This is a genomic window from Arthrobacter bambusae (genome assembly GCF_022606295.1).
GTDB lineage: Bacteria > Actinomycetota > Actinomycetes > Actinomycetales > Micrococcaceae > Arthrobacter > Arthrobacter bambusae_A.
This window is the reverse complement of the sequence record NZ_JAHHZS010000002.1, coordinates 167,816-223,190: the sequence shown is the minus strand read 5'-3', so window position 1 is coordinate 223,190 and position 55,375 is coordinate 167,816. Positions and strand designations below refer to the sequence as shown.

Genomic DNA, 55,375 nt, shown 5'->3' with positions numbered 1-55,375 from the left:
GCGCACCTACTCTTTCGAGGCGATCACCATGGCCATCCGGCTGATCCTCGCCGGGGCGCGTTTCATCGCCACCAACCCGGATGCCACCGGCCCGTCGAAGGACGGCCCGATGCCCGCCACGGGCGCCATCGCTGCGCTCATCTCCAAGGCGACCGGCCGCGAGCCCTACATTGTGGGCAAGCCGAATCCCATGATGTTCCGTTCCGCGATGAACCAGATCGACGCGCACTCGGAGACCACGGCAATGATCGGAGACCGCATGGATACGGACATCATCGCGGGCATGGAAGCCGGGCTCCACACCGTCCTGGTGCTCAGCGGCATCACCCAGCGCGAGGACATCGCGGCCTTCCCGTTCCGGCCGAACCAGGTCCTGAACTCGGTAGCGGATCTCAAGAACCAGATCTAAGAAGAAGGGGCTCGTGCCATGGCTGTGCTGAACCTCCGTTCCCTGGCGGGGGGCCGCATTCTGAGGGGCAGCCAGCCGTTTGGCATGGACACCGCGGCGACGGCTGACTTCCTGGAACGTCACGGCATTAAGACGGTGGTGGATCTGCGGAGCGAGTACGAGCGCGCCATCGTGCCATGGCAACTGGCCAACGGCTCGATGTCCAAGGCTCCAGTGGAGCTCGTGGAGAATCCCCTCGATCCGCGTACGGCTTCCGACGGGCTCCAATCAATCCGCACGGCCGAAGACCTCGGCGAGCTCTACCTTGGCTGGGTGCGCACCCGCCCCGATTGGGTGGCCGAATCCTTGCGCCCTGCGGCCCATGGCAAGCGCACGCTCATCCACTGCTCGCTCGGCAAGGACCGCACCGGCGTCGTATCCGCTTTGGCGCTCCTCGCGAGCGGCGCTGGCCACGCGGCTGTTATCGCTGACTACGCCGCAAGCACCGCTGCCCTCCCCACGATGCTCAAAACGATGGCAGCAGCGTGGCGGTTGGCCGTCCCCGAGGTTCCCGAGGAAGCATTCAGTCCCTCGCTCATGCTGCTGCAATCCCCCGAAGCCGCGATGGAATACTTCCTGGACCGTTTCGGGCTCGAGTTCGGCAGCGCGGCGGATTACTTGCGCGACGCCGGCCTCAGCGGTTCCGAGCTGGATGGACTGCGGCGCCGGTAGCGGCGTTCGTGGCGGGCACCGCTCAGTAGAAAACCACCCGCGAGCCGGCCCTGGGCAGCGGAAAGAGTTCGTTCTCCAGGTCCTCGATGATCGGATTGTAGATAAAGGGATTCCACTGTGGACTCGCATGGGCGGGCCGGGCGCCGTCGGTCCTGCGGCCCGTGGACGCGATGTTGAGGGGGAAAGTCTTGGCCCACGCAGCCCGGGCTGTCGCGTAGTTCACCGTGTCATCGTTCGGGTTCCCGATGAAGGCCATGCGGGTATCCCCCAGCCGGTCGACAAACCGCGTGCCGTCGAAGTGGTAGATATAGTCCGATTCGCTCTGGATCAGGACGCTCGACGGCGCGATCGGCGAAAGCTGTTCCAAGGTCTGGTCCCAGATCTGCCCCCAGGTGCGTTCGTGCTTGTTGACCACGCGCTCGCCCAGCTCGTAACCGCCGCGGAGCACCGACGGAACCTGGAAGCCGCTCTCATACAGGAACACGACGCCGTCGAACCAGCTTTGGTCGAGGATGTCGTACTTGCTGAACGGCGATGAATCCAACAGGATCAGCTTGACGCTGACGCCGTTCCGCTCACGCAGGAGCGCGGCCACTTCGGTGGCCAGCATTCCACCGAAACTGTGGCCGTAGAAATACAGGGTGTTCAGCTTGCGCTCGTTGATGTAAGCGAGCACCGCGTCCACCACGTCGGCGACTTCCAACCCCAGGTTGGAGTATCCGACGGCGGCCATCTGGCCCCGCTGCCGGAGCGACCCCCGGAGCGAGTTGAGGATCCATTGGGCCTCTTCCCAGCTGGTCTTGTAACCGGGAAAGAGAATCCAACTCGAGTTGGGGTAGTAGGACTCCGCGACATCGTCTCCCACCGGCAGGATCTTGGTGACGCGACGTTCTGCCTGGACCTGGCGGGTGAACAGCATGTCCGCTGCGAGCGCCGTGGAAGCGCCCGCTCCGATGAGGAAGCTGCGGCGGGAAAAACTCTTCAGCTCGGCAGCTTGCCGGAGAACCCGGGCGAGGGAGCCCGGGTCCTGCCAGCGTTGCTGGTTCCGGGGAAATTTTCCCGCCCGATAGTTCACGCAGCCAGCTTAGGCGCTTCAGCCGACGGGCACACGGTCCCCCAAACCCGCCCAGGCTTGTAAGAAATCAGTCGAGTCCCAGCTCGTCCTTGCCGAAGGCGAAGAGGTACGGCACACCGGTTTCGGCCTCGATCTTTTCCTTGGCGCCCGTGTTGCGGTCCACAATGACGGCCACGGCCACCACGTTGCCACCGGCCTTGCGGACACCCTCGACGGCGGTCAGCGCCGAGCCACCGGTGGTTGAGGTGTCTTCGAGAACCACGACGTTGCGGCCCTCCACCGAGGGACCTTCCACTTGGCGGCCCATGCCGTAGGACTTCTGCGCCTTGCGCACCACGAAGGCGTCAACGGCGCGCCCGGCGTCGGCGGCGGCGTGCATCACGGCGGTTCCGACCGGGTCCGCACCCATGGTCAGGCCACCGGCGCACTCAACGGCGATTCCGGCGTCGTCGATCATGGCAAGCATGACCTGGCCAACCAGCTTCGAAGCCTCGTGGTGGAGGGTGATGCGCCGCAGGTCGATGTAGTAGTCCGCCTCGGCACCGCTGGAAAGGATCACCTTGCCGCGGACGACCGCCAGTTCCTTGATCAATTCAAGAAGGCGGGCACGGGCAGCGGCAGTGGCGGTGGCAGCATCAGAGGCGACAGTCATGGTGCCTATTCTACGTAAAGCCGTTGGACCCAAGGGAATGGACACCGTCACGGAAACCCCACGTCGCCTGCACGTCACTCGCCGTAACCTATGAAATATCTGCGCCGAAGACGGTGTTGCCGCACGTATGACAACAATCGGAATCATCGGTGCAGGACACATTGGCAGCCAAGTCGCCCGCAAGGCGGTCGAACTCGGCTATGACGTAGTGATCAGCAACTCCCGGGGACCGGAAACCCTTGCGGAACTGGTGGCGGAGCTTGGCGCACATGCCCGTGCCGCCACACCGGCCGAGGCGGCAGCGGCGGGCGATTTCGCCGTCGTGACCGTGCCCCTCAGGAGCTACCAGGACATTCCCGTGGAGCCGCTCGCGGGCAAGATTGTGATCGACACGAACAACTACTACTGGGAGCGCGACGGCCGCATCCCTGAGCTGGACAAGGGCGAAGCCACCACGTCCGGTCTGCTGCAGAAGCACTTGCCCACGTCCAAGGTGGCCAAGGGCTTCAACCACATCATGGCGAAGCAGATCGGCACCGACGGCACCCCGGCGGGCACCGAAAACCGCCGCGCGCTGGCCACCGCAAGCGACTACCCCGAGGCCGCCGAACTCGTGGAGAAGCTCTACGACGAGTTCGGCTTCGACACCGTCAACATCGGACCGCTCGACGAGAGCTGGCGCGTGGAGCGCGACCGCCCGGCCTACGTGGTCCGGCAGAACGCCGCCGAGCTCAAGGACAACCTGGCGAAGGCACCACGCACCATCTAGACACCACAACACAGCAGCCGCTTGCCTCCGACAGGCAAGCGGCTGCTGTGTTTGAGCGGCTGCTGGTTTTGAGCGGCTGCTGTGTTTAGGCGCTGACGGCCCGGGCCGTCAGGGTGCCGATGCGGGATCGACGACGGCGAACCCCGCCAAGGCAGCTGCCTTGCGGACGTACGCCAGGTTCGACGCAGTCCGTTCCTCCAAGGGAAGCTCGGTGGAAAAGTCCTCCAGCGTGACCCAGGAGTCGTAGCCGACGTCTGCGAGCGCACGGAAGTAGGCGAGGACACTTGCCTGGCCTTCGGCAAGAGGGGCCCATTCGTTGACCCACACGGCCGCTCCCGATTCGTCCTTCGAGTCGGTGCGGACCCAGCGGGCGTTCTTCACGTGGACATGTGCCAAATAGGGGCCAAGGAGCTGGAGTGCGGGCAACGGTGATTCCCAGCCCTCGATCAGCAAGTTGCCAAGGTCGTGGATGGCCCCGACATGCTGCGGGTCCAGGCCTTCCAGCAATCGCCGTGCCGAGGAGGCCGATGCCGTCACGGTTCCATGGTGCAGTTCCACGAGGGCTTTGACACCGTGATGTGCAGCGCGGGAAGCAACCCACTCGTAGTGCTCCCGGGTGGCGGCAAAGAGTTCCGGGTAGGACAGGCCCGTGGGTTCCGGCCCGCCCATGTTCGAGTTGCCCAGCGGCAGCACGTTGACCCGGACCTGCCTGGCACCCAAGGCCGCGGTCGCCGCGAGGACGCGATCGACGTCGGCGTGGTTGTCGCAGCGGGCGTAACCGCCGAGGCCGGAGAATTCCAACCCTGCGTCAGCGGTGAGCCGGGCAATCTCCGGGATCGAGTCTTCCAATCCCGTCATGGGCCAGGTGGCACGGTTCCCTGCCCAGAAGCCTGGTTCCGCTGCGTCCGCCTGGTCCGTGACGCGCCATTCGATGCCGTCCCACCCCTGGGCTGCAAGCTTCGTGGCGGCTTCCTGCGGCGACCACTCGGGAGTGGAAGCGGTGAACACGGAGAACTTCATGCCGATACCTCTTCGCGATTGGCTCCCTGCTGGCCAGCGGCCCCGCCTGTGCGGACCTCCACGTCGTTGTACTTGCCGGCAATGACATCGTCGACCAGCACGGGCTGGCCCAAGGTTGCCGAGACATACAGGGCACGCACGGTAGCCAGGGCGGTCACGGCGTCCCGTACGGTAACGCCCGCGGGGCGCCCTTCCCGGATCGCGGCGATGATGTCGCGGTACTGCCGGACATGTCCAGCCGGATAGACCGTGGGATCCAGCGCTTCGACGGTGTCGTCCGGGTATTTGGCGAGCTCGACGGCGGCCTGGTTCCCGCCCCCGAGGATGCCCATGGCGCTGCTTTCCGAAGGATCAGCGGCGTCGGACGCGTGGAAGTATGCGAGGTCGTCGTTGTCGATCACGGCGGAACCCTTGCTGCCCATGACCTGGAGGCGGACCGTCAAGCCCGGGTACGCCGCCGTCGTCGCGTGCAACACGGCAAGGGCGCCGGATTCGAAGGTCACGGTGGCCACGGCGGTGTCCTCCACCTCCACACCCTCGTGGGCGAGGAGCGCGGTTTTGGCGCTGATCTCAAGGGGCCGCCCGAGGAACCACAAAAGCAGGTCCACGGTGTGAACGCCCTGGTTCATGATGGCGCCTCCGCCGTCCATGGCCCAGGTTCCGCGCCATGCGCCCGAATCGTAATAGCCCTGGCTCCGCCACCAGCTGACCGAGGCGACGGCCGAGGTCAGTGTGCCGAAGCGTCCGTCCCGACGGGCCTCGTCCACCACCCGGCTGGCCGGATCGAAGCGGTGCTGGCTGATCACGCTTGCCACCAAGCCCTTGGCCTCGGCAGCCTTGGCCGCAGCCAGGATCTCGTCTGCCTTGCCCAAGTCAACGTCAAGGGGCTTTTCGATCACCACGTGCTTGCCGGCGTCGAGCGCTTCCAGCGCCAACTGGATGTGCAGGCCGCTGGGCGTCGCGATGATGACCAGGTCCACTGGTGCGGCGGCGAGCGCCTCGGCCAGCGTCAGGAAGACTGCCGGCTTCGGGTCGCCCTGGGCTTCGATCTTGGCGGCCAGCGCCTCGGAGGCTTCGGGGATCACATCCACCAACGCGGTGACCACCACCTCCGGGAATTCGCGGACCGCGGCCGAGTGGGTGCGGCCGATGACGCCGCACCCTACGATCGCGGCCCGGATCTCCGCGGGAGCGCCCGGAGCATTTGAGGTTTCGCTCACTTCGTCTCCACTCCTGCTTCATTGAGGACTTTCGCGAACGCCCTCGCCGCGATGCCGAACGCCGTCGGGCCGGAGAAACCGCCCAGCCCGTGGGCACCGGCCAAGTGTGGCTCGAGGCTCGCGAATCCGGTGTACCCGTCCGCCTTCAAGGCCTCAACCGTGCGGAGGACATCGCCGTCGCCCTCGCCCGCCGGAACCACGGTGGCGTTCGAGAACAGGGCATCCTTGACCTGCAGGTATTCAAGGTGTGGCCTTAGCTTTGCGTAGCCGTCCTCGAAAGGCTTGACGCCTACCTGGACGAAGTTGGCCGCGTCCCAAGCCACTTTGAGCGCGGGAGACGCCACGGTTTCGATGATGTCCAGGACCCGTTCGGGGATGTCCCCGTAGATGTCCTTCTCGTTTTCGTGCAGCAGTACGACGCCGGACTCCTCCGCCACGTCCGCGAGGGCCCGCATGCGTTCGATGACAGCATCCCGGATGCTCTCCACCGCCACGTCCTCGCCGTAGTAGAAGGAGAAGATCCGGATGTAACGCGATTCCAGGACCTGGGCGGCGTTGACTGCACGGCGAAGGCGTTCCACCTCGTGCTCCACGGGAAGGGAAACGTCCACCTTCCCGATCGGCGACGCGATCGCGGAAACCTTCATTTCCGCCGCATCCAGCAAGGACTTCAGTTCGCGAAGCTGCGCCTCATCCAAATCCACGATGTTGGTGCCCCAGGCGCTGCGGACTTCAATGTGGCTCGCTCCCAGTGCCTGCATCACGGCAATCTGGATCTTGGGGTCGTCGTCGATCTCGTCGCCGAAGCCCGAGAGCTCCCATTCAACAGCTGGCGTGCTCATAACTTACTTGACTCCTCCGGCGGTCAGGCCGCCCACTAGGTAACGCTGGAAAATCAGGTACAGGATGACCACCGGGGCAGCACACACAAGGGAAGCTGCCATCATCTGGCCGTAGAAGGGAATCGCGCCGCCCTCTTGCGAGGCACCGAAGATCTGGAGCGCGACGGCGGCAGTCTGGCTTTCGGGCCGCGTCATGACAGAGGCGAACAGGACGTCGTTCCAACCGAGCAGGAAGGCGAAAATACCGGAAACGACCACGCCGGGCCAGCTCAGCGGGAGGATGATCCGCACCAGCACGCCCAGGTTGCTGGCGCCGTCGATCCTTGCCGCCTCTTCGAGTTCACGCGGCAGGCCGCGCAGGTAGGTGACCATCACCCAGGTGGAGAACGGCATCGCGAACGTCAGGTAGGTGATGAACAAACCCCATTGGGTGCCGATGATCTGGATGCCCAGGTAGCTCGCGGAAGACGAGAACAGCACGAAGACCGGAAGGACCATGAGGGTGCCGGGAACCGACTGGAGTCCCAGGAGCCCGCGAAGGATCGTCAACCGGCCACGGAACTGGTAGCGGACCAGCACGTAGGCGGTGGCGATCGACATGAGGGCGGAGACGACGGCGGTGGACCCGGCCACGAGCACGCTGTTGGCCAGGCCCGTGGCCAGTCCAACACTCGACCAGATCGTGGAGTAGTTCTCAAAGGAGAAACTGGACGGGAAGAACTCGCCACGGGCCACGCCGATGTCCGAGTTCACGGACGCCAGGAAGATGTACGCCACGGGAATGAGCACCAAGGCGCACAACACCGTGAGGATGATGGCGAGCATGGGCCCAGGCATGAGCCGGGTTACTTCGTGCTGGCGTTTGGAGCCCGGGCGGAAGTCTTCGCTCGATGTGCGTCCGACGGCGGTAGTTGCGGTGCTCACTTTTTGCCTCCGGGAGTCTCGGCGTCGTCGAGTTTGACGGCCCGCAGATAGACGAACAAGGGGATCGCGATCAGGATCAGCGAGATGAACGCCATGGCCGCGCTGAGCCCGAACCGGAAGCTCTGGAAGCTGGTGACGTAGGTGAGGATCGGGAGCAGCTCCACATCGGACGGAGCAGGAACCCCGAACAGGACGAACGGCAAGGTGAAGTTGTTGATGTGGTGCAGCATGCCGATCAGGAACGCCAAGGAGAGCGGACCCTTGAGATAAGGGAAGACCACATAGCGGAGCTTGTTCCACCACAGCGCACCGTCAAGGGCCGAGGCCTCGTGGACCTCATGGTCCACGGACTGGAGCCCGGACAATGCCAGCAGGTAGACAAACGGCCACGATGCCCAGATCTGGACCAGGATCAGCGTCCAATATGACTGCGGACCATTGAGCCACAGGCCGGGGTCTATGCCCACAGAATGCAGCATCGAGTCGATGACGCTGCCCGGCTGGAACATGGTCCGCCACACCGTCGCCACCACGAAGGAGGGAAGGACGTAGGGGATCAGGAAGATGGAACGGATCACCGCCCGGCCCTTGAACGCGTTCTGGGTGGCGACGGCGCCGGCGATGCCGAGCGGGATCGTGACCACCATGGCGATCAAGGAGTAGCTGACGCTGAGCCAGATGGCGTGCAGCAAAGGCGATGCGGTCAGCGCTTCGACGAAATTCTGGACTCCGATGAACGGAGCGCTGACCCACTGGCGCAGCGAATACTGGTCCAGATCCAGGCCCGACATGAAGATCCCGAGCAGGAGCGGCACCACGATGATGATCACCATCAGCAGGCCGCCTGGAATCAGCATCCACAAGGGGCGGTTGCGTTCGCTCAGCCCCTTGCGGCGCCGGGAGGTGTCGTCCGGTGACTGCGGGTCCGGCTTTGAGGCGCGGGACGACTTGCGGCGCGTGGACTTGCCCGCAGTCAATGAATCGGTGGACATGTCACTTCCTACTTACTTCGATGCCCGGTCAAGCGAGGCCTGGCCCTTGGATTGGGCGTCCTTGAGACGGGCCTCGAGGCTCGAGTCGTCGACGGATCCCTTGGAGAGATCGGGGATCGACTGGACCACGACGTTGAGGAGAGCCAGCTGGATGTCGCCCCACGCTCCGGTGAACGGCGTGGCCTTGGACTTTGCAGCGGTGTCGGCAACCGGTTGGAGAGCGGGGTTGTTCAGCGCCTTCAGGGCTTCGGCGTTGGCAGGCAGGTCGCCGAAGATCTTCTGGAAGTTCAACTGCTCGTCCTTGGACGTGATCAGGTTGATGTAAGCGAAGGCAAGGTCCTTCTGCTTCGAGTAGTCGGCAACAACCACGTTGTCACCTGACAGGATGCTGGCTGCATTCGCGGCGTCGCCCTGCGGAGAGGTCTGGCCGGGGGCCGTGGTCGGCATGGCTGTGTAGGCGTACTTGCCCGCGACCGCCGACTTGTCGAGCGTCGGGAGGGAACTCGACGTCGTCATCATGAGGTATCCCGCCTTGCCCGAGGCGAAGGCTGCGACGGCGTTGCTGTTGCTCCACCCGATGGAAGCCGGATCGACGATCTTGTCCGTGGTCAGCCATCCGAAGTAGGTCTGGTAGGCCTTCTTGACGGCCGGGTCGTCAAGCTTGAGCGTCTTGCCGTCCACGAGCGGGTTTCCTGCCTGGACGGACATGGCCCAGATGAACTTCCAGGGGTCAAAGTTGTCCTTGTAGCCGGTGGCGAGTCCGAAGGTGCCAGTGGCCGGGTTGGTCATTTTCTTGGCCTGTGCGGCGAGCTCGTCCCAGCTGGTGGCGGGCTTGTCGATCCCGGCGGCTTTCAGGATGTCCTTGTTGTAAGCCATCACGAACGGCCGGCTGACGAAGGGAATGCCGGCTTGGTGCTGGGCATCGGGGCCGGAAATTCCGAGGGCGGCGGGGTTGAACTTGTCCTTCCCGCCAATCTTCTTCCAGTCGTCGTCGGTCAGCGTCACGAAAGCCTTGGTTGCATACGCCGTGGGCGTGAACGTGGTGCCGAGGCTGTAAACGTCAGGTCCCTGTCCGGAGACGACGGACGTCTGGATGCGGGTCAGTTCATCGTTGGCCGACGCGAAGGTTTCGAATTCGATATCGGCACCGGTCTGCGCCTTGAACTTGGCCGCAATGTCGGTGAACCACTGCTTTTGCTGGGCAGAGTACTGGTTGTTGACGCCGGTCAGGACGCTCAACTTCTTGCCCTTTCCGTCAACGGGTCCTGCGCTCCCCCCGGAGCTGCTGTTGCCGCCTCCGCAGGCGGTCAAAGCTAGGGCGGCTGTTACGACAACAGCGGCAAATTTGGCGGACGATGCAAACTTCATTGTTTTCCTCCCTGGAGCCCGATGGCCTCATTGGCGTGGTGCGCGTCACATCGGGTGATTTCTCCGAGTCTAGGCACGCCAAACAGCGATGACAAGCGATTGCCAAAAATTGTCATCGGTGCTGCAATTGTGGGACAAGTCACTCGTTGTTGAGCGGCTGCGGCAGATGAGGAACACCTAGACCATGGCAGAACTCCAGCTCCAGTCACCGGGCAGGCAGCCCACGATCCGCGACGTCGCGGAACTTGCGGGAGTGGCGACGTCAACAGTTTCAAGGGCCCTGAGTAATCCCGGGCGCGTGAACCACGTGACCCGCGAGCGCATCGAAGAAGCAGCCGCGCAATTGAATTACATTCCGAGCTCGCAGGCGCGCGGGCTCAGCTCCGGACGCACCCAGACCGTTGCCGTCCTGGTTCCGGACATCACCAATCCGTTCTATTTCGACATCATCCGTGGGGCGCAACACCAGTTGAAGGCCGCCGGCTACACGCAACTGCTCGTTGACACCGAGGAATCAGCGGAGATGGAGGCAGATGCGCTGCAGAAGATGCGCCGCTCGGCAGACGGATTCATCCTTGCGGCGTCCCGCCTGACGGACGCACAGCTCGCCGAAGCGGCGGCACAACAGCCCCTGGTCACCATCAACCGGGCTCCGGCAATCGCACCCACCGTGGTGATCGATACGCCGTCGGCCATCATCCAGGCACTGGAACACCTGGTCTCCCTGGGGCACACGAGGATCTGCTTCGTCGGAGGCCCGGCCACCTCCTGGTCCAATGCCAAGCGGTGGCAAGCGTTCCAGGAAGAAACCACGGAACGGGGGCTGACCACCTTCAGCGTGGGGCCGTTCGCACCCAAGACCACCTCGGGAGCGGCCGCAGCGGACGCCGCGGTGCACACGGGAGCCTCGGCGTGCATCGTCTTCAACGACCTGCTGGCCATCGGAATGCTGCAGCGCCTGCGTGAACGGGGCATCCGCGTGCCCGACGACATGAGCATCGTGGGCTGTGACGACATCTTCGGAGCCGATTTCTGCAACCCGCCGCTCACCACCATGGCGTCCCCCATCGAACAAGCCGGGCGCGTGGCAGTCTCCATGCTCCTGTCCCGGTTGAATCCCCAGTACGGCGGGACCAGCCGGCGCCTGGCAGTCATGCCAACGCATCTCACGGTGCGGGCATCGACGGGCGCCGCGCCGGTGCGGTGAGTGCCCCCTGCGCGCCCGACTGAACCAGCCCGGGCCGCCCAACTAGCTCGCATTTGTTGTCGTTTTCGGCGCTCAGAACGACAACAACTGCGAGTCAGTTGGGTGGGGACAGTCGTTCCGGGGTGCAACACATGGGGTGACACAGTTGAGTGTTTCAAGTGCTGGTTACTAGTGTTGGGGACATGCGCACACTCCAGGCCACGATCATTGCGGAAATGGGCGTCCAGCCCCGGATCGACCCAGCCGGGGAGGTCCGCAAACGCGTCACGTTCCTGAAGGAATATCTCAAGGCCACGCACACCAAGGGCTTTGTCCTGGGCATTTCCGGCGGACTGGATTCCTCGCTCGCCGGGCGCCTTGCCCAGCTGGCGGTCGAGGAGCTTGAGGCCGAGGGCGTGGAGGCCAATTTCGTGGCCGTCCGGCTCCCCTATGGCGCCCAGCATGATGAGGAAGACGCCCAGGCCGCGCTGGATTTCATCCAGGCCAAGACGGAATGGACGTTCAATATCTCACGCGCCGTGGACGGTTTCGAAGATGAGTTCGAGAAGACCACGGGCGCGCGCATCTCGGATTTCCACAAGGGCAACACGAAGGCCCGGGCCCGTATGACCGCCCAGTACGCCCTCGCCGGCGAGCACAACTACCTCGTCATCGGCACGGACCACGGAGCCGAATCCGTCACCGGATTCTTCACCAAGTACGGCGACGGCGGTGCGGACATCCTGCCGCTCTTCGGCCTCAACAAGCGGCAGAACCGCGCACTCCTCGCCGAGCTGGGCGCCCCATCCCGCATTTGGGACAAGGTCCCCACGGCCGACCTCCTGGACGGCAAGCCCGGCCGCACCGACGAGGACGAGCTTGGCATCAAGTACGACCAGATCGATGACTACCTCGAAGGCCGGCAAGTCTCGGACGAGGTGGCAGAGACCATCGAGCAGAAGTACCTGCGCACCCGACACAAGCGCACTGTTCCGGTCACGATTTTCGACACATGGTGGAAGTAGCAGTCGCCTGAACCCGGGGCCTCCGTCACGCTGAGCGCCTTTTGGCAGCGCACGACGGCGGTCTCCCGCGCCGTGGCGGGGGCGCCGCCGTCGTCATCCCGCAAAAGTGTGCCCTGCGTGAGAGTGGGCAGCCCCGCAACACTGCCTCTTCCAAACCCTTGGATGTCCTAGTATATTGCAGGTGAGGCGGATCACACGGCGAGTTCGTCCCCGGTTCGCACTCCCCATACACGCAGGGCGAAAGGCAGACAATGACAGTCACCGACGACTTCCGTGCAGCCCGCGATCGGCTCCTTGCGCTGCGCACCGATTATTCAGGGGCGCGCAGCGACTTCCAGTGGCCCCGTTTCAGCGAGTTCAACTTCGCACTCGACTGGTTCGACCAGATCGCTGATAACCCCGGCACGGCCAACGACCCTGCGCTGGTGATCGTCGAGCAGGACGGCAGTTCCGCCCGCCGCAGCTTCGCCGAGCTCTCCGCGCGCTCCTCGCAGCTTGCCAACTGGCTCCGATCCAAGGGCGTCCAGCGGGGCGACCGCATGATCATCATGCTCGGCAACCAAGTGGAACTGTGGGAACTCATGCTCGCCGGGATCAAACTCGGCGTGGTCCTGATCCCCACCACCACGCTCATGGGCCCGCGCGACATCACGGATCGCGTGGAGCGCGGCGGCGCCCGCTGGGCCGCCGTCGGGAGCGCCAACATCGCCAAGTTCGCCGAAGTGCCGGGCGATTACACGCTCATTGAAGTGGGTGACGGCCAGACCCCTGGCGCCCTCCAGTACGCCGAAGCGGATTCCGCCGAGTCGACGTTCGTCCCGGACGCCCCCACCGCCGCTGACGAAACCATGCTCCTCTACTTCACCTCGGGCACTACGTCGCGGGCGAAACTGGTGGAGCACACCCACACCTCGTACCCGGTGGGACACCTCTCCACGATGTATTGGATCGGCCTGGAGCCCGGGGATGTCCACCTCAACGTGGCGTCCCCCGGCTGGGCAAAGCACGCGTGGTCCAACGTTTTCACGCCGTGGATCGCCGAGGCCTGCGTCTTCGTCTATAACTACGATCGCTTCGACGCCAAGGCCCTCATGGAGCAGATGGGCCGCGAAGGCGTCACGAGTTTCTGCGCCCCGCCCACCGTGTGGCGCATGCTCATCCAGGCGGACCTGACCCTGCTCAAAACCCCGCCAACCAAGGTGGTTTCGGCGGGCGAACCCCTCAACGCCGAGGTGATCGGGCAAGTCGAGCGGGCCTGGGGGCAGACCATCCGCGACGGTTTCGGCCAGACGGAGTCGACAGTCCAGGTCGCCAACACCCCCGGCCAACCGGTCAAGACCGGTTCGATGGGGCGGCCGCTGCCGGGCTACGACGTCGTCCTTGTCGACCCGGCCACTGGCGAAGAGGCTGACGACGGCGAGCTGTGCTTGCGCTTGGACCCCCGCCCCGTAGGGCTCATGAAGTCCTACTTCGGCGACCCGGAAAAGACGGCCGAGGCGTTCCGCGACGGTTACTACCACACGGGTGACATGGCCAGCCGGGACGGGAACGGAGTCATCACCTACGTGGGCCGCGGAGACGATGTGTTCAAATCCTCCGACTACCGCTTGTCCCCTTTCGAACTCGAAAGCGTCCTGATCGAGCATCCCGCAGTGGCGGAGGCCGCCGTCGTACCCTCTCCGGATCCGGTCAAGCTTTCGGTGCCCAAGGCCTTCGTGGTGCTCGCCGCCGGGTACGAGCCCGGACCCGCTGTTGCCGAGGACATCCTCAGATACTGCCGGCAGCACCTGGCGCCGTTCAAGCGCGTCCGCCGGCTCGAATTCGGTGAGTTGCCCAAGACCATTTCGGGCAAGATCCGGCGCGTCGAGCTTCGAGGCACGGAGGTGGCCCGCCACAGCGATGGTCCGCTGCCTGCCGGCCTGGGTGTCGAGTACACCGAGGATGAGTTCCCGAGTCTGAAAGAATAGGCAGCCAAGCAATGTCAGGAGGCACCGTGGGCAGCCCACTCCCCCGCGATCCCATCGCCGACGCCCAGCGAAACTGGGAGCGCCACGGCTGGGGCGAAGTCGCCGCGCCCATGGCGGCCATTACCGCGATCATGCGCACGCAGCAGATCCTGCTGGCGCGGATCGAAGGCGTTTTGAAGCCCTACGGCCTGACCTTCGCGCGCTACGAACTCCTGGCCCTGCTGAGTTTCGCCCGCAGCGGCGCGTTGCCCATGAACAAAGCCAGCGCGCTGCTCCAGGTGCATCCGACGTCGGTAACCAACGCCGTCGACCGCCTCGAGAAGGCCGCCCTCGTGGTCCGCTCCCCGCATCCCACTGACGGGCGCACCACGCTGATCGAGCTCACCGCGGAGGGCCGCACGCTCGCGAAGCGCGCGACGACGGCACTCAACAACGAGGTGTTCGGCCAGTCCGGCTTCGGGGACGACGACGTCGAGCACCTGATCCGCGTGCTGGGAGACTTCCGCAAGGCCGCGGGCGACTTCACGGACTAACGAATTTTCCATCCATTGCTGAGTAACTGCCGTTTTGAGCCTTCAGAACGACAGTTACTCAGCAATGGATGATCAACGGTTCTTGAACTCCGGCTGGCGCTTCTCGGTGAACGCCGCCATGCCTTCCTTCTGATCCTCTGTGGCGAACAATGAGTGGAAGACCCGGCGCTCGAACAAAACACCCTGGGAGAGGCCGGTTTCGAAGGCTGCGTTGACGGCTTCCTTGGCCACCATGGCAACCGGCTTGGACTTGGACGCGATCACCTCGGCGGCCTTCATCGCCTCCTCCACCACGGAATCGGCTGGCACGACGCGGGAAACAAGTCCTGCACGCTCGGCTTCCTCGGCGTCCATGAACCGCCCAGTGAGGATCATGTCCATCGCTTTGGCCTTGCCCACGGCCCGGGTCAGCCGTTGCGAGCCGCCCATGCCGGGAATGACGCCGAGGTTGATTTCCGGTTGACCGAACTTGGCGTTGTCCCCGGCAATGATGAAATCGCACATCATGGCAAGTTCGCAGCCACCGCCCAAGGCAAAACCGGACACTGCCGCAATCACGGGAATGCGCAGGCGAGTGAGGTTTTCCCAGGCGCGGAACCAGTCGGCGGCATACATGTCCATGTACCCCTTGGAGGCCATCTCCTTGATGTCGGCGCCGGCCGCGAAGGCCTTCTCCGATCCGGTGATCACCACGGCACCCACCCCGGGATCCGCATCCATGTCCGACACTGCGGCCACGATCTCATTCATGGTGGCCTGGTTCAACGCATTGAGCGCCTTGGGCCGGTTCAGGGTCACCAAGCCCACCCGTCCACGGATTTCCACCAGGATGTTTTCGTACTGCTGCGCCAAGCCGTGCCCCTTTTGTCGGTTGCTCAGTTGTGTCGGTTGCTCCGAAATAATCTTCCCGCCAAGGCTACTTGGCGGACTTGTCCCGAATGTCTGTGATGATGCCGGAGAAATCACGCCCGGCTCCGCCCTCGGCCGCGAAAGCATCGTAAATCCGCGATGCCAGGTGTCCCATTTGCCCGTCCACTCCGGTGCTCTCGAGCGCGTTGACCGCGAGCCGGAGGTCCTTTGCCATGAGCGCTCCGGCGAATCCGGGCTGGTAGTCGCGGTTGGCCGGGCTCGTGGGGACCGGTCCGGGAACCGGGCAGTTGGTGGTGAGCGCCCAGCATTGCCCCGAGGCGTTGGATGCGACGTCGAACAACGCTTGGTGCGTGAGGCCCAGCTTCTCGCCCAGGACGAACGCCTCGCTGACGGCAATCATGGAAACGCCCAGGATCATGTTGTTGCAGACCTTGGCCGCCTGCCCGGCTCCGTGGTCGCCGCAGTGGACGATCCTCCGGCCCATGAGTTCCAGGATCGGCTTCACTGTTTCGAAGTCCTCTGGGAGCGCCCCCACCATGAAGGTCAGGGTTCCGGCTTCGGCACCAACCACGCCTCCGGAAACGGGCGCGTCGACCGAGCGGTGGCCGGCCTCCAAAGCAATGGAAGCGGCCTCGCGGGCCTCGTCGACGTTGATGGTGGAGCAATCCAGGAACAGTGTGTCCGGCGCCGCCACCGAGAGAAGGCCCGGTGCTCCGTCGACTCCCCGGTACGCATCCAGGACGTGCTTGCCGCTGGGCAGCATGGTCAGGACAACGGAAGCACCGGCGACGGCTTCCGGAGCGGAATCCACCGTGGCGATGCCGTGTTCGCGGGCTGCCTCAAGTGCCGCCGGCACGGGATCGTACGCGACCACGTGGTGCCCCGCTTTGACAAGGTTCACGGCCATGGGGCCGCCCATGTGGCCAAGGCCGAGAAAAGCGATGGTGCCGGAAACTGCGTCAGACATGGTCGGACTCCTTTGAATGAAGTTTGAGTTCGCGATCGCCGAGCGAGGCGAAGAAGCCTTCGACGGCGGCCGGCGACACCTCCGCGAGGGAAGCCGGCTTCCATTGTGGGTTGCGGTCCTTGTCCACCACTTGGGCGCGGATCCCCTCGCGGAAATCCGGGCCGGCCAGGCAGCGCACGCCAACCCGGTATTCCTGTTCCAGCGCCTCTTCGAGCGAGAGCCCCCGGACGCGCCGCAACGATTCCAGGGCCACTTTCACTGCTGTTGGCGACTTCGCCTCGATCGTGTCCGCGGCCGCGGCGGCGTCCCCACCGGCCGCGCGCAGCTTCGCGACGATTTCCTCGGCGTCATCCGAAGCAAAGGCGGCATCGATCCACTCGCTCTGGCCGGACAGCGCCGAGGCCGGCGGTTCCTGCACAAATCGCCCGACGGCGGCCTCCGCCGTCGAGCTTTCCAGCGCTTCCGCGAGGGCGGGGAGGCTTTCGGACGGGACGAAGTGGTCCGCGAGCCCCAGGAACAGGGCATCGGCCCCGCTCAAGTGGGCACCCGTAAGCGCGGCGTAGGTGCCGGACTCCCCCGGCGAGCGGGACAGCAGCAGGGTCCCGCCGACGTCGGGCACAAACCCAATGGTGGTTTCCGGCATGCCGGTGCGTGTCCGCTCGGTGACCACGCGGACCGAGCCGTGGGCTGAGATACCGACCCCGCCGCCGAGGACCAGTCCGTCCATGAAGGCCACGTAAGGCTTCGGATACCGGGCAATGAGCGAGTTCAAGCGGTACTCCGCAGCCCAGAAGTCAGCTGTCTGGCCGCCGTGGCGCAGCATGTCATCGTAGATCGCCACGATGTCTCCACCCGCGCACAGTCCACGCTCCCCGGCGCCATGCACCAAAACCGTCTTGACGCCGTCGTCGTCCGCCCACTCGGTGAGTTGCTCCAGCATGGCGTGCACCATGCCGCTGGTGAGGGCGTTGACGGCCTGGGGCCGGTTCAGGGTGATGACGCCGAGGTGGCCGCGCTTCTCGAAGAGGACCTCGGCCATTAGCTGCCGGCCGGCATCACGAAACTGGCGCCCTGGCGGATGCCCGAGGGCCAACGGGTGGTGACCGTCTTGGTCTTGGTGTAGAAGCGGAAGGCGTCCGCGCCGTGCTGGTTGAGGTCGCCGAAGCCGGAGGCCTTCCAGCCGCCGAAGGTGTAGTAGGCAATCGGGACGGGAATGGGAACGTTGATGCCAACCATGCCGACTTCGACGCGGCTCGCGAAGTCCCGGGCAGCGTCGCCGTCGCGGGTGAAGATCGCGACGCCGTTGCCGAACTCGTGCTCGGAGCAGAGCCGCAGCGCTTCTTCGTAGTCAGCTGCGCGGAGGACGCTCAGGACCGGGCCGAAGATCTCCTCTTTGTAGATGGACATGTCCTTCGTCACGTTGTCGAAGAGGGTCGGGCCAACCCAGAAACCGCCGTCGTAGCCGTCCACCGTGAGGCCGCGTCCGTCGGTGACGAGCGTGGCGCCCTGGTCGACGCCGGCTTGGATGTAGCCCTCGATCCGTTCCTTCGCCGAGGCTGCCACCACCGGGCCGAAGTCCGAATCCTTGGCCAGGCTGGGGCCGACCTTCAGTCCCTTGATCCGGTCCTGCAGCTTGGAAACCAGCTCATCGGCCGTCTCCTGGCCAACCGGCACCGCAACGGAAATCGCCATGCAACGCTCTCCGGCGGAGCCGAAGCCAGCGCCGATGAGCGCATCCGCGGCCATGTCGAGATCGGCGTCGGGCATGATCACCATGTGGTTCTTGGCACCGCCGAAGCACTGGGCGCGCTTCCCGTGGGCGGCCGCGGTCGCGTAAATGTACTGGGCAATCGGCGTGGAACCGACAAAGCCGATGGCCTTCACGCGCGGATCCTCAAGGAGGGCATCCACCGCTTCCTTGTCGCCATTGATGACGTTGAAGACGCCGTTCGGCAATCCGGCCTCGGTGAAGAGCTCGGCCAGGCGAAGGGGCACGGAGGGGTCGCGCTCCGACGGTTTGAGGATGAAGGCATTGCCCGCAGCCAGCGCGGGGCCGGACTTCCAGAGCGGGATCATGGCGGGGAAGTTGAAGGGCGTGATGCCGGCGACAACGCCGAGCGGCTGGCGCAATGAGTGGACGTCGATGCCGGTGCCGGCGTTGTCCGAGAACTCGCCCTTGAGCAGGTGTGGCGCGCCGGCGGCGAACTCCACCACCTCGATGCCGCGCTGGATGTCGCCCTTGGCATCGGGGAAGGTCTTGCCGTGCTCGGAGGAGAGCAGCGTGGCGAGTTCGTCCATGTGTTCGTTGACCAGGTCCACGAACTTGAGCAGGATCCGGCCACGGCGCTGCGGGTTCATCGCAGCCCATTCGAGCTGGCCCTTTTCCGCGTTCGCGATGGCGTTCCTGACCTCATCAGCGCTGGCCAAGGGAAGTTTGGCCTGAATCTCGCCGGTGCAGGGATCGTAGACATCGCTGAAGCGCCCGGAGGTCCCGTCGATCCTCTGGCCGTCAATGTAGTGGGAAAGTTCGCGCACCATGGAATGCTCCTTTGCATAGGGGAAATGCCCGCCATCGGCCTCGAAAGCACATGTCCAACTGCGCTCCGGGACGTCTTTGATCCCGAATATACTCGGACTTCCTACTAATTTCTAGAGGACCTCAGCTGGTGCCCAGGTGGCCCGGTTCAACGGGGCAGGTTGCCGTAGGCATCCAGAGCCTCCCGGCGCGAGGCCTTGAGATCCACCACCGGCTCCGGATAGTCCGCCGTGGCCAGCTCCGGTATCCACTGGCCAACGTAGCCTCCGCGGGGGTCGAATTTCGCTGCCTGGGTCTCCGGATTGAAGATCCTGAAGAACGGCGACGCGTCCGCGCCGGAACCGGCTACCCACTGCCAGTTCGCGGGATTGGACGCAGGATCGGCATCCACCAGGGTGTCCCAGAACCATTGCTCGCCCACTTGCCAGTGAATGCCGAGATTCTTCACCAAGAGGCTGGCGGAAACCATGCGGACCCGGTTGTGCATCCATCCGGTGTGCCACAATTGCCGCTGCCCGGCATCCACCATGGGGAAGCCGGTGCGGCCTTCCTGCCATGCTCGAAGGAGATCGTCAGGCTCCTCGGACTGATCGCCCTTGCCACCGGGCCAGGCCCACGGATAGTGGTCGAATCCGGGCCGCAAATTGGCCGTCGCCAGATCCGGGTGATGGAAGTATTGGTGCCAGCAGAATTCCCGCCACCCGAGTTCCGCGGCGAAAACGGCCACTCCGTCGCCCAGTTCCCGACGCCGGCGCTGCTGGGCATGCCATACCTCGAACGGGCTGAGTTGCCCCCAGCGCAGGAACGGCGACAACCGGCTACTGCCCGGCAAGTCCGGACGGTCCCGGTTCACCGAATAGTCCGCCAGCCCGCGCTCCACGAAGTCATCGAGAAGTTCGTGCGCCTGCGCCGAACCCGGCTGCCAGCTTTCCGACAATCCGGCAGACCAATCGGGGCTCCGCGGCAACAATCCCCAAGAGTCCAATTCCTCGGACCCGGGAAGCCGGCCGGAGAATCCGCGGCCCGGTTCCGGAGCTTCCAGCGGTTCGCGGAAATCCAAGCCGGACACAGTCCGCCAAAAGGGCGTGAAGACCTTGAAGGGTCCGCCCTGCTTCGTGGTCACGGCCCAGGGTTCATGGAGCAAGGATGCCTGGAAGCTCTCGGCATGCATCCCGGACTCGCGCGCCCAGGTCTTGATACCGGCGTCGAGCATTCGCTCCGGTTCGCCATAACGGCGGTTCCAGTACAGCGACCCTGCACTCATCGCCGTCGCGGTTTCCCCGACCATCTCCGCCGCCGGTCCGCGGCGCAGTACGAGAGGCACGCACAAGGTTGCGAGCTCTTCGCGAAGGGTGAGCAGGGAATGATGCAGCCACCAGCGGGAGGCACCGCCGAGCGGCCTGATGCCCGGCGATTCCTCGTCCAGGACATACAGCGCGACGGCGGCTCCATCGTCCACTGCTGCCCGCAGCGCCGGGTTGTCCGTGGTCCGGAGATCGTCCCGGAGCCACACGATTGACGGCTTCACTCATCCCCCTCGGATTTGTGGCAAAGGCCATGCCCCCTAAGACGAATCTTAAGGGGCATGATCTGTACTGAAGTTATTGAGATTTATTTCGGCATCAGGACGGTGTCAACCAGGTACACCGTGGCGTTGGCGGTGTGGACGCCACCGCAGATCACGGCAGAACCTCCGTCAACCTTGAGTGCATCCTTGCTTCCGGTGACGGTCACCGAGTCGCCCTCAACGGTCTTGTGGGTGCCCACGATCTGGTCCGGGGTCAGCTGGCCGGGGATGACGTGGTAGGTGAGGATCTTGCTCAGGGTGGCGTCGTCGGTCTTGAGGCTGTCGATGGTGGCGGCCGGGATCTTGGCGAATGCGCTGTCCACAGGAGCGAACACGGTGAACTGGCTGCCGTTAAGCGTGTCCACCAGGTTGACCTTCGGGTTCAGCTTGCCGGACACGGCGGCCGTGAGGGTCTTGAGCAACGGGTTGTTGGAAGCGGCAACGGCTACGGGGTCGAGAGCCATGCCGGCGACGGAACCTGCACCGCTGGGAACCTGGGAGGCGTAGCCTGCACAGCCCGGGCCGACCAGGTCTTTGGTCGGGTCCATCGCGGCGCTTGCCGAAGCGGAGGGGGTCGCCGCCATGGTGGACGACGAGCTCGGAGCCGCCGATGACGGCGAAGCCGTGGAAGCGGAGCCGCCACAAGCGGTGAGGCCCAACAGGGCGGAAGCGGCGAGGCCGGCAATCGCAAAAGACGTGCGCTTTGTAGCAAGCATGACATTTCTCCTTCAAACGGACTGACATTCGGTGCCGGTTGATTCCGGCGTGAAAGCACTTCACCTTTGCGGGGCTAAGTCCTTATGCCAGCTATTCGGAGGTGTGGGCTGCAGGGATGGGTGAGTTTCAAAAATTAATTTGGAAGCGCCTCAACACCCGACCACTTTGGAAGCACCCGACGCCGGATGGCGGCGTGGGTGCCGACATTGCCGCTCAAAGGTGGTCGGTTCTTGCGGAGCTCATGCGGTGGGCTTCCTCCATCAACAACTTGCCGAGGAATTCCTGGCGTTCAGGACGGAACCGCGGCTCGATGCCGGTAAGGGACAAGGCGCCGACCGGCCTGCCCTGTTGGTCGAAAACGGCAGCCGCCATCCCCCAACTGCCCTCCAGGACCAACCCGGGATTCACCGAGTACCCGGCAAATCGGGTTTGCTCAAGGTTCCGGCGCACCACGCCCTCGCTGTGGCCGGCAGCGAACTCCCCCGCGTACTGTTCCCACCCGGAGAGGATCACTTGCTGTTCCTCGTCCGTCAGGAAGGCCATGATCGCCGTGCCGGCCGACGCCACGCCAAGCGGGAACCGGACGCCCTCGTGCAACACGAAGGAGCGCACAGGGAAGCTACCTTCCTCTCGGAGCACGCACACGGTTTCGTGGCCACGACGGATGGAATAGAAGGCGCTTTCGCCGCTCTCCTCGGCCAGGCGTCGCAGGCTGGGCCGGGCCAGGTCCTCAAACGGGAACCGCGCCGCCGCAACGGACCCCAGCAGGAAGATCTCAGGCCCCAGGATCCAGTTGCCGGTCCGCTGGTCATGATCCAGCAGGCCTTCAGCCGCGAGCGATGCGAGCAAGCGATGCACCGTCGGGCGCGTCAGTCCGGACTCGCGGACCAGGCCAGCAATGGACATGCCCTCCGGCTTGCGTCCCACGAGCCGGAGGAGCGCGGCTACCCTGCCCACCACCTGGGCGGCCTGCACGGGCTTTGCGTGCGGCTGTTGGGTCGGCACCTCTCCCCTTCCAAAGACTTCCTCCACAATGTGGACACCTCCAAGAGTACCGTCCACACTGTGCGAGGTCAGCGTGGCGGGCCACACGACGCCATTGACCCTTCGCTCAGGGCCACCATATGCTCCTAAGCCAGACGACTAGTTCAGACGTGCCCGGCGTAGTGTCCACAAAGTGGATATGTGCTGGGTGACCTTACTCAAAGACGAGGACAAAGCCATGGCCAAAATCCATCCCAGCTCAGCCGTTGCACTGCAGGACGTCCTGCGCGACGGCCAGACGATCGCCGTCGGAGGTTTCGGGCTCAGCGGCATCCCCGCGGACCTGATCGACGCTGTCCGCGATTCGGGGGTCAAGGACCTGACAGTGGTCTCCAACAACATGGGCATTGACGGCAAGGGGCTCGGTGTCCTCATCGAAGCGGGCCAGGTCCGCAAGGTCATCGCCTCCTACGTGGGCGAGAACAAGCTCTTCGCCGAGCAGTACCTCTCGGGCCAGCTTGAGGTCGAGTTCGCCCCGCAGGGCACCCTCGCCGAGCGCCTCCGCGCCGGCGGCGCCGGGATTCCGGCCTTCTACACGCGGACCGGCGTCGGAACCCTGGTTGCCGAGGGCAAGCCGCTCGAGGAGTTCGACGGCGTGACCTACGTCCGCGAGCGCGGGATCGTCGCCGACGTCGCACTGGTCCACGCGCACACCGCGGACACGGACGGCAACCTGATCTACCGGTACACGGCCCGGAACTTCAACCCTGTCGTGGCGACGGCGGGCATTGTGACCATTGCCGAGGCCGAAGTGATCGTGCAGCCCGGCGAATTGGATCCCAACCACATCGTGACACCCGGCGTCTACGTCCAGCGGCTGGTCCAGGCGAGCGGCCGGCCCAAGGACATCGAGCAGCGCACCGTGCGGACCCGCACTGAAGCCCTGGCCGTTTAAGCACCCACCAGCGAAGGAGCACCACCATGGCATGGACCCGAGACGAAATGGCCGCCATTGCGGCCGAGGAACTCCACGACGGCGACTACGTCAACCTCGGCATCGGCATTCCCACCCTCGTCGCCAACAACCTGCCCGACGGCGTGCGGGTTGTCCTGCAAAGCGAGAACGGCCTACTCGGCATGGGGCCTTTCCCGTATGAAGGCGAGGAAGACGCCGACCTCATCAACGCCGGCAAGCAGACCGTCACGGTCCTGCCCGGCGGCAGCATCTTCGACTCCGCGACGTCCTTCGGGATGATCCGCGGCGGACATGTCAAGGTTGCCATCCTCGGCGCCATGCAGGTTTCCGGCAACGGCGACCTCGCCAATTGGACCATTCCGGGAAAGATGGTCAAGGGCATGGGCGGTGCCATGGACCTGGTGGCCGGCACTCCGCGCGTCGTGGTCCTCACCGAACACAACGCCAAGGACGGGAGCGCGAAGATCGTCCGCGAATGCACCCTGCCGTTGACCGGCCTGGGGGTGGTGGACCGGATCGTCAGTGACCTCGCGGTGTTTGACCTTGTGCGGAACGACGACGGCGGGCGGCAGCTCACCCTTACCCGCCTCGCCCCGGGGGTCACCGTGGAGGAACTCCGCGCTAAAACGGAGGCCGCGTTCGCCGTCGCATTGGAAACCACCTCCGCTCTCGAAGGAGCAACAGCATGAGCCTGAAAGACCAGTTCGGCAAAGATGTCCTCCTCACCGGCTGGGGACACAGCAAGTTCGGCAAACTCACGGACGAGACGCTGGAGTCCTTGATCGTCCAGGTGTCAGCGGAGGCCATCCGGAACTCCGGACTCGAGCCACGGGACATCGACGAGATCTACCTCGGCCAGTTCAACTCAGGCATGCAGCCCCTGGGCTTCACGTCCTCCCTGGCCCTGCAACTGTCCGAGGATCTGGCGAACGTGCCCGCAACCAGGACCGAGAACGCCTGCGCTTCTGGATCCGCGGCATTCCAGCAGGGCGTGAAATCCGTGCTTGCCGGGACGGCCCGCAACGTCCTGGTGATCGGCGCCGAAAAGATGACCGACGCCGGAGCCGACGTTGTCGGAGCAGCCCTTCTGGGCGCGTCCTACGAAATGGCGGGCAAGGCCTCTACCACCGGTTTCACGGGGTTGTTCGCCGAGGTGGCCAAGCACTACGAGAAGCGCTACGGAGCGGGTTTCGCTGGTGCAGGTCTGAGCGACATCCTCGGATCCATCGCCGCCAAGAACCACCACAACGGCATGGACAACCCCTACGCGCAGATGCACCGCGATTTCGGCGAGGAGTTCTGTCGGACGGTTTCCGAGAAGAACCCCATGGTTGCCGAACCGCTGCGCCGCACCGACTGCTCCCCCGTGTCCGACGGCGCCGCCGCCGTCGTGCTCTCCCTGGGCCCGGCGTCGGGCGCTGCTACCCAACCCGTACGGCTGGCGGGCTTCGGGCAAGCGAACGACTTCTTCCCGGCAGAGCGCCGCGACCCCACCGAATTCGCCGCCACGCGGGTGTCCTGGGAACGCGCGCTGGGGATGGCCGGCCTCGGTATCGACGGACTGGACTTCGCCGAAGTGCACGATTGCTTCACGATCGCCGAACTGATCATGTACGAGGCCATGGGACTGACCCCGCGCGGCGAAGGCTCCCGGGCCGTGCAGGAAGGCTGGGTCTACAAGGACGGAAAGCTGCCCATCAACGTGTCCGGCGGCCTCAAGGCGAAGGGCCACCCTGTGGGCGCGACAGGCGTGTCCCAGCACGTCATCGCAGCCATGCAGCTCACGGGCACCGCCGGCGCCATGCAACTGCCCAACGCCCGCCGCGGAGCCGTGCAGAACATGGGCGGCGTGGGCATCGCGAACTACGTTTCGATTTTGGAGGCAGTCTGAGGAACACCGCTGAAACTCCCCGCTCCTGATGCCCGACGTCGACTGCGGCCTGCGTAGTGGCGCGGGCCGCCGTCGGGGTCCAAGCCCAAAGGTGGGGAGTTCCGGCCGGCCCATTCCCCAGCTACCTCGCCGGGTCTAGACTGACCCTATGTCCGACACCGCGGGACGCAAGTTGTTTCAGCATTCAGGAACGGCGCTCATCTTCCGGGGAGCTTTGGCCCTTCTCTTTGCCTTCCTGGTCGCTTCCCTGCCGGTAGCCACGGTATTTGCCCTTGTCTACGTGTTCGGCGTGTTTGCCATTACCGACGGGCTCGCCAACATGGCCCACTATTTCTACGACCCTGCGCGCCACTCCCGCTGGAGCCTGATCGGTGGCTTCATCTCGGTCGCAACGGGCCTCGTGGCCGTTTCCTGGCCGGGCATCACCACCGCGGCGCTGGGCGTCCTGATCGGAGCCTGGGCACTCATCCTGGGGATCTCGCAAATCATCCTTGCCAGGGACATCAGGACAACGGTCAGGGGTTGGTGGATCTGGATGTTGACGGCAGTGGTCACCACCTTGTTCGGACTTTTTGTGCTCGTCAATCCGGCAGCCGGATTCCTGGGCGTGGTGGCGCTCCTCGCGAGCTACGCCGCGGTCAGTGGCGTTCTGTTGATCGCCTCCGGCATCAGGCTCCGCAGGCGCGCGTCCTCTTCTTCGGTGATGCTCGCCCATTAGCACCAGCGGTAGCAATCCGCCCCGGGGGGATGCGCCAAGGCCCAAGTTCGGTAAGTTAGTGGCTGTGAAGATAGCTACCTGGAATGTGAATTCGCTCCGCGCACGTGCCGACCGCGTCGAGGCCTGGCTGCAGCGCAGTGACTGCGACGTCCTCGCGATACAGGAAACCAAGTGCAAGGACGACAACTTCCCGTGGGAGCTCTTCGAGCGCATGGGCTACGAGGTTGCCCATTTCGGCCTGAGCCAATGGAACGGCGTGGCGATCGCCTCGCGTGTAGGGCTCGACGACGTCGAACGCACCTTTGTTGACCAGCCCGCCTTCGGAAAGGCGGGCAAGGATCCTGTTCAGGAAGCCCGCGCCATTGCCGCAACGTGTGGAGGGGTACGGGTGTGGAGCCTTTACGTTCCCAACGGTCGTTCGCTCGACGACGAGCACATGCCCTACAAGCTCAAGTGGCTGGACACCCTGAAGGGACACGCCGCCGCTTGGATCACAGAGAACCCCGAAACCCAGGTGGCGCTCATGGGCGACTGGAACATCGCGCCGCTCGACGAGGATGTCTGGGACATCGATTACTTCCGGGCGAACGCGCTCACCCACGTGAGCGAACCCGAGCGTGAGGCCTTCCGGGCGTTCGAAGGGGCCGGTTTCACCGACGTCGCGCGCGCCTACACGCCGGGTCCCGGCGTCTACACCTACTGGGACTACACGCAGCTGCGGTTCCCCAAGAAGGAGGGCATGCGTATCGACTTCGTCCTGGCCTCTCCCGCGCTGGCCGCCCGCGTCACCGGGGCGTCGATCGACCGCGAAGAGCGCAAGGGCAAGGGCGCCTCGGACCACGCTCCCGTGATCGTGGAGCTTACGGACTGAGCAGCAACAATTGACGGAGGAGGCGGGCCCGCGATGAGCGGAAAGCTATACGGGAGTCAGGCTGGGCTGCCTTTCTCTTCAGCGTTGCGCGTCTATGAACCACTCGAGGCATTCCCGGAAGACCAGCGGCAACAGCTCGTGGCGAGCGGGACCCGCAGCGGTTCGCGGGCCGCCGTCGAAAATGCCGAGCTGCTCGCTTCCCTCGGTCGGGTCACGCGCAAGGGCGGGGATCCGTTCCCCACCGGCAGCACCGATCTTGTCCGCATCACGCGGATTCCCACCGGTGATCCGAACGACCCCGACGGCGGCCGGCTGCTTTACTGCCCCAGCCAGCTGGTCATCCGGGCAGGATTGGCTGCCAATGCCCTCATGGAAGGTATCCACGGGCCGCTCGCGGACCTGCTCATCCCCGTGGACCAGCGCGACCGGCACCAGGCACGCATAGACCGCATCAACGCCAGTCACGACGCGAAGCGCGTGCACACCCGGGCCTCCACGTGGGGCATCCCCTTCAGCTGGTTCTCGCTCTTCCAGGAATCGGACCGCAAGGATGTGGTGGAATCCGGTGGACGCATCCTGACGGTGAGGGTCTGGGCCTCGCTGACCGATGCCTTGGACCGGGCGCGCTTCGCCGTAGCCAACCTCGCCCTCGCCGCCCCGGACCTGGACATGCTGGACGACCTCACACAGCTCACCGAATGGCTCGAATTGTTCCATGTGCAGTCGATGGTCGAGCTGGATTATGGCGCCGTGGCGGACAAGGTATACCCGGACGAGTCACCCATGGACGTCAGGCTCGGCATCGAATGCCTGGCCGAGGGCGACATGACGGGAGCGGCCGCGGCTTACCGCAGGCTGGCTTCCCGCTGGATCCCCATCAGGCAGTTGGCCCGGGCTTCGTAGCTCCTCGGCTTCGCGTCCGGAGCTCTTGGCCTCGTCAGTCCTTGGAACGGGGCGGACCCGTGGTCTCACGGACAATCAGCCGGTGGGGCGCTTTCATGGACCGCACGGACCCTGCGGCCCCTGCCAGCTCGTCCAACAGCATGCGGGTGCCCAGTTGGCCCTGTTCCACGGGGTCCTGGGCCACGGTTGTCAGGCCCATGGCCTCGGCGAATTCATGGTTGTCAATGCCGATGATGGACAATTCTTCCGGTACGCGGACGCCACGGCGCCGCGCCTGCAACATGGCTCCCATGGCCATTTCATCGGAGGCGCAGAAGATCGCCGTCGGTTTTGGCCCCGGTTTGCTCCAGAGCTCGTCGAAGGCTTCCTGGCCACTGCCCACGGTGAAGTTTCCGAAAATGTCCCATTCCGGCGGCATGGAAAAGCCGGCGCTTGTCATGGCATCCGTGAAGCCGTCAACGCGCAGTCGTGGGACGGTGAAGTTCAGGTCGGAATCGTCCTGGCCGTGGAGCAGCGCGATCTCGCGGTGGCCGAGATTCAACAGGTGCATGGTGGCTTCCACCGAGGCTGCGTAATCGTCGATCCCGATGCTGGGGCAATCCTCCACCGGACCGCCGACAATGACCAAGGGGATTTCGATCCTCTGGAGATCGGCGATTTCCTCGGGGGTCAGGGACATACAGAGGACCAGGAGTGCATCAATCTGCTTGTAGACCATCGTCTTGCTGAAGAGCCGTTCCCGCGCTCCGCGCTGCCCGCCCAGGTTGAACAGGGAGAGGTTGTAGCCGCGGGCGTGGAGCTCACGGTCTACGCCCTCGATCGCCTTGAAGAAGAACCAACGGTCCACGTAGGGGGCCAGGACACCGATTGTCCTGGTGCGGCCCGTAGCCAGCCCGGAAGCGGACGACGACGCCACGTACCCGAGTTCTCCTGCGACCCGCAGGATCTTTTCCCTGGTCGCGGGAGACACCCTGGGAAGGCCCCGCACCGCGCGGGAAACGGTGGCGGTGGAAACGCCTGCGGCGTGTGCGACGTCCTCAATGCTGGCTCCTGCGTGGCCGCCACGCTGGGAACGTTCACTCGTCTTTGCCACTCAAGCCCCCTCAAAGATTCCGTGCGGAAGCCGGGGGTTCCTTCCCAGACGGCAGATAACCAGCGTATTCCGCCTGGTTTCCCTCCGCCGATTCCGCTCTATTTATTTCGGCTCGCTGCTCAACCGATGCGCCTTGACGTCCGCGCGGGGAGCCGCCGCCGAAGCCGAAGCATTCCCCACAGGGCCAGCAACACTGCCAACAGGCCCAGGGCCCAGCCCAGTGCGGGCTGGGCCGTGAGTTCGGCGGCCACCGTGATGACCAGCAGGACCAAGGCCCAAAAACCGAGAAAACCAATCACGAGGTCGAAATCTTCAGCCGATTTCACCCGCGTGTTCTGCTCCTTGGCCGGGCCGCCGAGGGACGGCCCGGCCGAATCAGGAGTTTGCGTCATTTGACCGCGCCCGCTGTCAGGCCGGCCACAATCTTGCGCTGGAAGACCAGTACGAGGATCACCAGCGGAATCGTGACAACCGTTCCGGCTGCCATGACGGCGGTGTACGGCTCTTGGTGGGCTTGTGCACCGGCGAAGTAGGCGATAGCCACCGTGACCGTCTTGGTCTGGTCATTCGACAGCTGGCTCGCGATGAGGAACTCGTTCCACGAAGCGATGAACGCCAGGATGGCGGTGGTGAACACGGCGGGCGCAGCAAGCGGCATGATCACCTTGCGGAATGCCTGGCCCTGTGTACAGCCATCAATTCGAGCTGATTCTTCCAGCTCCCACGGCATTTCCCGGAAGAAGGAGGTCAAGGTGTACACCGTCAACGGAAGCACGAACGAGATGTTCGGGATGATCAGCGCTTGATATGTGCCGTACCAGCCGATGTTGGTGAACAACTGGAACAGCGGCGTCACCAAGGCCACGCCCGGGAACATCGATGCACCGAGGACGAAGCCGAGGACCAGGAATTTGAAGCGGAATTCGAGCCTGGACAAGGCGTAGGCCGCAAACACGCCGAACAGCAGGGCAACCACGGTGGTTACGCCCGCCACGAAGAGCGAGTTCAAGAGGTTCCGGCCGAAGTGGTTGCCCAGGTTCTCCGAGAAGACCGTGGTGAAGTTGTCCCAGGTGACGTGGGTGAAGAATGGCGTCGAGTCGAAGGTATATCCAACGTCGCGGAACGCGGTCACGATCATCCAGTAGAACGGAATCAAGCACCAGATGAAGATGAGCGCAGCGCTGAGGTACGTTCGTCCGCTCGCCCAGCGTTCCCGCCGTCGGGCAGCTGTCTTGGGCGCGGTGTCAAAGCTCACGGCGGTCATTTTTCCTGTCCCTTGGTCTTAGGCGTGGCTGAGGCGACAGCGTTCGCTCCCAGGAAACGAACGAAGATGAACGCCACGAGGAAGATGATGAGGAAGGTGATGGTGGACAACGCCGCTGCTGAGTTGAATCCCTGACGGATTTGGTCAACCACCAGGATGGACAACGTCGTCGTGCCATTCGAGCCTTGGGTCATGATGGCCGGCAGGTCATACATGCGCAGTGCGTCAAGGACACGGAACAGGACAGCCACCATGAGCGCCGGCTTCACGAGCGGCAGGGTGATCTGCGTGAAACGCTGCCATGCCGAGGCACCGTCGACCTTGGCCGCCTCGTATACTTCCGCCGGGATGATCTGCAGGCCAGCCAAAATCAGCAGGGCCATGAACGGCGTGGTCTTCCAGACGTCCGAAATGATGATCGCCCAGCGGGCCGGCCACTCGCTGCCTGTCCACAGGATTGCCGTGCCGAAAAGCTTGTTGGCGATTCCGTCGAAAGCGAAGATGAAGAACCACAGCTTGGCGGTGACGGCTGTCGGGATGGCCCACGGAACCAGGACAGCAGCGCGAAGGGCACTGCGACCGCGGAAAGTCCGGGCCATGATGACGGCCATCCAGAATCCGAGGACAGTCTCCAAGACGACGGTGACGACGGTGAAGAAGAACGTCGTTCCAACGGCGCTCCAGAACTGGGAGCCAAGGGTGCCGGGCGCACAGGCTGCGGAGCCACATTGCTGGGCCAACCAGTGGACAAAGTTGTCGAAGCCGGCGGGTCCACCCGAGACGAAGACCTTGGTGACCGGGTCAAGGCCCTGGTCCTTCTGGAAGGCCATGATAATCGCGTTGACCACCGGGTACACGATGACCACGGCAAGCAGTACCAAGGCGGGGGAAATCAACCAGAACGCCCACCGGCCTTGCGATGTGGCCGCCCGGTCCTGTCCTACTTCTTTTTGACCTTTTTTGGGTTTGGGGCTTGGTGTCTCTGGCGCCCGTTTAGGCTGCGCTAGGGTGGACATTTCCCCTCCTTCCGGAAATTGATAGCGTGCCCCTCGGGCGGCCGTTCGCTTGAAGCGCCAGCCGCCCGAGGTTCACTGGAGGTGTTGCTATTGGCTGGCCGAGTTGATGGCCGTGTCCATATCGGTCATCGCCTGATCGACGGACTTGTCACCCTTGATCGCAGCGTAGGCATTGTCCTGGATGGCCTTGGTGACTGCAGGGTAGAACGGCGAGACCGGGCGCGGCACGGCATTCGAAATCGAGGTCTTCAGCACCGGAAGGTACGGCAGCTGCTGGACCAGGGTCGGATCGTCGTACAAGGAACCGATGACCGGCGCCAGGGAACCCTGCGTGGCGTAGAACTTCTCGGTCTCTTCACTGGTCATGAAGGCCAGGAAGTCCTTGGCCGTCGCCTTGTGCTGCGAGTACACGCTGACGGCGAGGTTGTGGCCACCGAGGGATGAGGCGCCGGGGCCGCTCTTACCCGGAAGCGGAGCCATCCCGAAGGTGTCCTTCACCTTGGAGGAGCCGTCCGTCTTGGCGAGGTTGTAGACGTAAGGCCAGTTGCGCAGGAAGAGGAGCTTGCCGTCTTCGAAGGACTGCCTGCCCTGTTCTTCCTGGTACGTCACGGCCTGGGTGGGGATGTTTCCGTTCTTGTAGGCCGTGACCAGGTTGTTAAGGCCGGCCTTGGCCGCCGCGGAAGTCACGGTGGACTTGCCGTCGTCGCCAACGATCGTGCCGCCGGCCGAGTTGATGGCTTCAGCCGCGTTCACGGTGAGGCCTTCATACTTGGCGAACTGCCCCGCGTAGCAGTCGATTCCATGCGACTTCGCGATGGAGCACATGCTCATCATCTCGTCCCAGGTCTTGGGCGGGGTGGGCACCAAGTCCTTGCGGTAGAAGAGGATGCCGCCGTCCGAAGTCTGCGGTGCCGCGAAGAGCGTGTTGTTGTACGTGGCCGTCTTGACGGTAGCCGGCAGCATCTTGGAGGTATCGATGCTCATCTTGTCCGAGAGCGGCTGCAACCAACCCTTCGCGGCAAATTCGGCGGTCCAGATGACGTCCACGTCAACGACGTCATAGTTGGCGTTCTTGGCCTGGAAGTTCTGGACCAAATCGTCGTGCTGCTGGTCCGCCTGGTCGGACTGCTCCTTGAAGGTGACCTTCTGGTCCGGGTGTGCCGCATTCCACTTATCGACGAGCGGGCGGACAACGTTGCTGTTGTCCTTGCCCTGGACGTAGGTGATGGGACCGCGTCCGTCGAGGTTTGCTGCGGCATCTCCGCCGCTTGAGGCTGTGCTGCCGCCACCGCCGCCACCACAGGCGGACAGGGACATGGCTAGCACGCCGGCAACAGCAGCCGGCAAAAGGTACTTGCGTGTGTTCATGCTGGGAACTCCTCAGTGAGTGGACCAGGTATTTCCGCTGCGCGGTTGATGTGGTGAGCCTCACATTAGTAAGCTTCCGGGTAGTAATGCAAGCGTTTACACAAAAATATGTCGTCGAGAGGAATCCAGTGCCGCACTCCCCGATCCCAACCCCCGGTTCCAGCAATTCCGCGTGGTGGGCAAGCGCCGTGGTGTACCAGATCTATCCTCGCTCTTTCGCCGACGGCAACGGCGACGGGATGGGCGACCTTGCCGGGGTCACCGCAAAACTGCCGTACCTGCAGGAGCTCGGCGTGGATGCCGTATGGCTCTCCCCGTTCTATAAGTCGCCGCAGGCAGATGCCGGATACGACGTAGCGGACTACCGGGCCGTGGATCCGCTCTTCGGCACCTTGGAGGACTTCGACGCCATGCTGGAGAAGGCACACAGCCTCGGCATCAAGGTGATCGTCGACCTCGTCCCCAACCACACTTCGGACGAGCACGCCTGGTTCCGCGAAGCCCTTGCTGCCGCCCCCGGCTCCCCCGAACGCGGGCGTTACATGTTCCACCCGGGCAAAGATTCCAAGCCGGGCTCCGGGGACGGGGCCTTGGCCCCGAACAATTGGAAATCCATCTTCGGCGGCCCCGCGTGGACGCGCCTGACGAACGACGACGGCACTCCGGGCGAGTGGTACCTGCACCTTTTCGACACGAAGCAGCCCGATCTCAACTGGGAGAATCCCGAGGTCCATGAGGAGATGCGTTCGGTGCTGCGCTTCTGGCTGGACCGCGGAGTTGACGGCTTCCGGGTGGATGTTGCCCACGGCCTGGTCAAGGAAGCCGGCTTGCCGGACTGGGAAGGCGCCGCCGCCATGGTCGAAGGTGGCTTGTCCGCACCAGGAGCCCACAGCGAAGCCGTCGAACCGCATACCGCCAAGCTGCACATCGTCCCCGCTGCCGACAGCCCCGCCGGGGCCGTCGCGACGGCCGTCGAGCACAAGGTCAAGCCACCGCTGGACCCGCCGTCGCCCTTCTTCGACCAGGACGGCGTTCACGAGATCTACCGCGAATGGAACAGAGTCCTCGCCGAATATGACGGCGACCGCATGCTGGTTGCCGAGGCGTGGGTGGAGCCTGCGGAGCGATTGGCACGGTACGTGCGCAAGGACGAAATGCAGCAGGCATTCAACTTCGATTTCCTCCTGGCAGGCTGGGATGCGGAGCGCATGGCAGTGGCCATCGAAACTTCGTTGGACGCGGCCGGATCCGTCGAGGCTCCCTCCACCTGGGTCCTGAGCAATCACGACACCGTCCGGCACCCCAGCCGTTTCGGGCTGGCAGATCCCACCACGTTCCCCAAGGGAATCGCGGCGGAGGACGAACAGCCCGACGCCGATCTGGGCCTCGCGCGGGCACGCGCAGCCTCCATGGTGTCCTTCGCCCTGCCGGGCTCGGCCTACTTGTACCAAGGTGAAGAACTCGGCCTTCCGGAGCACACGTCCCTGCCGGCCGAAGCGCGCCAAGACCCATCATTCTTCCGGACGAAGGGCGTGGAACGCGGCCGCGATGGGTGCCGGGTGCCGCTGCCCTGGAAATCCGCTGAAGCCGGCTTCGGGTTCTCGGACGCGGCGTCGGCGGGTACGGCCGACGCCGCTACTGCCGGCACGGCACCCGCGGCGCCCTGGCTCCCCCAGCCCGAAGAGTTCGGGGAGCTGGCGGCGGACCTGCAGGCCGGCGTCGGCGGCTCCACCTTGGAGCTGTACCGCGCAGTCCTGGCATTCCGCCGCTCTCACCGCCTCGGCTCGGGGACGTTCCAGTGGGCTGAAGCGCACGATCCCGCCAACGGAGTCCTGGCCTTCCACAACCGGGACGTCCTGGTAGTGGTCAATATGGGCACTGTGGCTCTCCCTGTCCCGGCCGGGCTGCGAGTGGAACTGTCCAGCGATGGCGCCTCAGGCGGGACGTCGATTCTCCCGGACAGCGGGGCGTATCTCGTGACGCGGTAGGATCCCTTCCTGACCTTCTTTCACACGGAAAAGGGGCCGACACGCAGCAAGTTGTGCGTGTCGGCCCCGTTCTGTATCCAAAGAGGGTCAGGAACGCGCCGTCATGGCGTGGAGCCTACTTGCCACCCTTGAAGAATCCGGCGATCTTGGAGCCGAGGCCCTTGGCGTTCCCGGCCACGTCCCCGGCGATTTCCTTGGCGTTTCCTGCAACATCCCCTGCGAGGTCCTTGGCTTTCTCGGCCACGTCGCCCGAGAGGAATTCCTTGACGTGCTCGGCGGCGTCGCCGGCGAATTCCTTTGCGTTCCCGACCGCCTCACCGGCAAAAACCTTGACGTGCTCCGCGGCATCTCCCGCGACGTGCTTGGCCTGCTCAGCTGCAGCTTCGGCGCTCTGCTTGATGTTGTTGACTTCTTCGCTCATGGTTTTCTCCTTGTTCCTGGTCCAAAGTGCTTTTGGTCCATCGGCTTGACTCGGACCCAAGGTCCGGTGCCGGCCGGGCAAGCCCAACCAAAGGGAAGAGTTCCCCCTACCCTTCAAACTATGGCCCAATGCGCACCCCTGCAACGCAAAACGCCTGGGAAAGCACATAGCCATCCGATTAACAACGGCTGCGGGTCGGCTCAGCGAACGCGCTCGGCCTTGCTGAATCTGGTGCGCGCTCCGGCCCCGATATGAATCAATACGGGTGTCTTCCGCCCGACTACCAGGTCCAGTGCCTCCACGAGGCGGGAGATGTCTGCGGCCAGCAGGTGCGGGGAAACGCCTTGACGGGGCTGGACCCGGACACGGAGCCCGGGGCGACCGTTGACCTCGTACGTTGCCACCGTTACGCCGGCGAGGTCCGCGCGTTCCGCGAGGGCCGCCTTGAGCGCCTGCTCGGCAAGGTTGCCTCCGATATTGACGTCGCCAGGGGTCCGGGCGTCGTCGTATTCCGACACGATGAGGTTGGCGCGGCCTTTGCCCTGCTGCGATACCCAGGCCACCATGAGCACGATCAGCACAACAAGCACCGCAGCTGCCGCAATCCAGAGCCAGCTTTCCTCCCGTCCCGGAATACGGGTCTGCTCGGAGAGGTACTTGGCGTGTTCCCAGAGCCCGGTGGACCAGCCCTGCCACCACCTCCCGACGGCGGGAACCGTGGCGAGCAGCATCAGGAGAATGCCAATGGCCAGCAGCTTCAGGCCAAGGATGCCGATCAGGATGCGGTTGAGGACGTGCGGAGTGCCGTTCATGCCCCGATCACCCCGGACGTCGCGACATTGACACGGACTGAAGGCATAGGCGAAGGCGCCATCCTTTGAAGTTCATCCTCCACGGCCGCAAGTATCCGTTCCTCGCGCAAGGGCACCCCCGAGGTGGGCCTGACGTTGACCACAACCAACCGCTGCGAAACCACCACCATGACTTGCTCCTGGGTGACGTTCGCTGCGGTCCGGGCGGCCCGGGCCAGCGCCGAAGCGATGACCTCGTCGTCCACCACTACTCCGGCCCGGGGATCCTGAAGCAAGTGACGGGACTTCCGGCCGGGAAGGACCGCGTTCAAGAAGAAGATCAACCCAACCATGGCGACGACCCCGCCCAGCGCACCGAGCAGCAAGGGCGAAGTACCTCCGGGCAGGGCAGTGAGCCGCTCAGCGGCCGTTTGCGGATCGATGAGCCACGGCGGCTGGCCGATGGCGCGCAAGGCGGATTCGAGGAGGGCATAGACACAGGCCGCAATCACAAGGGCCGCCGCCAGTCCCGCCATTCCGGCGCGGGAGGAGCGGGTCTCGCGCTTGAGGATGCGCTGGAGTCCGACGTCGATCCGGTCGCCGACGTCGGAGGTCCCTGGTGCCGGGGCGCCGGGGGTATCGCCGTCGGCCGTATCCGCTGCGTGCAAAGTGTCCGGGTGGCCGCGGTCGGGGTGGCTGCGCCGGGCGTGCGGGGTCTGGGCGTGGCTCATTGGACGCGGGCTCCTTCGCTGACGCGTGCGCCGCTGATCCGGATGTCCACGCGGCTCAGGGTGGAACCGCTCAGCTGGGTGACACGCTCAAGGATGGCGGTCTTGGCAGCGACGGCCCGGTCCCAAACCGTGCCGCCGTATCCTTCGACACGCAGCGGGTCCCTGAGGACTTCGGTCAGCGAGGGCACACGGATCGGGGCGGCTATCGAGAGTGCCAGGAGGCCGTCGTCGTCCGACCACTCGGCGCGCACATCCTGCGCCGAGACGCCGAGCGCCTCGGCAGCGGCCGCCTGGGCCAAAGTGGTGAGGGCCTGGGTGCTGATTCGGTTGTGTCCGGCCAGGGAGACGGCAGGCTGCACAGCCTCAGCCGTGGAACTCATGACGACGAGCGGCGGCCGGTGAGGGCATCCAGCACGCTGCGCAGGTCAAGCTTTCCGTCCGCGGCGCGGCCCAGGAGTGCGCCGATGCCCATGAAGAGAAGGGCAATGATGAAACCCCACAGCCCGAATTGGAAGGCCATGAACGCCACGAAGGCGCCGATCCCGATCCCGACAACAGTCATGCTCACTGGAGTGGCTCCCTTTCCGATAATGCGCCTTTTGTTCCGGCTTTGACGGGCGGGGCAACGTAGACGTCGTTGATCTCAACGTTGACCTCAATGACTTCCAGCCCGACCAGCGATTCGACCGCACGGTAGACGGCCGCGCGGACCTGGTTGGCGACATCATGCAAAGGGTATCCATAGACGGCCACAAGATTGAGGTCCACGGCCACTTGGGTCTCTCCGACCTCGGCGCGGACACCTGCGGCATGGTCCTGGCTGCCGACGGCATCGCGGATGGCTCCGAGGGCGCGCGATGGAGCCGATCCGAGGGAATAGACGCCCGGAACGGCCCTGGCGGCAATGCCGGCAACCTTGGCGACGGCGGAATCCGAGATCACTGTGCGGCCACTTCCTGCCACCGTTTGCCGGTCCTCGGATACCGGAGCCCCAACGGCTTCCGGTTCAGGCACGGTGTAGCTTTCCTGCTGGTCCATGTAGCCCTCCCCTTCTCTTGAGTACCACACTAGCGCGTGGCTAAGAGAAGGCGGAGACAAGCGGCCCTTGCCGTGAAATTCTGCTGGATCACCCCGGGAAATGTTCGGCTTTTGCGCACAAAGTGAATATCCAGGGCTTTTCCGCTGCAGGTTAAATGAAGAAAAGCGCCAGTTCCGAAGAACTGACGCTTCCCAGTGGTGGCTCCGACCGGCGTCGATCCGGTGACCTTTCGATTTTCAGTCGAACGCTCTACCAACTGAGCTACAGAGCCTTAGGTGACAATGTCACCATGACTGCCGGAAGTTCTTCCGGCAATCAGAGCGACCCTGACGGGACTTGAACCCGCGACCTCCGCCGTGACAGGGCGGCGCGCTAACCAACTGCGCTACAGGGCCTTGCTTGCAGTATCTCTACCGCGATTGCGGCATCTCCACCGCTTTTTTCAAGGCTTCCAGCTTACCAGACTTTTCAGCCCGACTTGACCAGTTCCTTGCGTACCCCCAACGGGATTCGAACCCGTGCCGCCGCCGTGAAAGGGCGGTGTCCTAGGCCGCTAGACGATGGGGGCCTGGAACAATCCGAATTCGCGACGGCCGACAACGCAATGCGATTTCCCGCCTGCATCCCGCTTCTCGCTCGTCCGAACTGGACTCTAAAACTTTAGAGCATAGTCGGGGATATTCCCAAATCGCCTCCCGCGAAGCGAAAACCGGAACGCAAACGGGGACGCAGCGTCCCGTTCAAAACCGCTACGACAGAGTTGGCGGTTTCTTGTTGAAAGACGTCCGAATTCCGCCAGTCCGTCCAGCCCTTCCCGGGCTAGATTGGCATCATGGCCACAAGCACCCCCCTCTCTCCGGCGACCACTCCCTCCCGGACCATCAGTAAGCTCGGCATCGCCGCCGTCGTCGTCACCGTTGTCCTTTGGGCGTCCGCCTTCGTAGGCATCCGCGCAGTGGGACCCAGTTTCTCCCCCGGCTCGCTGACGCTCGGACGGCTGGTTGTTGCCGCCGTCGCGCTCGGAATTGTCGCCCTGCCCAGGCTCAAGCGCTGGCCCAAAGGCCGCGAATGGCTGCCCATCCTCGCCTACGGCGTCATGTGGTTCGCAGGTTACAACCTCGCCCTGAACGCCGCCGAGCACATGCTCGATGCCGGAACCAGCGCCATGCTCATCAACGTCTCGCCCATCCTGATCGCCGTCCTCGCCGGCGTCATCCTTAAAGAAGGATTTCCGCGTTGGCTGATCATCGGCAGCCTCGTGGCATTCAGCGGCGTTGCCCTGATCGCTCTCGGTTCGGGACAGCGCTCGACGGCGGATGTTGCCGGAGTGCTGTTGTGCCTTCTTGCCGCCGTGCTCGCCGCGGTAAGCGTCATCGTCCAGAAGCCCGTGCTGCGCACGTTCTCCGCGGCGCAGGCCACCTGGTTTGGCATTATGGTGGGCGCAGTGTGCTGCTTGCCGTGGGCCGGCCAGCTGGTGACCGAAGTGCAGGCAGCGCCCCTTCCGGCCACGCTTGGCTTGGTGTACCTCGGAATCTTCCCGACGGCCATCGCTTTCACCACGTGGGCTTATGCACTGTCCCTCATCGAGGCCGGCAAACTCGCCGCCACGACCTACTTGGTTCCGGGCACCACGATCCTGATCTCCTGGGCGGTGCTCAAGGAGATCCCCACCATCTGGGGACTCGTGGGCGGTGTCATCTGCCTCGTAGGCGTCGGGCTGACGCGGCGCCGCTCGCGGAGCATCACCTCGCGCTAGAAGCCGGACGGTCCGGCCTCGCTCCCGGAAGCAAGCCGGGCCGGGCCCCGGCCGCCGTCGCGTCCCAGCCGTCCTACCTCGCCATCCCGGCAAGGAGCTCCCGGTGCGTGGGCGGATTGGCTCCGGGCCGCCCCACGGTGATGGACGCGGCCATGGAAGCGGTCTGTCCGATGCGTTCGAGGACCGTGGGCGCAAGCCCTTGGCTGCCGCGCAGCAGCAGCCCGAGGATCAGAGCCGACATGTAGGAATCGCCGGCCCCGATGGTGTCCGCGACCACTGAGGTCACCGCGGGAACCGTCAGCTGGGTGTACGGCGTCGCCATGAGGGAGCCCTGCGCGCCCCGAGTCACCACGGCCAGGCCTGCTCCGAGGCCCAGGATGTGCTTGGCAGTCTCTTCCAAGGACTTGCCCGGATAGAGCCAGAACGCGTCGTCGTCGCTGAGCTTCACCACGCTGGTCAGCGGCACGAGCTCCTCGAAAATGCGCCGTGCCTCGCCGTGGCTGCCCAGGAGGTCGGTGCGGATGTTGGGGTCGTACGTGACGATGCACCCGCCTTGGGCCTGCTCCAGGAGGGTCCTGACGACGGCGGCGCCGGGCTCGAGGAACGTGGCGATCGAACCCGTGTGGAGGATCTTCGGGGCGTAAGGGAGGGCGGCAGGAGCCAGCTTCCACTCGATGTCGAAGGTGTACTCCGCCGAACCGTCCGCGGCGATCTCCGCCGTCGCCGTCGCGGTCTTCGCGAGCGATTGTGAGCCCGGCAGGACAACCACTCCTGCGCTTGCCAGGTGCGCCGCGATGGACTCGCCCCGGGAATCGCGCCCGACGGCGGTCAGCAGCCCGGCTTTCACGTCGAGCCGTCCAAGGCCGTAGGCGACGTTCGCCGGCGAGCCGCCGGGGTATTCGGTCTGCCCTTCGGGCGAGTTGACGATGTCGATGAGCGCTTCGCCGACCACGACGACGTCGAGCGGCTCGGACGCGAGGTGCGAGTGGTTCATGCGTTTCCTGTTCCTTGCTTGGGGAGATTCAGTGGTTGGTGGTGGATTTCAGAAGCTAGTAGCCGTTTTCAGTGGCGCCGCCACTGAGTGTCGTTCGACAAGGGGACATTCAAAGTATTCGGTACTGCCATCACGTTCCGCGCCGGCCAGGAGCACTTCAATGGCACGCCTGCCCATCTCGAGGAAGGGCAGTTCGAGCGTGGTCAGACCGGGCCGCAAATGCGGGGCGAGCGTTTCCTGGTTGTCGAAACCCACTAGCGACACATCGTGCGGGATGGACAGTCCAAGCTGGGCCAGCGCCTGGTAGCTGCCCCAGGCGGTGCGGTCGTTGGCGCAGAAGATGGCGGTGGGTGGCTGCGGACCGGTCATGAGCGCCAGGGCATTGTCGAAACCGCCCGATTCATGCCCGTCGCCGATCCGGTGGAGTCGGGGGTCGGTGTCGAGGCCGGCCTCCCTGAGTGCCCTGAGATAGCCCGCATGGCGTCCGGCGGCGGCAGGAAGCTCGCCGTCCACCGCGCCGATGTTGATCATCGCAATACGCCGGTGGCCCGCGTCCACCAGGCGTTTGGTGGCCATGTAGCCGCCCAGCTCCTCTTGCGGAGCGATGCTTGGAAAGCGTCCGGATCGGTCGCGGGAATTGAGCACGACGGCGGGCAGCTCAGCCAGGACGTCCGGCACGTCGAGAACGCGGTGGTACATGGCGGCGTAAACCACTCCGGCGACCTTATAGGACAGCATGGTTTCCAGCGACGCAGCCTCGAGGGCTTTGTCGCCGCCGGTGTTGACGGCCAGGAGGAGCAGTCCGGCCTCCCAAGCCCTTGCCTGGGCGCCTTCGATGATCTTGCCGGCGAATGGCGCAGTGGCCACGAAATCGCCGACGAAGCCGATCATTCCGGCGACGCCGTCCCGGAGCACTTTGGCGTGGGCGTTGGTCCGGTACCCCAGTTCGTGGACGGCAGCATGGACCTTGCGCCGGGTTTCTTCCGAGAACCTGGTTCCCGCGGCGTCGTTGAGCACCAGCGAGACCGTGGCCTGGGAAACGCCGGCAGCCGCAGCGACGTCGTTCATCGTCGTGCCGGAACGACTGCCGGGGCGGGTCATGGGCTGGCCTGTCTGCTCGAAACTTCGGGGGCTTGTCACAGGATCCGCACGCTTGGCCGGGCTTAACCTGGGGCTTGGTTATACGAATTACCAGCACGGAAAACTGTAGCTGCCAGCACATCGTGCGTCAATGACCGGGCCGCGGACTAGAGTCAGAACATGCCCGTGAATTTTCCTCCCGGCCTGCCGATCGTTCCCGACGGCGATGCCCCCGGCGGCCCGCGCATTTCCTCCCCTCTCCCTGGTTCCGGGGTGGGTACTGGCGCTGGTTCCGGGGCGGGTACTGGCGCTGGTTCCGGGGCGGGTTCCGGGGCTGGTTCCGGGGCGGCGCAGTTCGCCACTGTTCCTTTCGAGATGTCGCCGGAAGACTTCGAGGCGGCAGTCAGTGATGCCTTGCTCCTCATTCCGGACAAAGCGGCGCGGGCCATGGACAACGTGGCCATCTTCATCGAGGACGACTACATCCCGCAGCCCGGAGAGGACCCGGACACCGTGCTCCTTGGCCTGTACGAGGGGGTGCCTTTGACGGAACGGGACTCTTGGTGGGATGCCGGTTCCCTCCCGGACCGGATCACCATTTTCAGGCAGCCGATCCTGGATATCTGCGAGTCCCGCCAGGAAGTGATCGACGAGGTTGCCATCACCGTGATCCATGAGATCGCCCACCACTTCGGCATCGGCGAGGACCGCCTGCACGAGCTCGGCTGGGGATAGGCTAGATAGCCACCGTCCCCGTGGCCCCGTCCACCGTGATCGTTTGTCCCGTACTGACCCGGGAGGTCGCATCCGGGACGCCGACGACGGCGGGAATCCCGTACTCACGGGCGACAACAGCTCCGTGGGAGTTGGGGCCGCCCATCTCCATCACAAGTCCCCCGGCGGTCAGGAAGAGGGGCGTCCAGCCGGGATCCGTGGAGGGTGCCACCAGGATTTCGCCGGGTTCGAGGTGCGCGCCCACCGGATCCATGATCACCCTGGCCACTGCCGTCACCGTTCCCGCCGAAGCAGGGGTTCCGTGCAGCAGGCCGTCCGGCAGTGCGCTCCCCTTCTCTGTGCTGCCCGAAGCTGCAGCCACCGTCTCGTGGCGAAGGAAACCGGCGGGCAGCGCTTCCGGTTCGGTGCCGTCGGAGAGCAGGACGCGAGGCACGTGGCGGCGCTTGAGTTCAAGCTCGTACGCCTCGCGCCGCTGGGCCACTACTTCGTGGAGATCCTTGCCGTCCAAGCCATTGCGGGCATCGTTGAAATCCAGGAAAAAGACGTCACCGGCGTCATCGATGATTCCCGCGTCCGCCAAGGCCTCCCCGACCTCCGAAACCTGGGCACGCACTGCGGCGAAGCCACGTACGAGATGATACTTGGGCATCTCGCGGAGCCCCGCAAACATGCGCGTCCGTTCAAGTGCCATTTTCACGATCCTGGCGTGAAGCGGACTCTTGGACCGCGCACGTGCCACCAGCACCGCGACTTGCTCCACGGCGTCGCGCGCTGCTTTTTCGAACTGTTTGTCCGGCGCCAGGCGGGGATCGTCGAGGCGAAGGTAATTGACCAGGACTCCGATGATATGGGTCGGGTCGTCGGACCAACGGGGCATGCCCAGGTCGATTTCGGCGACGGCCCGGTGCCCGTAGTCACGCAGGAAGGAGGCCAGCCCCGATTGCGCGACGATCGGCAGCCCGCCGTTCCGATACCCCTCCGCGAGCACAGCTGGATCCCCGCCGGTGAATGCCTCCGAGGAAGCGGGATCGTCACGAATGCTGGCCGCAAGCCGCCATAGCGCAAGGTCCATTTCCGTGGTGACGTTGTTGGGCAGGCCGCGGATGATGGTTTGGAGCTCACCCCAGGAGGCTTGTTCGCCAAGTAGCTTCCGGACCAGCCCGATCATCGCGAAGCCGAGCGCCACCGGGGGCAGAATATTGGGCAGTATCGGGAACAATTCTTCGCGCAGTATCCGCTCGGCGCGGTCCAGCTTTTCACGGGGGGTGGCATCGGCGGGGACTTCATGCGTTGCATACAGGTCCTCCCCCAGCCGTTCCGCCTTGTCGAGGGCAGCGTCCGGCCGAAAGAGCGCGCGCAGCAGTGTCTCCGGAAGGTGGAAGCGGAGCACGATCGGGCCAATGTGCCTGAGCAATTTGAAAGGCGTCTTGCTGGTGAGCGCGAATCGCGGGTCATCGAACAGCTCGCGCATGATTGCGGCCGACCGTGATTCCATGACGTCGAAAATCCTGGGCACGACGGCCCGCCCGGCCTTGCTCCGGAGCACCGAAGTGAAGTCGAAATAGATCCGCTGCCCCGCCTCGTAATAAGGCGAAGGGCCATCCCGTGGTTCGGGAACGCGGAATCCCGCGGCGACGGCTACCGATGATCCCATGAGCCTGATGCTGGCAAGCCCCAGGGGAGTCAGGGGACGGGTGAGGCCTTGGGCGAGGCTGAAGCAAAGGTACGCGTGGGGACCGGGGATTGCGGGTTGCCGGGTCATGTGCGGGTAGAGCGTGGTGATAGGCCGGGCTTGGGTGAGCCACAGTTTGCCCTCGCCATCGATGGCCCATTCAGTGTCCTGCGGTGCTCCGTAATGCTCCTCGACGCGCTGGCCAAGGACAGCGAGCGCCCTGATCTGGGAGTCGGCAAGGCAGGCATCCCCGGCGGTTTGATCCTGCGCGGCCGCGTCGGAGGTTCCGGACAAATAGAGCCTTTCGGTTCCACCGCCGGAAACGGCGCGAATCACCAGCCTCCGGTCACCGATCATTCGTTCCGTGATCCTGCCGGTGAGCGAATCCACCACAAAGTGGTCCGGATTCACGGAACCCGAGACAACAGCCTCGCCGAGGCCGGGGTTGGCGTCGATCACCGCCTCGCGGCGCCGCCCGGTCACCGGATTGGCGGTGAACAACACTCCGGCAGACTCAGCGTCCACCATCCGTTGGACGACGACGGCGAGCGCCACCGTCGCGTGATCGATCGCGTTGCCTGCACGGTAGCTGACCGCCCGGTCAGTCCATAGGGAAGCCCAACACTTCACGACGGCCTGCAGCACGGCGTCGATCCCCACGACGTTCAAGTAGGTGTCCTGCTGTCCGGCGAAACTCGCAAAGGGCAGGTCCTCGGCGGTGGCAGAGGACCTGACTGCGACGGGGACTTCCTGGCCCAGCGCGGAGTAGGCCGAGCGGACGGCTCCTTCGACCTCTGCCGGGATGCCGGCGTCGAGCACTGCTTCCCTGGCGCGGGCCGCGAGGGAAGCGAGCCCCTCAAGGTCGCCGGGGTCCACGGCCTCAAGGCCACTAAAAACGTCCTTGAGGGCTGCCTCGGGACTTCCATCAGGCTGAAGCGCGCGCCGATAAGCCTCGGTGGTCAGGCAAAAACCGGGCGGGACCGGAAGTCCCGCCCAGATCATTTCGCCCAGATTGGCCGCCTTGCCCCCGACTTCCGGAAGCATGGTTGCCCGGATCCGGCGCAACTCGACGATCAGGCGCGGGCCTTCCCCGGGCTGTGCGTGCTCCGCCATTGCCGTCCGCCTGCGTTCACCGGTCCTTGGCCGTGCCGCTTATGCGGCGCCGAGCATGGGACCGAAGTTGACTCGGTCGGCCAGCCTGGGATCCTCGCGGTCGGGAACAACCAGCACGGGCCCTTTGGCATGGTGGAGCACTCCATCCGACGTCGATCCGAGGAGCATCCCTGCGAAGCCTCCCCGCCCGCGCGTCCCCAGCACCACGAGTTCGACGCCGCGGCTCACCTCCACGAGGACTTCCACGGGTGCACCGTCCAGCAGTTGTGTTTCCGCCGGAAGCTTGGGGAAGTGGCTCTTGAGCCACGCCAAGCCCGCGTCCAGCTGAACCCTGATGTCCTTGAAGAGCGCTTCCCTGTCCAGGGGTGCCGGAACCCACGCCAACGAGCCGCTGTACTCGGGAACGGCGCAGATGACGCGCAGCTTCGCTCCCATGCGCTGGGCCTGCTCCGCAGCTTCCAAGACGGCAACGCGGGCCTGTTCCGAGCCGTCCACGCCGACGGCCACCACATTCTCAATGACGTGGGGGCCGGCCTTCGCGCGCTCGGCCTTGATGTGCTTGTCCTCTGTGGTTTCACCGAACCGGTCTGCGCAGAAGAGCGGGACGGTCACGGTGGGGCACTTGGAGTGCGCCGGCAGGGCACTGCTCACGGAGCCCAGGAGCCTGCCCACGAACCCGCCCCGTCCCCGGGTGCCGAAGACCAGGAGCTCGGCCGTTTCGGACAGATCGAGCAGCACGCCGGAGGCATCTCCGTTCTCCACCGAGCCATCGACGTCGATGGCGTAGCCCGAGACCTTCTCAAGGGCCTGTTTGACGATGGCCTCGGCGCCTTCCCGGATAACGGAGTCATCCACTGTCGCATAGCCGCCGTCCAGGCCGGAAGCCGCAAAGATGGGCACAGAGTAAGCCGTGACTACATGCAGGGGAAGCTGCCTGCGTTCGGCCTCGCGCGCTGCCCAAAGGAGGGCGCACTGGCCGTGTTCACTGCCGTCAACGCCCACCACAATTCCACCCGGGGCAATGGACGGTTCCTCTCCGTTGCCTTCGGTCTCTGCTCGATGGCTCTCAGAGTGTTTGCCGTGCTGGTCCATGGGGCCTGCCTCCTCGCACTGCTGGCTGATGTTGCGGCTATTCTGCCAGAGCCCGCGCCCACAACGTGTTTCTCGCGCGCCTGCCGTGAGTTGCGGTCTCCAATGCTCACTATTCTCGTTTGCAAGGGCCGAATCAAGCCGGAAGAAGCGTATGTGGAAACCCGCCCGGGGCGTGGAAATCCACCGAATCGTGGCGGGAAAAACGCAGCGGCAGACATGCCGATGCCGGGGCTATCCACCACGCGATTTCTTCTGTAATGTTCGAGGCACTGGTGACCGGGGATAGTGTTTTTCAACACATCAACGGCCATCATTCGCGACCGCTTGGGGACCCGGACGCCGACCCCCGGTGTTGCCTTCGGCAACGCACCTTCAAAGAGGAGCCAAGCTGTGTCAACCATGCCTGCTGCGAGTACGGAACGCACCACCGCCGTGGTCATCGGTGCCGGCATGCCCGGACTGGCCGTGGCCAGCGAACTCAGCCGCTACGGAGTAGATGCCATCGTGGTGGACGGAATGTATGTCCCCGGCCCCCTGCAGTCCCTCAACACCGGTATCCTGCAGCGCTGCGACGCCGCCGACGCCGCGTGCCTCCAAGAGCGCAGCGAAATCCTGAGGCACCTGCGCAACTACGCAGCCAGCCACGGCCTCGACGTCCGGAGCAGCACGCGGGCTGTCCGCCTCGATCGCCTGGACGAGGCCGCCGCGGGGACCGTGATTTCCGGAGCTGTGGTTTCCGACTCCGGGCTTTCCAACCCGACCGGACAGGATCCTGCAACGGAGGCCTTGGCAGCCCCGGGCGTTGTCTCCTACCAATGGGCCGTGCACACCGCCAATGGAGTGCTTTTGGCTGACCACGTCGTTGTCACCCGCTGTGGACAGAGCCAGTTGCGGCGAATGCTCGCCGAGCTTGGCATCGCGATCGGCCAGAACCTCGTCGCGGCCATGCGCGCAATGGGAATGTACCTGGTTGGAGTCGGCGAACTTGCCACACCCACGCCAAAGGAAGTCCTGCGCCAAGCCAAAGTGGTGGGACAGGCAATTTCCGCCAAGGTCCACCCGGACAGCGTCCACGGGGCCCTCACCGGCACCTTTGCAGCAATTCCTGCGCTGGCCTAGGGCGTCTTCTCCAGGCTGCCGGGCTCGTCCTCAGAATCCTCTTCATCATCGGATTCACCGGAATCTCCACCTGCCAGCCTGCGCCGTGCGGTAACGCCCAGGAACACCAGCAGGCCGGCGGCCACCACCGCGAAGACCACGATGCTCCACGGGAACGGCTGGGAGGCATCGGGCACCTTCTCCGGCGTCGTCGTGGAACCCGGCGCGGCAGTGCCGGCGGTGGGCACCTCCACCGAAGGTGCCGTGCTCGCAGAACCTCCGCCCGCCGTCGTGCTTCCTGCCTTGGCAGTGAAGGTGAAGGTGCCTTCGATGGGGTGCGAATCCGAGCTGACAACCCGCCAGACGACGGTGAAGGCTCCGGCGGGCGCGCCCGCCCGCAGCTTCTGCGACACCACGGTGTCCACAATCTCGACGGACCCATCTGCCCAGTTCCGGCCTGAGGAGTCGTTCACCTGGATTTGTGAGCCGAGCAGGAGCGGCCGGTTGTTGAACGTGACGGACACGGAGTCCGGAACGTTGGCGACCGTTGAGCCGTTGGCCGGTGACGTTGACTCGGCCGTGTCGTGCGCGAAGGCGGGTGCTGCCGAGAACAGGGCGGCAGAGAAAAGGACCGCTGTGAAAGCGACGACGACGGCCAGCAGCTGGCGGATAGGGCGCATGAGCGAATGACTCCCTTTGATGTTGGATTCCTTACAGACTAGGCGAATTCACGGGAGGACCTAAGCCGCGGGCATAGGATTTGAGAGCACACTTCCCCGATCCCCGGAGACCCCCATGCTCAAACAGGGCTCAGCCATCGACCGCTACTTCAAGATTTCGGAACGCGGATCCAACTATTCGCGAGAAATCCGAGGCGGCTTCGCGACCTTCTTTGCCATGAGCTACATCGTGGTGCTCAATCCTTTGATCCTCTCCGGGACGGACTCGAGCGGCAATTCCCTTGGCTTCGCCGCCGTCGCCGCCACCACGGCGTTCGTCGCCGGCATCCTGACGATCCTCATGGGAGCCTGGGCCAAGCATCCCTTCGCCATTGCCACCGGGCTGGGCGTCAACGCCTTCGTGGCAGTCACGATTGCCTCACACCCGGGCCTGACATGGCCCGACATGATGGGCCTCGTGATGCTTTCGGGCCTCACCATGCTGATCCTGGTGCTCACCGGATTCCGGACCGCGGTCTTCAAAGCGGTACCTGAGGCCCTGAAGACCGCGATCGTGGTGGGCATCGGCCTCTTCATCGCCTTGATCGGCCTGGTCAATGCCGGCTTTGTACGCCGTATCCCGGACGCCGCGGGCACCACTGTCCCACTGGGCCTGGGCGTCGACGGGAAGCTGCTTGGCTGGCCCACCCTGGTGTTCGTCGTCGGCCTCGTCCTGACCATCGCCTTGGTGGTCCGCAAAGTGCGTGGCGCCATCCTGATCGGCATCATCGTCTCCACGGCCCTCGCGGCCATCCTGGAGTTCACGCTGCACATCGGACCGAGCTTCGACGGCAAGACCTACAATCCCCGCGGCTGGTCCCTGGTGGCGCCCAAGTTCACCCAGTGGGCCGCTCCGGACCTGTCCCTCATTGGCAAGGCGAACCCCTTCGGCGCGTTCCAGCACCTTGGCATCATTGCCGCCACGCTCCTGGCCTTCGTGATCCTGCTCAGCATCTTCTTCGACGCCATGGGCACCATGGTGGGCCTCGCCAGGGAAGCAGGCAACATCGACAAACACGGAAACATCCCCAACGTGGACCGGGTCCTGCAGGTGGACGCCCTCGGCGCGATCATCGGCGGCGGCTCCTCCGTGTCCTCCAACCAGATCTTCGTGGAATCCGGCGCCGGCATCGGCGAAGGTGCCCGAACCGGCCTGGCCTCGATCGTGACCGGCCTGCTGTTCCTCGTGGCCATGTTCTTCACCCCGCTCATCAACCTGGTCCCGTTCGAGGCCGTCGCGCCCGCCCTGGTGGTGGTGGGCTTCATGATGGTGTCCCAGGTGGGCAAGATCCATTGGCAGGACTGGGGCGTCGGCATTCCCGCGTTCCTGACCATGGCCCTCATGCCGTTCACCTACTCGATCGCCAACGGCCTTGGCGCCGGGTTCATCTCCTTCGCCCTGATCCGCACGTTCCAGGGCCGCGCCCGCGAAGTCCATCCGCTCATGTGGGCCGTGGCCGCGGCGTTCCTGCTGTTCTTCGGGATCGGTCCCGTCGAGGAACTCCTGGGAGTCAAATAAGCCTTTCCGGAATACCGGACACCCTCCGCCTGGAAGCGGTACTTCTCGGCTCCGTCATGCGCTGAGCTTTAACCATGGAGATTTCCCGCGCAGTTGCCGATGTCCGCCCGACGCCGTGGACCGGCCGTTTCGACGGCGACGGCGAGGGGCACCGCCGCTGGTGGCAGGCCGTGGCGCCCCACACTCCCGATGCGGCCGCCCCCGGCGCGACGCAAGCAGGCGCCCGGCCCGCCGTCGTCGTGGGCTTCCGCAGTGACGAAGGCGTGCGGCGCAACAAGGGCCGTATCGGCGCGGCGGCCGCCCCGGAGGCGATCCGCCAAGCCTTGGGTCCGCTGGCTTTCCACCTCGAGCGGGACGTGTTCGACGCCGGCGACGTCGTCGTGGAGGACGGCTCGCTGGAGGCCGGCCAGGAGCGCGCGGGCCGCGTGATTTCGGAACTGCTCGACGGCGGCAAGCTCACGGTGCTGCTCGGCGGCGGGCACGAAACTGCTTTCGCCAGCTATTTGGGCGTGGCAGGCTCGGAGGCTGTGCGGGGCGGCAAGCGCCTCGGAGTCCTGAACCTGGACGCGCACTTCGACCTGCGGGACGAGCCGGTGCCGAGCTCGGGAACGCCGTTCCTGCAGATGGCCCGGGCGGAAGCCGCCGAGGGCCGCGAACTGAATTACGCCGTCGTCGGAATCTCCGAGCCAAACAACACGCGCACCCTCTTCGACACGGCGGACCGCCTAGGCGTGAAGTACCTGCTGGACGAGGACTGCTCCGCGGAGGCCGTTCGGGATTTTGTGGCGCGGTTCCTGGACACCGTGGACGTGCTGTACCTGACGATCGACCTGGACGTGCTTCCGGCGTCGGTGGCTCCCGGGGTGAGCGCACCCGCGGCGTATGGGGTGCCGCTGCCAGTCATCAGCGCTGTGTGCAAACAGCTTGCCGCGAGTGGGAAACTCCTGCACCTGGACGTTGCCGAGCTCAACCCGGAGTTCGACATCGACTCGCGGACCGCCAAGGTGGCCGCGCGCTTGGTGAACACGCTGCTGGCGTAGGGCCTCCTGAGGTGCCGTGCCCACCCGTGCCTTCCGCGCCTGCCCAACTAGCTCGCATTAGATGTCGTTTTGAGGGCTGAAAACGACATTAAGTGCGAGTTAGTTGGGTCAGGCTCGGCCTCCTCACCCTGGCGCCCGGGCCTTGGCCCGCCGGTGATCCAGCTCGCAGAATGACAGACATCCCATGACTCTTTGCTATCTTTTATGCAGGAATTGCCGCTCCCCCAACGCGGCATCCTGCAGAAGGAGGCCCCCAATGAGCACTGCCACGATTGAAAACAACGAGATCCATTTGTCCTTTGCGTCCGTCGACGAGGTCCATGCCGGACTTGACGAAGCCGTCAGCACGCTCATCGAAGCCGCTGCCGAAGACGGCCGCTGCGGGATCCTGGTGACCCGCCGGGAGCCCGGAAGCTACACGGTTGCCTTGGACGAGTCGGTCCCGTTCGGCCAAACCCGCGAGGTCCTCGCCGCCTAGGATCGATCCTAGAAATAGGTACAACAAAACCGGGGCTTGTTTCCCAGACCACGCCAAGAAGGCGCGGAATGGGAAACAAGCCCCGGTTTTTGAGCTATAGAGTCACTACGCCCGGCGCAACTCCACGCCGTCGGACTTCATGAAAAGCTGCTTGGCGGCTTCGTCGGCGCCAGGTCCTGCGGGTTCAAGCCACACAACGTTGCCGCTGTCCGAGATTTCCTGCACCTCCCCCGCCGCGACCACATGTGCGTGCCTTACGACTTCGATCCGCTCCCCCACCTTCAACGTTCCCCAGTTGGAAACGACGGCGGACTGTGCGATTCGCCTGGACAGGACTGTCCCGCGTGCCTTCATTGAACTTCTACCCCTTTGTGGATGTTCGCTACTTCAGTTGTGAACGGATATTCACCGGCAAGCCCACGACATCGTCGGCGTGGACAATGCCGTACCCATAAGTTCTACTACACAGAAAGCGCCCCGGTGGACGTATTGCCGAACATTTCCGGGGCGCTTCCTATTGTTCACGCGAACAGTATTTTGTTCGGCGTCAGGCGAGAATTCCGACGGCGGATTCGGCGGCCGTCCGCACCTCGCCGGCGCCTACAAGACGGTCCGCGGCTTCCAGCTCAGGTGAGAGGAACCGGTCGGTACCAGGACCGTCGACGACGCCGCGCAGCACCTCGATCACGGCGGTGCCGGCCGGGCCCGGGGTGAGTTCGCCACCGGACAGCTGGGTGCGGATGTCGAGGGCACGGGTGCTCGTCACGAGTTCCACAGCCAGGACGCGGCGCAGGTTCTCAATCGCCTTGCGGAGCTTGCGGGCAGCATGCCAGCCCATGGAGACGTGGTCTTCCTGCATGGCGGAGCTCGGGATGGAGTCCACCGACGCCGGGACGGCCAGTCGCTTGTTGTCCGAGACGAGTCCTGCCTGCGTGTACTGGGCGATCATGAGGCCCGAGTCCACTCCGGGGTCGTCGGCAAGGAAGGCCGGGAGACCGTGCGAGCGGGCCGGGTCCAGCATGCGGTCCGTGCGGCGCTCGGCGATGGAGGACAGGTCCGCCACGGCGATCGCCAGGAAGTCCAGGACGTACGCCACCGGGGCGCCGTGGAAGTTTCCGTTGGAGGACACGCGGCCGTCCGGGAGCACCACGGGATTGTCGATGGCCGCAGCCAACTCGCGGGAAGCCACGAGTTCGGCGTGCGTCACCGTGTCGCGGACCGCGCCGGCAACCTGGGGTGCGCAGCGGAGCGAGTATGCGTCCTGGACCTTGGTGTCATTGACACGGTGCGAAGCGACGATCGGCGAGTTGGACAGCACGCGCAGCATGTTGTCCGCGCTTGCAGCCTGGCCCGGGTGGGGCCGTAGGGCCGCGTGCAGCTCCGGCAGGAACACCTGGTCCGTGCCGAGCAGCGCCTCGACGCTGAGAGCGGCGGTGATGTCCGCCGTCGTAATCAGCAGGTGCAGGTCGGCGATCGCCATGAGCAGCATGCCGAGCATGCCCTCGGTGCCGTTGACGAGCGCAAGGCCTTCCTTTTCCGCGAGGACCACCGGCTCGATGCCGTGTGCGGCAAGAAGCTCGGCAACCGGCTTCTTGCCGGCGGCGCCGTAGAGCTCGCCGTCGGGCCCGGTGGCTTCGCCTTCGCCCATCAGGACGAGGGCGCAGTGGGACAGCGGCGCGAGGTCGCCGGAGCAACCCAGGGAGCCGAATTCACGCACCACGGGGGTGATGCCGGCGTTGAGGACGTCCACCATGGTCTGCAGGACCACGGGGCGAACGCCCGTGCGGCCCGAGGCCAGGGTCTTGGCGCGCAGGAACATGATGCCGCGGACCACTTCGCGCTCGACTGCCGGGCCCATGCCGGCCGCGTGGCTGCGGATGAGCGACTTCTGCAACTGGGTGCGGAGTTCGTTGGGGATGTGGCGGTTGGCCAGGGCGCCAAAGCCCGTGGAGACGCCGTACGCCGGGACTTCGCTGTGCGCGAGGCCGTCGATGTGGGCGCGGACCTTGGCAACCGTGTCCAGGGCTTCCTGGGAGATGGTCACCTTGGCGTCGTGGCGTGCGACGGCGACGACGTCCTCCGGCGTGACTCCGCTGGAACCGAGTGTGACGGTCAGCGGCTGGTGTGTTGTAACTGTCATTTTTCCTCGTTCTTCCCAACTAGCTCGCAGTTGTTGTCGTTTTGGGGCGCCATAACGACATCTAATGCGAGCTGGTTGGGGTTGTGGGGTCTGGTTAGTTGGTTTCCTGCATGGGGATGCGGACGCCGCGTTCGTGGGCGACCTCGACGGCGCGGGCGTAGCCGGCGTCGGCGTGGCGGATGACGCCCATGCCGGGGTCGTTGGTGAGGAGGCGTTCGAGTTTCTCGGCGGCGAGGTCGGTGCCGTCAGCGACGGAGACCTGGCCTGCGTGCAGGGACCGGCCGATGCCCACGCCGCCGCCGTGGTGGATGGAGACCCAGGTGGCGCCGGAGGAGGTGTTGATCAGGGCGTTCAGCAGCGGCCAGTCGGCGATCGCGTCGGAGCCGTCGGCCATGGACTCGGTTTCCCGATAGGGGGAGGCCACGGAGCCGGAGTCCAGGTGGTCGCGGCCGATCACGATGGGGGCCTTGACTTTGCCTTCCTTGACGAGCTGGTTGAACAGCAGCCCGGCTTTGGCGCGTTCGCCGTAGCCGAGCCAGCAGATGCGGGCGGGCAGACCTTCGAATTCGACGCGCTCGGCGGCGGCGTCGAGCCACTTGTGCAGGTGGGTGTTTTCCGGGAAGAGTTCCTTGATCGCGGCGTCGGTCACGGCGATGTCTTCGGGGTCACCGGAGAGCGCGACCCAGCGGAACGGGCCCAGGCCCTCGCAGAACAGCGGACGGATGTAGGCCGGGACGAAGCCGGGGAACTCGAACGCCCGGTCGTAGCCGCCCTTGCGGGCCTCGTCGCGGATCGAGTTGCCGTAGTCGAAGACCTCGGCGCCGGCGTCCTGGAATTCCACCATGGCCTGGACATGGCGGGCCATGGAGGCCTGGGCCTTCTTGGTGAATCCTTCGGGGTCGGCTTCGGCCTCGGTGTGCCATTGGGCCACGGTGATGCCTTCGGGCAGGTAGGAGAGCGGGTCGTGGGCGCTGGTCTGGTCGGTCACGACGTCGATGGTCAGCTCCCCGGCCTTGTGCCGGGCGAGGAGTTCGGGGAAGACTTCGGCGGCGTTGCCGACGTACCCGACGGACCAGCCGCGGCGCTCTTCCTTGGCCTTGAGGACCTTGGCGATCGCGGCGTCGAGGTCGGTTTCGACCTCGTCCAGGTAGCGTTTGCCGGCGCGGCGGCGCAGCCGGGTCTCGTCGACGTCCACGATCAGGCAGGCCCCGTCGTTCAGGGTCACGGCCAACGGCTGGGCCCCGCCCATGCCACCGCACCCGCCGGTCAGGGTCAGGGTCCCGGCGAGCGGCCCCTCGGTGGAGCCTTCCGCGGCGGGGGCCGGGTGGCGGCCGGTGTCATGCCTGGCGGCCGCGAGTTTGTTCCCGACGGCGGCGAAGGTTTCGTAGGTGCCCTGCAGGATGCCCTGGGTGCCGATGTAGATCCAGGACCCCGCGGTCATCTGCCCGTACATCATCAGGCCCTCGGCCTCGAGGCGGCGGAACTCGGGCCACGTTGCCCAGTCGCCCACGAGGTTGGAGTTGGCCAGCAACACCCTCGGCGCCCATTCGTGGGTGCGGAACACGCCGACGGGCTTGCCGGACTGGACGAGCAGGGTCTCGTCCTTCTCCATGGTCTCCAGGGTCCGGGTGATCGCGTCGAACGCGGCCCAGGAACGCACTGCCCGGCCCGTGCCGCCATACACCACCAGGTCATCCGGTCGTTCGGCGACCTCCGGGTCCAGGTTGTTCATCAACATGCGCAACGGCGCTTCTGTCTGCCAGCTCTTCGCGGTGAGCTCGGTGCCGCGGGCGGCCCGGACAGGGCGGGCTCCGGTAGTGAAATCGGCGGGTGCCATGATGACTCCTTCGTCTCTGGAGGTTGCTAGGTGGAAGTCCTTCTGTATCCAGTAGAGCCCCTCCGCAAGGGTCTTGGAATGGCTTTAGGGAGGCTACTGTCCGGAATACCAGACTCAACTGACTCGCAGTTGTTGTCGTTATGAGCGCCCAAAACGACAACAACTGCGAGTCAGTTGGGCGGGGGCGGGCTAGGAAGGGTGGGGGCCGGCTAGGACGGGCGGCCGTGGATGCGGATCGAGAGTTCGTCCGCCGTTTTCTGGATCCGGGCCGCCAACGCGGGCCATTCCTCAGGCGGCACCCGGTCCTCGAGGAATGTCACCGCGACTGCCGCCGTCGGCCAGCCCAAATGATCGGTGACGGCGGCGGCCACGGAACCGAAGCCGGGCGTGACTTCGCCGTGTTCCGTGGCGTACCCGCGCTGCCGGACCTGGTCCAAATGCGATGACAAGGCCGAGTACTTCATGATGGGCGATTCCATCTCGTGCCGGGCGGTAAAGGCGGCGGCGTTCGGATAAAGGGCCCTGACCTGCGATTTCGGCAGTGCAGCCAGGATCGCGCGCCCGCTGGCCGTGAGGTGGCTGGGAAGCCGGACCCCAACGTCGGTCACGAGGGACGGGCGGTTCTTAGCCCGCTCCTCCACGATGTAAAGCACATCGCGGCCGTGCAGGACGGCCAAGTGCGCGCTCTCGCCGATCGC

55 protein-coding genes and 3 tRNA genes (2 of these 58 cut by a window edge) are annotated in these 55,375 nt (G+C 64.9%); 20 read left to right on the top strand and 38 right to left on the bottom strand.

The features are described from left to right. Together KNN17_RS02440 and KNN17_RS02435 are read left to right on the top strand one after the other, a co-directional pair. Window positions 1-409 carry the 3' portion of an HAD-IIA family hydrolase gene (locus KNN17_RS02440; protein ID WP_139359611.1) on the top strand. 422 nt of this gene lie to the left of the window's left edge, so 409 of the gene's 831 nt are visible here — the last part of the coding sequence; the start codon falls outside the window, past its left edge; it ends in the stop codon at window positions 407-409. An 18-nt stretch (window positions 410-427) separates the two neighbouring features. Then, window positions 428-1,120, top strand: coding sequence for a tyrosine-protein phosphatase (locus KNN17_RS02435; protein ID WP_241707345.1), 693 nt, complete (start codon window positions 428-430; stop codon window positions 1,118-1,120). Between the two features lie 22 nt (window positions 1,121-1,142). Here KNN17_RS02435 and KNN17_RS02430 read toward each other — a convergent pair whose 3' ends face one another. Beyond that, window positions 1,143-2,195: a thioesterase domain-containing protein gene (locus KNN17_RS02430; protein WP_241707344.1), complete on the bottom strand. Its 1,053-nt coding sequence runs from the start codon at window positions 2,193-2,195 to the stop codon at window positions 1,143-1,145. A gap of 67 nt (window positions 2,196-2,262) precedes the next feature. Continuing rightward, window positions 2,263-2,847, bottom strand: a complete 585-nt coding sequence (gene pyrE, locus KNN17_RS02425) for an orotate phosphoribosyltransferase (protein WP_078106782.1) — start codon at window positions 2,845-2,847, stop codon at window positions 2,263-2,265. 127 nt (window positions 2,848-2,974) lie between these two features. Here pyrE and KNN17_RS02420 point away from each other — a divergent pair, with 127 nt between their 5' ends. Next, the gene (locus tag KNN17_RS02420) at window positions 2,975-3,616 is read left to right on the top strand and encodes an NADPH-dependent F420 reductase (RefSeq protein ID WP_241707343.1); all 642 of its coding nucleotides are present in this window, start codon (window positions 2,975-2,977) and stop codon (window positions 3,614-3,616) included. 108 nt (window positions 3,617-3,724) lie between these two features. Here KNN17_RS02420 and KNN17_RS02415 read toward each other — a convergent pair whose 3' ends face one another. From KNN17_RS02415 to KNN17_RS02390, 6 genes are all read right to left on the bottom strand, one after another. Then, on the bottom strand, window positions 3,725-4,636 hold the full coding sequence (locus KNN17_RS02415) for a sugar phosphate isomerase/epimerase family protein (RefSeq protein WP_241707342.1): 912 nt from the start codon (window positions 4,634-4,636) through the stop codon (window positions 3,725-3,727). Next, window positions 4,633-5,856, bottom strand: a complete 1,224-nt coding sequence (locus KNN17_RS02410) for a Gfo/Idh/MocA family protein (protein ID WP_241707341.1) — start codon at window positions 5,854-5,856, stop codon at window positions 4,633-4,635. The genes KNN17_RS02415 and KNN17_RS02410 overlap by 4 nt, the downstream gene beginning before the upstream one ends. Next, window positions 5,853-6,698: a sugar phosphate isomerase/epimerase family protein gene (locus tag KNN17_RS02405; protein ID WP_241707340.1), complete on the bottom strand. Its 846-nt coding sequence runs from the start codon at window positions 6,696-6,698 to the stop codon at window positions 5,853-5,855. The genes KNN17_RS02410 and KNN17_RS02405 overlap by 4 nt, the downstream gene beginning before the upstream one ends. A 3-nt stretch (window positions 6,699-6,701) precedes the next feature. Then, window positions 6,702-7,535, bottom strand: coding sequence for a carbohydrate ABC transporter permease (locus KNN17_RS02400; RefSeq protein ID WP_241707369.1), 834 nt, complete (start codon window positions 7,533-7,535; stop codon window positions 6,702-6,704). A gap of 83 nt (window positions 7,536-7,618) precedes the next feature. After that, window positions 7,619-8,614, bottom strand: a complete 996-nt coding sequence (locus KNN17_RS02395) for a carbohydrate ABC transporter permease (protein ID WP_078106788.1) — start codon at window positions 8,612-8,614, stop codon at window positions 7,619-7,621. Window positions 8,615-8,626: 12 nt separating this feature from the next. Then, a complete protein-coding gene (locus KNN17_RS02390) occupies window positions 8,627-9,982 on the bottom strand; it encodes an ABC transporter substrate-binding protein (protein ID WP_241707339.1) in 1,356 nt (451 codons plus the stop codon). A 184-nt stretch (window positions 9,983-10,166) separates the two neighbouring features. Here KNN17_RS02390 and KNN17_RS02385 point away from each other — a divergent pair, with 184 nt between their 5' ends. The 4 genes from KNN17_RS02385 (at window position 10,167) to KNN17_RS02370 (ending at window position 14,693) form a co-directional block, all read left to right on the top strand. Beyond that, window positions 10,167-11,189, top strand: coding sequence for a LacI family DNA-binding transcriptional regulator (locus KNN17_RS02385; protein WP_241707338.1), 1,023 nt, complete (start codon window positions 10,167-10,169; stop codon window positions 11,187-11,189). 182 nt (window positions 11,190-11,371) lie between these two features. Beyond that, complete coding sequence (nadE, locus tag KNN17_RS02380) at window positions 11,372-12,193, top strand: ammonia-dependent NAD(+) synthetase (RefSeq protein WP_241707337.1); 822 nt, start codon at window positions 11,372-11,374, stop codon at window positions 12,191-12,193. Between the two features lie 251 nt (window positions 12,194-12,444). After that, window positions 12,445-14,160 (top strand): AMP-binding protein, encoded by a 1,716-nt coding sequence (locus KNN17_RS02375; protein WP_241707336.1) that lies wholly within the window; start codon window positions 12,445-12,447, stop codon window positions 14,158-14,160. A gap of 26 nt (window positions 14,161-14,186) precedes the next feature. After that, window positions 14,187-14,693: a MarR family winged helix-turn-helix transcriptional regulator gene (locus KNN17_RS02370; protein WP_078106894.1), complete on the top strand. Its 507-nt coding sequence runs from the start codon at window positions 14,187-14,189 to the stop codon at window positions 14,691-14,693. Between the two features lie 72 nt (window positions 14,694-14,765). Here KNN17_RS02370 and KNN17_RS02365 read toward each other — a convergent pair whose 3' ends face one another. From KNN17_RS02365 to KNN17_RS02335, 7 genes are all read right to left on the bottom strand, one after another. Continuing rightward, window positions 14,766-15,545 (bottom strand): enoyl-CoA hydratase, encoded by a 780-nt coding sequence (locus KNN17_RS02365; protein WP_241707335.1) that lies wholly within the window; start codon window positions 15,543-15,545, stop codon window positions 14,766-14,768. A 64-nt stretch (window positions 15,546-15,609) separates the two neighbouring features. Next, complete coding sequence (mmsB, locus tag KNN17_RS02360) at window positions 15,610-16,530, bottom strand: 3-hydroxyisobutyrate dehydrogenase (protein ID WP_241707334.1); 921 nt, start codon at window positions 16,528-16,530, stop codon at window positions 15,610-15,612. Then, window positions 16,523-17,569, bottom strand: a complete 1,047-nt coding sequence (locus tag KNN17_RS02355) for an enoyl-CoA hydratase/isomerase family protein (protein ID WP_241707333.1) — start codon at window positions 17,567-17,569, stop codon at window positions 16,523-16,525. Before KNN17_RS02355 ends, mmsB begins: the two co-directional genes overlap by 8 nt. After that, complete coding sequence (locus KNN17_RS02350) at window positions 17,569-19,068, bottom strand: CoA-acylating methylmalonate-semialdehyde dehydrogenase (RefSeq protein WP_241707332.1); 1,500 nt, start codon at window positions 19,066-19,068, stop codon at window positions 17,569-17,571. Before KNN17_RS02350 ends, KNN17_RS02355 begins: the two co-directional genes overlap by 1 nt. 146 nt (window positions 19,069-19,214) lie before the next feature. Next, complete coding sequence (locus KNN17_RS02345) at window positions 19,215-20,594, bottom strand: cryptochrome/photolyase family protein (protein WP_241707331.1); 1,380 nt, start codon at window positions 20,592-20,594, stop codon at window positions 19,215-19,217. An 83-nt stretch (window positions 20,595-20,677) separates the two neighbouring features. After that, the gene (locus tag KNN17_RS02340; protein ID WP_078106798.1) at window positions 20,678-21,349 is read right to left on the bottom strand and encodes a fasciclin domain-containing protein; all 672 of its coding nucleotides are present in this window, start codon (window positions 21,347-21,349) and stop codon (window positions 20,678-20,680) included. 214 nt (window positions 21,350-21,563) lie between these two features. Then, entirely contained in the window at window positions 21,564-22,355 is a 792-nt protein-coding gene (locus KNN17_RS02335) for an IclR family transcriptional regulator (RefSeq protein WP_241707330.1), read from the bottom strand. A 217-nt stretch (window positions 22,356-22,572) separates the two neighbouring features. Between KNN17_RS02335 and KNN17_RS02330 the strand changes: the two genes are divergently transcribed. The 6 genes from KNN17_RS02330 to KNN17_RS02305 all read left to right on the top strand — a co-directional run bounded on the left by KNN17_RS02330 (window position 22,573) and on the right by KNN17_RS02305 (window position 27,693). After that, window positions 22,573-23,289 (top strand): CoA transferase subunit A, encoded by a 717-nt coding sequence (locus tag KNN17_RS02330; RefSeq protein ID WP_241707368.1) that lies wholly within the window; start codon window positions 22,573-22,575, stop codon window positions 23,287-23,289. Window positions 23,290-23,315: 26 nt separating this feature from the next. Beyond that, window positions 23,316-23,999: a CoA transferase subunit B gene (locus tag KNN17_RS02325; RefSeq protein ID WP_241707329.1), complete on the top strand. Its 684-nt coding sequence runs from the start codon at window positions 23,316-23,318 to the stop codon at window positions 23,997-23,999. Next, window positions 23,996-25,201, top strand: a complete 1,206-nt coding sequence (locus KNN17_RS02320; RefSeq protein ID WP_241707328.1) for an acetyl-CoA acetyltransferase — start codon at window positions 23,996-23,998, stop codon at window positions 25,199-25,201. Before KNN17_RS02325 ends, KNN17_RS02320 begins: the two co-directional genes overlap by 4 nt. A 148-nt stretch (window positions 25,202-25,349) precedes the next feature. Continuing rightward, the gene (locus KNN17_RS02315) at window positions 25,350-25,919 is read left to right on the top strand and encodes an HdeD family acid-resistance protein (RefSeq protein ID WP_241707327.1); all 570 of its coding nucleotides are present in this window, start codon (window positions 25,350-25,352) and stop codon (window positions 25,917-25,919) included. 64 nt (window positions 25,920-25,983) lie between these two features. Further along, window positions 25,984-26,790: an exodeoxyribonuclease III gene (locus KNN17_RS02310; RefSeq protein ID WP_241707326.1), complete on the top strand. Its 807-nt coding sequence runs from the start codon at window positions 25,984-25,986 to the stop codon at window positions 26,788-26,790. Window positions 26,791-26,823: 33 nt separating this feature from the next. Beyond that, window positions 26,824-27,693, top strand: coding sequence for a hypothetical protein (locus KNN17_RS02305; protein ID WP_078106804.1), 870 nt, complete (start codon window positions 26,824-26,826; stop codon window positions 27,691-27,693). 34 nt (window positions 27,694-27,727) lie between these two features. Here the strand turns inward: KNN17_RS02305 and KNN17_RS02300 are convergent, their stop codons facing one another. The 5 genes from KNN17_RS02300 to KNN17_RS02280 form a co-directional block, all read right to left on the bottom strand. Further along, window positions 27,728-28,786 carry a LacI family DNA-binding transcriptional regulator gene (locus tag KNN17_RS02300; protein WP_241707325.1) on the bottom strand — a complete coding sequence of 353 codons (1,059 nt, stop codon included), beginning with the start codon at window positions 28,784-28,786 and terminating at the stop codon, window positions 27,728-27,730. 119 nt (window positions 28,787-28,905) lie between these two features. Continuing rightward, window positions 28,906-29,178, bottom strand: coding sequence for a hypothetical protein (locus KNN17_RS02295; protein WP_241707324.1), 273 nt, complete (start codon window positions 29,176-29,178; stop codon window positions 28,906-28,908). Further along, window positions 29,175-30,050: a carbohydrate ABC transporter permease gene (locus KNN17_RS02290; protein ID WP_078106806.1), complete on the bottom strand. Its 876-nt coding sequence runs from the start codon at window positions 30,048-30,050 to the stop codon at window positions 29,175-29,177. Before KNN17_RS02290 ends, KNN17_RS02295 begins: the two co-directional genes overlap by 4 nt. Further along, complete coding sequence (locus KNN17_RS02285; protein WP_241707323.1) at window positions 30,047-31,066, bottom strand: carbohydrate ABC transporter permease; 1,020 nt, start codon at window positions 31,064-31,066, stop codon at window positions 30,047-30,049. The genes KNN17_RS02290 and KNN17_RS02285 overlap by 4 nt, the downstream gene beginning before the upstream one ends. An 87-nt stretch (window positions 31,067-31,153) precedes the next feature. Continuing rightward, entirely contained in the window at window positions 31,154-32,434 is a 1,281-nt protein-coding gene (locus tag KNN17_RS02280; RefSeq protein WP_241707322.1) for an ABC transporter substrate-binding protein, read from the bottom strand. 239 nt (window positions 32,435-32,673) lie between these two features. Between KNN17_RS02280 and KNN17_RS02275 the strand changes: the two genes are divergently transcribed. Continuing rightward, window positions 32,674-34,422, top strand: coding sequence for a glycoside hydrolase family 13 protein (locus tag KNN17_RS02275; RefSeq protein WP_241707367.1), 1,749 nt, complete (start codon window positions 32,674-32,676; stop codon window positions 34,420-34,422). Between the two features lie 115 nt (window positions 34,423-34,537). Here the strand turns inward: KNN17_RS02275 and KNN17_RS02270 are convergent, their stop codons facing one another. The 9 genes from KNN17_RS02270 to KNN17_RS02230 form a co-directional block, all read right to left on the bottom strand. Beyond that, window positions 34,538-34,843 carry a hypothetical protein gene (locus KNN17_RS02270; RefSeq protein WP_078106810.1) on the bottom strand — a complete coding sequence of 102 codons (306 nt, stop codon included), beginning with the start codon at window positions 34,841-34,843 and terminating at the stop codon, window positions 34,538-34,540. A gap of 200 nt (window positions 34,844-35,043) precedes the next feature. Then, on the bottom strand, window positions 35,044-35,655 hold the full coding sequence (locus tag KNN17_RS02265) for a hypothetical protein (protein WP_241707321.1): 612 nt from the start codon (window positions 35,653-35,655) through the stop codon (window positions 35,044-35,046). Continuing rightward, entirely contained in the window at window positions 35,652-36,365 is a 714-nt protein-coding gene (locus KNN17_RS02260; protein WP_241707320.1) for a DUF6286 domain-containing protein, read from the bottom strand. The genes KNN17_RS02265 and KNN17_RS02260 overlap by 4 nt, the downstream gene beginning before the upstream one ends. Further along, entirely contained in the window at window positions 36,362-36,745 is a 384-nt protein-coding gene (locus KNN17_RS02255) for a hypothetical protein (RefSeq protein WP_241707319.1), read from the bottom strand. Before KNN17_RS02255 ends, KNN17_RS02260 begins: the two co-directional genes overlap by 4 nt. Further along, complete coding sequence (locus KNN17_RS02250) at window positions 36,742-36,933, bottom strand: DUF2273 domain-containing protein (protein ID WP_078106814.1); 192 nt, start codon at window positions 36,931-36,933, stop codon at window positions 36,742-36,744. The genes KNN17_RS02255 and KNN17_RS02250 overlap by 4 nt, the downstream gene beginning before the upstream one ends. Continuing rightward, window positions 36,930-37,403, bottom strand: coding sequence for an Asp23/Gls24 family envelope stress response protein (locus KNN17_RS02245; RefSeq protein WP_241707318.1), 474 nt, complete (start codon window positions 37,401-37,403; stop codon window positions 36,930-36,932). The genes KNN17_RS02250 and KNN17_RS02245 overlap by 4 nt, the downstream gene beginning before the upstream one ends. 196 nt (window positions 37,404-37,599) lie before the next feature. Beyond that, window positions 37,600-37,675 (bottom strand) — tRNA-Phe (locus KNN17_RS02240). A gap of 50 nt (window positions 37,676-37,725) precedes the next feature. Next, window positions 37,726-37,799, bottom strand: a tRNA-Asp gene (locus KNN17_RS02235). 100 nt (window positions 37,800-37,899) lie between these two features. Continuing rightward, a tRNA-Glu gene (locus tag KNN17_RS02230) sits at window positions 37,900-37,972 on the bottom strand. Window positions 37,973-38,236: 264 nt separating this feature from the next. Between KNN17_RS02230 and KNN17_RS02225 the strand changes: the two genes are divergently transcribed. After that, window positions 38,237-39,160, top strand: a complete 924-nt coding sequence (locus KNN17_RS02225) for a DMT family transporter (RefSeq protein ID WP_241707317.1) — start codon at window positions 38,237-38,239, stop codon at window positions 39,158-39,160. Window positions 39,161-39,233: 73 nt separating this feature from the next. Here the strand turns inward: KNN17_RS02225 and KNN17_RS02220 are convergent, their stop codons facing one another. Then, window positions 39,234-40,154: a carbohydrate kinase family protein gene (locus KNN17_RS02220; RefSeq protein ID WP_241707316.1), complete on the bottom strand. Its 921-nt coding sequence runs from the start codon at window positions 40,152-40,154 to the stop codon at window positions 39,234-39,236. A gap of 48 nt (window positions 40,155-40,202) precedes the next feature. Further along, entirely contained in the window at window positions 40,203-41,255 is a 1,053-nt protein-coding gene (locus KNN17_RS02215) for a LacI family DNA-binding transcriptional regulator (RefSeq protein WP_241707315.1), read from the bottom strand. A 159-nt stretch (window positions 41,256-41,414) separates the two neighbouring features. Between KNN17_RS02215 and KNN17_RS02210 the strand changes: the two genes are divergently transcribed. Further along, window positions 41,415-41,969, top strand: coding sequence for a metallopeptidase family protein (locus tag KNN17_RS02210; protein ID WP_241707314.1), 555 nt, complete (start codon window positions 41,415-41,417; stop codon window positions 41,967-41,969). Between the two features lies 1 nt (window position 41,970). Here KNN17_RS02210 and KNN17_RS02205 read toward each other — a convergent pair whose 3' ends face one another. Next, on the bottom strand, window positions 41,971-44,754 hold the full coding sequence (locus KNN17_RS02205; protein WP_241707313.1) for a PEP/pyruvate-binding domain-containing protein: 2,784 nt from the start codon (window positions 44,752-44,754) through the stop codon (window positions 41,971-41,973). A gap of 39 nt (window positions 44,755-44,793) precedes the next feature. Continuing rightward, window positions 44,794-45,846: a universal stress protein gene (locus tag KNN17_RS02200; RefSeq protein WP_241707312.1), complete on the bottom strand. Its 1,053-nt coding sequence runs from the start codon at window positions 45,844-45,846 to the stop codon at window positions 44,794-44,796. Between the two features lie 390 nt (window positions 45,847-46,236). Between KNN17_RS02200 and KNN17_RS02195 the strand changes: the two genes are divergently transcribed. Then, entirely contained in the window at window positions 46,237-46,965 is a 729-nt protein-coding gene (locus KNN17_RS02195; protein ID WP_372489604.1) for an FAD-binding protein, read from the top strand. Here KNN17_RS02195 and KNN17_RS02190 read toward each other — a convergent pair. Next, entirely contained in the window at window positions 46,962-47,624 is a 663-nt protein-coding gene (locus KNN17_RS02190) for a copper resistance CopC family protein (protein ID WP_241707311.1), read from the bottom strand. The genes KNN17_RS02195 and KNN17_RS02190 overlap by 4 nt on opposite strands. Before the next feature lie 115 nt (window positions 47,625-47,739). Between KNN17_RS02190 and KNN17_RS02185 the strand changes: the two genes are divergently transcribed. The 3 genes from KNN17_RS02185 to KNN17_RS02175 all read left to right on the top strand — a co-directional run bounded on the left by KNN17_RS02185 (window position 47,740) and on the right by KNN17_RS02175 (window position 50,700). Beyond that, complete coding sequence (locus KNN17_RS02185) at window positions 47,740-49,182, top strand: NCS2 family permease (protein ID WP_241707310.1); 1,443 nt, start codon at window positions 47,740-47,742, stop codon at window positions 49,180-49,182. Between the two features lie 74 nt (window positions 49,183-49,256). Continuing rightward, window positions 49,257-50,222, top strand: coding sequence for a formimidoylglutamase (gene hutG, locus KNN17_RS02180; protein WP_241707309.1), 966 nt, complete (start codon window positions 49,257-49,259; stop codon window positions 50,220-50,222). A 256-nt stretch (window positions 50,223-50,478) separates the two neighbouring features. Next, entirely contained in the window at window positions 50,479-50,700 is a 222-nt protein-coding gene (locus tag KNN17_RS02175) for a hypothetical protein (protein ID WP_059388456.1), read from the top strand. Between the two features lie 105 nt (window positions 50,701-50,805). On the opposite strand, the gene KNN17_RS02170 is transcribed toward KNN17_RS02175, so the two are convergent. From KNN17_RS02170 to KNN17_RS02155, 4 genes are all read right to left on the bottom strand, one after another. Continuing rightward, the gene (locus KNN17_RS02170) at window positions 50,806-51,054 is read right to left on the bottom strand and encodes a hypothetical protein (protein ID WP_241707308.1); all 249 of its coding nucleotides are present in this window, start codon (window positions 51,052-51,054) and stop codon (window positions 50,806-50,808) included. Window positions 51,055-51,247: 193 nt separating this feature from the next. After that, complete coding sequence (hutH, locus tag KNN17_RS02165) at window positions 51,248-52,840, bottom strand: histidine ammonia-lyase (RefSeq protein ID WP_241707307.1); 1,593 nt, start codon at window positions 52,838-52,840, stop codon at window positions 51,248-51,250. A 94-nt stretch (window positions 52,841-52,934) separates the two neighbouring features. After that, entirely contained in the window at window positions 52,935-54,677 is a 1,743-nt protein-coding gene (locus tag KNN17_RS02160) for a urocanate hydratase (protein ID WP_241707306.1), read from the bottom strand. Between the two features lie 209 nt (window positions 54,678-54,886). Beyond that, window positions 54,887-55,375 carry the 3' portion of an IclR family transcriptional regulator gene (locus KNN17_RS02155; RefSeq protein ID WP_078106826.1) on the bottom strand. 315 nt of this gene lie beyond the right edge of the window, so the window shows 489 of its 804 coding nt (coding positions 316-804); its start codon lies beyond the right edge, outside the window; the stop codon is at window positions 54,887-54,889.

What these genes read in the sequence shown, in the direction of transcription:
- KNN17_RS02435 (WP_241707345.1), top strand. Translation starts at nt 428, where the DNA reads ATGGCTGTGCTGAACCTCCGTTCCCTGGCGGGGGGCCGCATTCTGAGG.
- pyrE (WP_078106782.1), bottom strand. Translation starts at nt 2,847, where the DNA reads ATGACTGTCGCCTCTGATGCTGCCACCGCCACTGCCGCTGCCCGTGCC.
- KNN17_RS02420 (WP_241707343.1), top strand. Translation starts at nt 2,975, where the DNA reads ATGACAACAATCGGAATCATCGGTGCAGGACACATTGGCAGCCAAGTC.
- KNN17_RS02415 (WP_241707342.1), bottom strand. Translation starts at nt 4,636, where the DNA reads ATGAAGTTCTCCGTGTTCACCGCTTCCACTCCCGAGTGGTCGCCGCAG.
- KNN17_RS02405 (WP_241707340.1), bottom strand. Translation starts at nt 6,698, where the DNA reads ATGAGCACGCCAGCTGTTGAATGGGAGCTCTCGGGCTTCGGCGACGAG.
- KNN17_RS02400 (WP_241707369.1), bottom strand. Translation starts at nt 7,535, where the DNA reads ATGCCTGGGCCCATGCTCGCCATCATCCTCACGGTGTTGTGCGCCTTG.
- KNN17_RS02395 (WP_078106788.1), bottom strand. Translation starts at nt 8,614, where the DNA reads ATGTCCACCGATTCATTGACTGCGGGCAAGTCCACGCGCCGCAAGTCG.
- KNN17_RS02390 (WP_241707339.1), bottom strand. Translation starts at nt 9,982, where the DNA reads ATGAAGTTTGCATCGTCCGCCAAATTTGCCGCTGTTGTCGTAACAGCC.
- KNN17_RS02385 (WP_241707338.1), top strand. Translation starts at nt 10,167, where the DNA reads ATGGCAGAACTCCAGCTCCAGTCACCGGGCAGGCAGCCCACGATCCGC.
- nadE (WP_241707337.1), top strand. Translation starts at nt 11,372, where the DNA reads ATGCGCACACTCCAGGCCACGATCATTGCGGAAATGGGCGTCCAGCCC.
- KNN17_RS02375 (WP_241707336.1), top strand. Translation starts at nt 12,445, where the DNA reads ATGACAGTCACCGACGACTTCCGTGCAGCCCGCGATCGGCTCCTTGCG.
- mmsB (WP_241707334.1), bottom strand. Translation starts at nt 16,530, where the DNA reads ATGTCTGACGCAGTTTCCGGCACCATCGCTTTTCTCGGCCTTGGCCAC.
- KNN17_RS02355 (WP_241707333.1), bottom strand. Translation starts at nt 17,569, where the DNA reads ATGGCCGAGGTCCTCTTCGAGAAGCGCGGCCACCTCGGCGTCATCACC.
- KNN17_RS02350 (WP_241707332.1), bottom strand. Translation starts at nt 19,068, where the DNA reads ATGGTGCGCGAACTTTCCCACTACATTGACGGCCAGAGGATCGACGGG.
- KNN17_RS02340 (WP_078106798.1), bottom strand. Translation starts at nt 21,349, where the DNA reads ATGCTTGCTACAAAGCGCACGTCTTTTGCGATTGCCGGCCTCGCCGCT.
- KNN17_RS02330 (WP_241707368.1), top strand. Translation starts at nt 22,573, where the DNA reads ATGGCCAAAATCCATCCCAGCTCAGCCGTTGCACTGCAGGACGTCCTG.
- KNN17_RS02325 (WP_241707329.1), top strand. Translation starts at nt 23,316, where the DNA reads ATGGCATGGACCCGAGACGAAATGGCCGCCATTGCGGCCGAGGAACTC.
- KNN17_RS02320 (WP_241707328.1), top strand. Translation starts at nt 23,996, where the DNA reads ATGAGCCTGAAAGACCAGTTCGGCAAAGATGTCCTCCTCACCGGCTGG.
- KNN17_RS02315 (WP_241707327.1), top strand. Translation starts at nt 25,350, where the DNA reads ATGTCCGACACCGCGGGACGCAAGTTGTTTCAGCATTCAGGAACGGCG.
- KNN17_RS02305 (WP_078106804.1), top strand. Translation starts at nt 26,824, where the DNA reads ATGAGCGGAAAGCTATACGGGAGTCAGGCTGGGCTGCCTTTCTCTTCA.
- KNN17_RS02295 (WP_241707324.1), bottom strand. Translation starts at nt 29,178, where the DNA reads ATGACGCAAACTCCTGATTCGGCCGGGCCGTCCCTCGGCGGCCCGGCC.
- KNN17_RS02290 (WP_078106806.1), bottom strand. Translation starts at nt 30,050, where the DNA reads ATGACCGCCGTGAGCTTTGACACCGCGCCCAAGACAGCTGCCCGACGG.
- KNN17_RS02285 (WP_241707323.1), bottom strand. Translation starts at nt 31,066, where the DNA reads ATGTCCACCCTAGCGCAGCCTAAACGGGCGCCAGAGACACCAAGCCCC.
- KNN17_RS02280 (WP_241707322.1), bottom strand. Translation starts at nt 32,434, where the DNA reads ATGAACACACGCAAGTACCTTTTGCCGGCTGCTGTTGCCGGCGTGCTA.
- KNN17_RS02275 (WP_241707367.1), top strand. Translation starts at nt 32,674, where the DNA reads ATGGGCGACCTTGCCGGGGTCACCGCAAAACTGCCGTACCTGCAGGAG.
- KNN17_RS02270 (WP_078106810.1), bottom strand. Translation starts at nt 34,843, where the DNA reads ATGAGCGAAGAAGTCAACAACATCAAGCAGAGCGCCGAAGCTGCAGCT.
- KNN17_RS02265 (WP_241707321.1), bottom strand. Translation starts at nt 35,655, where the DNA reads ATGAACGGCACTCCGCACGTCCTCAACCGCATCCTGATCGGCATCCTT.
- KNN17_RS02260 (WP_241707320.1), bottom strand. Translation starts at nt 36,365, where the DNA reads ATGAGCCACGCCCAGACCCCGCACGCCCGGCGCAGCCACCCCGACCGC.
- KNN17_RS02255 (WP_241707319.1), bottom strand. Translation starts at nt 36,745, where the DNA reads ATGAGTTCCACGGCTGAGGCTGTGCAGCCTGCCGTCTCCCTGGCCGGA.
- KNN17_RS02245 (WP_241707318.1), bottom strand. Translation starts at nt 37,403, where the DNA reads ATGGACCAGCAGGAAAGCTACACCGTGCCTGAACCGGAAGCCGTTGGG.
- KNN17_RS02225 (WP_241707317.1), top strand. Translation starts at nt 38,237, where the DNA reads ATGGCCACAAGCACCCCCCTCTCTCCGGCGACCACTCCCTCCCGGACC.
- KNN17_RS02220 (WP_241707316.1), bottom strand. Translation starts at nt 40,154, where the DNA reads ATGAACCACTCGCACCTCGCGTCCGAGCCGCTCGACGTCGTCGTGGTC.
- KNN17_RS02215 (WP_241707315.1), bottom strand. Translation starts at nt 41,255, where the DNA reads ATGACCCGCCCCGGCAGTCGTTCCGGCACGACGATGAACGACGTCGCT.
- KNN17_RS02210 (WP_241707314.1), top strand. Translation starts at nt 41,415, where the DNA reads ATGCCCGTGAATTTTCCTCCCGGCCTGCCGATCGTTCCCGACGGCGAT.
- KNN17_RS02205 (WP_241707313.1), bottom strand. Translation starts at nt 44,754, where the DNA reads ATGGCGGAGCACGCACAGCCCGGGGAAGGCCCGCGCCTGATCGTCGAG.
- KNN17_RS02200 (WP_241707312.1), bottom strand. Translation starts at nt 45,846, where the DNA reads ATGGACCAGCACGGCAAACACTCTGAGAGCCATCGAGCAGAGACCGAA.
- KNN17_RS02190 (WP_241707311.1), bottom strand. Translation starts at nt 47,624, where the DNA reads ATGCGCCCTATCCGCCAGCTGCTGGCCGTCGTCGTCGCTTTCACAGCG.
- KNN17_RS02185 (WP_241707310.1), top strand. Translation starts at nt 47,740, where the DNA reads ATGCTCAAACAGGGCTCAGCCATCGACCGCTACTTCAAGATTTCGGAA.
- hutG (WP_241707309.1), top strand. Translation starts at nt 49,257, where the DNA reads ATGGAGATTTCCCGCGCAGTTGCCGATGTCCGCCCGACGCCGTGGACC.
- KNN17_RS02175 (WP_059388456.1), top strand. Translation starts at nt 50,479, where the DNA reads ATGAGCACTGCCACGATTGAAAACAACGAGATCCATTTGTCCTTTGCG.
- KNN17_RS02170 (WP_241707308.1), bottom strand. Translation starts at nt 51,054, where the DNA reads ATGAAGGCACGCGGGACAGTCCTGTCCAGGCGAATCGCACAGTCCGCC.
- hutH (WP_241707307.1), bottom strand. Translation starts at nt 52,840, where the DNA reads ATGACAGTTACAACACACCAGCCGCTGACCGTCACACTCGGTTCCAGC.
- KNN17_RS02160 (WP_241707306.1), bottom strand. Translation starts at nt 54,677, where the DNA reads ATGGCACCCGCCGATTTCACTACCGGAGCCCGCCCTGTCCGGGCCGCC.